This is a genomic window from Streptomyces sp. NPDC094143, from assembly GCF_040303825.1.
Lineage (GTDB): Bacteria > Actinomycetota > Actinomycetes > Streptomycetales > Streptomycetaceae > Streptomyces.
Genome location: NZ_JBEOTZ010000007.1, coordinates 219,348 through 276,328, shown reverse-complemented (window position 1 = coordinate 276,328; position 56,981 = coordinate 219,348). Strand labels below are relative to the sequence as shown.

Genomic DNA, 56,981 nt, shown 5'->3' with positions numbered 1-56,981 from the left:
GCACTGCGGTGCTCGTGGTGAACGTCGCCTCCAAGTGCGGCCTGACCCCGCAGTACGCCGGCCTGGAGAAGCTCCAGGAGCGCTACGCCGGGCGCGGCTTCACCGTCCTCGGCGTGCCCTGCAACCAGTTCCTCGGCCAGGAGCCGGGCAGCGCCGAGGAGATCGCCGAGTTCTGCTCGGCGACGTACGGCGTGACCTTCCCGATGACGGAGAAGGTCGAGGTCAACGGGGAGAACCGGCACCCGCTCTACGACCGTCTGACCGGCTTCGCCGACGCCGAGGGGCACAGCGGGGACATCCGCTGGAACTTCGAGAAGTTCCTGATCGGCCGGGACGGCTCGGTCGTCGCCCGCTTCTCGCCGCAGACCGAGCCGGAGTCGGCCGAGGTCGTGGCGGCGATAGAGGCCCAGCTGGCCTGAGGCCCCGCCGCTTCCAGGATGGACCCGGTGCGTGACGTCGCGTTCCCGGTCGGCTGAACCCCCCTCGGAGGCCCACGGGCACAAGCGGAGCCCTCTCGGCTAGGACGGCGATACTGGTCGAGAGGGCCCTGTCGGTGGTGCTTGTGCTGTTGTCGAGCTCGTGGTCAGGCCTTGACCGAGGCCACGAAGGCGTTCCACGCGTCGGCGGGAAACGCCAGCTTGGGACCCTCGGGGACCTTGGTGTCCCCGAGCTCCAGGGCCTCTTCGACGGTCGACCTGACCATCACACAGGCGCCGTTGTTGTTGGTGTAGGAGGACGTCGTCCACGTTTCCGTGGCGCCCAGACGAATTGCCATGTTCGCTCCGTAGCCAGTTGCGTTTACGCCAACCCGTGCTGGTGGTTGGCGTGATCGACGCTACTCGCCCACATCCTCGTTCGGAGCAGTCATTCACTCGACCGGATGGCATATTCCAGGGGAGACTTCCAGTCAGGCGTGTCAGGGGTGTAGCATCCCGCGCTTCGCCCGGTGGAGGGTCTCTTCCGGCGGTGGTTCAGCGTGCGTAGTCCTTCGCCAGACGCTCGATGAGCTGCCGCGACTGGTCCACGTTCAGCGACTGGGCGCGCAGGTGCTCGTACATCACCGTGTACTTCTGCACGTCGAGCGGCTTCTCCAGGTACAGGTCGCTGGTGACGCCCTCGATGTACACGACGCTGGAGTCGGCCGCGTCGGCGAACTCCAGGATCGAGTACTGGCCGTTGATGCCGGCGTGGGCGCCGACCTCGAACGGCAGGACCTGCACGGTGATGTGGGGCAGCTGCGACACCTCGATCAGGTGCTCCAACTGTTCGCGCATCACTTCCTTGTTGCCCACGACCCGGTGCAGGGACGCCTCGTCCAGCACCACCCACAGCCGCAGCGGGTCCGTCTCGGCGGTGATACGGCCCTGCCGGCGCAGCCGGACCTCGACGCGCTTGTCGTGGTCCGCCTCGGACGCCTCGGGCGAACCGCCCCGGATGATGGCCTCGGCGTAGGCGCGCGTCTGCAACAGGCCGGTGATGATCTGGGGTTCGTAGACCCGCAGCGACTCGGCGTCCGTCTCCAGGCCGATGTAGACGGAGTAGGGGATGTCGCCGAAGGCGTGCCACCAGCCCTGCTGGCGCGAGTCCTTGGCCATCTGCATCAGCGAGTCGACGATCCGCTGGTCCTCGACCTCGTACACCCCGCACAGGTCGCGCACGTCGCGCTGGCTGATGCTGCGCCGCCCGTTCTCCAGGCGGCTGATCTTCGACTGCGACACCAGCAGCCGCTCGGCCACTTCCTCGGCCGTCATGCCCTTGAGCTCGCGGAGCCTGCGGAGCTCCTGACCGAGCCGGCGCCGCCTGACGGTGGGATTGACATTGGACGCCACGGGACGTGCACCTCCGGCTGCGTGCCTCTACTTTGCGTATCTGCTGTTGAGCAGACTGCCACCAAGGTGCTTCCTACCGCTGGGAAACGGTGGATATGCGACGGGTACACGCCAGTTCGGGAACGGCACGCCGAGCGGGGCGGCGAGAGTCTGCGCTCTCGCCGCCCCGCTCGGACAGCGGCTCCCGTGACCGGGCTCGTGGGGTCCCGTGATGTGTGCCGGTCGTAGGTGGTGCTCGGTGGTGCGGCGCGGCTCAGTGGGCCACGGCACGCGCCATGGATCCGTGGCGCGGTTGCATCGGAACACCTCGGGCGGGTTCCGGTGCGGGCCTGGCTCCGGCGGCCGGACGGCCGGACGGGGCCGGGCTGCGGCGCGGCTGGGCCGCCACGCCGTTCTGGACGTCCATCACGGCGTGCGCGACGAGACCGCCCATGGGGTCGTGCCTGATCAGGTCCCTGAGCCGGGAGCGAGAGGAGCGTCCCTCGTTGCCCGGGTACAGGTGCTTGCCGAGGCCGACCGCGTGCGCCAGCGCGGCGAGCGCCGCGGTCCGCGGGTCCGGCGGTACGCCGGTGCGGATCGCGGAGTCCAGCCGGGCCCTGATCTCCCGGCTGATCTCGTTGTCCGTCGCCTGGTAGCGAGTCGTCGGCAGCACTCCGCACATCTGGCCCGCCACGGCATGCACCATGCCGCACCGCTCCAGATGCGAGAGGTAGGTCTGGCGGAGCCCCAAGCGCGGCCCGCCTATCCAGTGGACCGCCCGTACGGGAGCGCCGCGCCTTCGCAGCAACTCCAACGCGCAGTCCAGAGTCGGATCTCCAGTCGGCCGTGGTACCACCACGGCGATACGATCCCCGTCTGGGGCTATCCGTCCGGCCAGCGCCAGCTCCACTAGCTGTGCTCCGGCCAGACCGAGGTCGAGCGACTGCGGCTGTGCAGTGGTACCCGTGGCCGGGTCCAACGCCAGCAGCAGAAGCTCCTCCGGAAGTGTTCTGCGGCTCCTGCCCATCCATGCCTCCCCGCGTGGATGAATGACAGGGTGACCCCTCTCACATTGGTCTGTCGAGGGTGCGTGACCGGTTCGTAGTGGAACCAGTAGGTATGTCGTTCTCGTCTACCGGATGGATCCGGTCCGCACACAGGACACTGGTACATGGTTCGGACAGCGCCGGGGAGCGTTGTCAGGGCGGCGGTTCACGTTCGGTACGCGCACGCGGGTGGTGCGGCGCGAGGAGGAGGCATCGGTGGCGGGCGAGTCCCCCGACAGGTCGAAGCAGCGCGAGTCGTCGGCAGAACCGACGTCGGGGAGCGCGGGTCCGGTTCCCGGGGCCAGGAGCGAGTCAGCGGACCCGCGGCTCGCGATGGCGCGGGAGGCGAAGAAGTCCTCGGGGCGCGCGGGTGTCGACACGGCGACCCGCGTGCTGTCCGCGCGGACGGCCGAGGAGCGGGGGGACGCGGAGCGCGGCGCGGGCGACTCCGCTCCCGAGGAGGCCGCCGAGCCCGCCGATGCCGCCGAGTCCGCCAAGTCCGTGGAAACGTCCGGTGGGGACTCCTGTGAGCGGGGTGCGGGCGGCTCGGACGGACGGGTGCGGGAAGCGGTGGCGGCGTGGGTCGCTTCGGCCGACGGCGACGAGAAGCAGACCGGCACGGGCGCGGACTCCCGGGAGGCCCGGAAGGCCGACGCCGAGCCGGGGCACGAGGCCCCTGAGGCCGGCTCGGACGTGCGCGACGGCGGAGACGCGGAGGCCCCGGAGACCCTGGAGGCCGCGGGCGCACCGATCACCGACGCCGGCACGGACGCCGACCCTGCCGACAAGGGGCGGCAGGACCGCGCGGACGCCGAGGGCGCCGACGGGTCCGGCGAGCTTGCCCGGGGTGACCGGGAGGCCGCCGACGCGGCGGACGAGACGGACGAGGCGGACGAGGCCATGGATGCCCTGGAAGACGCCCAGGAGGCCGCTGAGGCGGCGCCGACGGGCTCCCGGGGCCCGGACGGGGCCGAGGAGCCGGAGGCGGACCGTTCCGCCACGGCCGGTGGCAGCACGCGCACGGAGAAGACCGGGCCAGCCGGCTCCGTCGACGGTGAGGCCGCCGCTGCCCTCAAGGCCGACGACGCCGCCGGCGGCAAGGCGAGCGGCCCGAGCCCCTCCGCGGCGGCGGACAGCACCGGCGACAAGGCATCCGAGACCGCCGCCCCCCGTACCTCCGGCGGCGACGCCGAGGCGGAGCCCGACGCGGACACCGCCACCGACGGGGACACGGACGGCGCGGCCTCCGACGCGGACGCCTCCGAGGCCGACGGCGAGTCCCGGCCGGCCACCGACACCGAGCCCGCACCCACGGCCACCACCAGCACTGCCGCCACCGGCACCACCGGCACCGCCACCGGCAAGACCCCGGCCTCCAACACCGACCAGGCCGGCCCCGGCAAGGCCGATGACGGCAAGGCGGGCGACGGCAAGGCCGACGACCGCAACGCCGGCACGGGCAAGGCCGACGACCGCAACGCCGGCACGGGCAACGCCGGCACGGGCAAGGCCGGCACGGGCAACGCCGGCACGGGCAAGGCCGGCACGGGCAACGCCGACGGCACCGAGGCGGGCGACCGCAAGGCCGGCACCGGCGAGGCGGCCGGTGGCGAGGTCTCCGCGCCGCCCGTCGACCAGCCCACCGCCGTCTTCAAGGCCGTACGGCCCCCGGTCGATCAGCCCACCACCATGCTCAAGCTCGGTGGCGGCACCAAGGACGCGGCCGGGAAGACGGACGCTCCCGAGAAGGACGCCGAGCGGACCAGCAAGTTCGTCGCGCTCAAGCCGCTGGACGACCCGGCGGCCCGGCAGCCCGTCCCGCCCGCCGAGGCCACCGCCCCCGTCCCCACCGTCGGCCCCGAGCGCACCACCCAGCAGCCGCTGCCGCCGAAGCCGCCGCTGGACCTGCTGGCCGAGCTGACGAACACCCCGCCGCCCCCGGAGACCCCGCTGCGCACGGCCGTGCGGCGGGTGAAGATCTGGACGCCGCTGGTGCTGCTGCTGGTGATCGTCTTCGCGGTCGTGCAGAGCGTGCGCCCGCTGCCGACGCCCACCCTCGAACTCACCGCGAAGGACAGCTACACCTTCGAGGGCGGCCGGACCGACATCCCCTGGCCCACCAAGGGCCAGGCCGCGCTGGACGTCCAGGGCATCGGCACGTTCGGCTCGTCCGGCGAGCAGAAGCCCGTGCCGATCGCCAGCGTCGCCAAGGTCATGACCGCCTACGTGATCCTGCGCGACCACCCGCTCAAGAGCGGCGCCGAGGGGCCGAAGATCGACATCGACCAGGCCGCCGAGGACCAGTCCGACGCCGGCCAGGAGTCCACCGTCGACGTCACCAAGGGCGACAAGATCACCCAGCGGGAGGCCCTGGAGAGCATCCTGATCGCGTCCGCGAACAACGTGGCGCGGCTGCTCGCCCGCTGGGACGCGGGGTCCGAGAAGGCGTTCGTGCAGAAGATGAACGACGCCGCCAAGGACCTCGGCATGAAGAACACGACGTACACCGACCCCTCGGGCCTGAACAACACGACCGTCTCCACGGCCGTGGACCAGGTGAAGCTCGCCAAGGCCGCCATGCAGCAGCCCGCCTTCCGCGAGGTCGCGGCGATGATGTCGTACGTCGACTACAAGGGCACCAGGCACGACAACTGGAACCGCCTGGTCGGCTCCAACGACGTCACCGGCATCAAGACCGGCACCACCACCTCCGCCCTCGGCAACCTCGTCTTCTCCGCGAAGAAGGACGTGAACGGCGAGACGCACCGGATCATCGGCGCGGTCGTGCGCCAGCCCGCCGGCGGCCCCGACAACACCATCCTGGGCGCCGCGCTGCACGAGGGCGACCGGCTGATCCGGGCCGCGCAGGGCGCGCTGGAGTCGGCGACGATCCTGAAGAAGGGCACGGTCGTCGGGTACGCCGACGACGGGCTCGGCGGCCGTACGCCGGTCGCCGTCACCGAGGACGTCACGGCCGTCGGCTGGGCGGGCCTGTCCGTGAAGCTGACGTTCGCGGCGGACGACCTGCCGCACACGGCCGAGGCCGGCACCAAGGTGGGCACGCTCACCGTCGGGGACGGCAGCAGCGGCGCCGTGAAGGTTCCGGTCGCCCTCCAGGAGGACCTGGTGGAGCCGGGCTTCGGGGCCAAGCTCACCCGCATCGGCTGAGCCGGGGCGGCGCCCGGGCGAGCGCACCCCGCCGGTGGCGGCCCGTCCGGGCTCTGCCCGGCGGGGTGCGTGCTAGCGTCGCGAATCGGGGCAGGTCGCCGTGCGCGGCGGCGCGGCCGGGAACCGGGGGCGAACGGGACGCGGCCGGGGGAAGAAGCCGGGAACGGAAAGACGGGACACGGGGAGTGCCTTCGAGTGGCCACTGCGGAGCCGACACGCGCAGACGACACCGGTCCGGGCCGCGTATCCGGCCCGCGAATACGCGCGTCCAGAACGCCGGACCCCGGCACACCTGACGGCACGGCCGACCCCGTGCCCGAGAGCGCGTCCCCCGGATTCCGCTGGCCCCCCTTCGTGCTGGCCGTGCGGGAGCGGATGCTGCGCCACCCGGTGCTCTCCATCACCGGGCTCGCCGGGGTGCTGCACGTCATCTGGTTCTTCACCTTCGCGAACAGCGGGGGTGACCTGGCCGCGCAGGACGCGTGGGCGGAGTTCGTCGGCCGGCATCCGGACTCGGCGTACAACCTCGCCTGGTACGGCGGCATGCACCCGGTGTCGTACAGCGTGGTGTCGCCGTATCTGATGTCCGTGCTCGGGGTGCGGACGACCATGATGATCGCGGGGACGGTCTCGGCGGGGCTGCTCACCCTGCTCCTGCTGCGGTCCCGTGCCGTCCGCAATCCGCTGTGGGCGTCGCTGGCGGGCGTGTTCGGGCTGTTCTGCAACGCCGTGTCCGGCCGGGTGACCTTCGGTCTGGGCATGATGTTCGCGCTCGGCGCGGTGGCGGTGGTGTTCTGCTGGCCGTACCGGTGGCGTTACAAGCGCTGGGCGAAGGCCCTGTGCGCGGCGCCGCTGGCCGCGCTGGCCACCATGGCGTCGCCGGTGGCGGGCCTGTTCGTGGGCCTGGTGGCCGTGGCGCTGTTCCTGCAGAAGCGGCGGCCGGGCGCGTGGGCCCTGGGTCTGGCGCCGAGCGCGGTGGTCGCGGTGTCGGCGTGGCTGTTCCCGTTCTCGGGGACGCAGCCGATGATGTTCGGCTCGGTGGTACTGCCGCTGGCGTTCTCCGTCCTGGTCCTGGTGCTGGTGCCGCGGGACTGGAAGACGGTCCGGCTCACGGCCGCGGTGTACGGCCTGGGGGTCGTGCTGGTGTGGCTGATCAGCTCCCAGATCGGTTCGAACATCACGCGTCTGGCGATGCTGTTCGCCGGTGTCGCGCTGGTCGCCGCGCTCCCGTTCACGGTGGAGCGCAGCCGCAAGTGGTATGCGGCCGTGGTCGCCCTGGTCGGCTTCGGGGTGTGGATCGGCTTCAAGACGGTCGACGACATCGTGCACACGGCCCCGGCGGCCTCCTGGTCGCGCGAGCTCGCCCCGCTCGTCAACGAGTTGCAGGAGGTCGGCGCGGAGAAGGGCCGGGTCGAGGTCGTCCCGGCCCGTTCCCACCGCGAGGCGTCCGCCCTCGCGCCCTACGTCAACCTGGCCCGCGGCTGGAACCGCCAGGCCGACATGGAGCGCAACCCGCTCTTCTACGACGACACCCTGAACTCGGCGAACTACCGCGAGTGGCTCAAGCGCTGGGCGGTCCACTACGTCGTGCTGCCGAAGGACGAGCCGGACGGCGACGGCGGCGAGCGGGAGCGGGCGCTGGTGCAGCGGGGTCTGCCCTATCTGACGCAGGTGTGGGGCGACGCCAACTGGCAGCTGTTCAAGGTCACCGATCCGACCCCGCTGGCCGAGCCGAACGCCGTCGTCGACCGGGCCGAGCAGGGCGAGATGGTCCTCCAGGTGCGCAAGGCGGGCCGGATCCTGGTCCGCATCCCGTACTCGCCGTGGCTGAGCATCGTCGACGCGGAGGGCAAGAGCCTGAAGCCGCCGCAGGAGACGGAGGCCTCCAAGGACCGGCCGGAGGGCGAGCCGAAGTCGTACGTCAACGTCAACGGCTGTCTGCGGGAGACGGAGGAGGACGCCCAGGGCGACCGCTGGACGGAGCTCCTCGCGCCGAAGCCGGGCACGTACCGCCTGGCGGCGCCGTACCAGCTCCCGCGCGGCACGCCGTGCCCGGAGGAACTGCGCTGACCCCCTTCCTCGGCAGACGGTTCGTTTTCTGACGTTCCGTCAGACAATGCGCCCGGGATTCCGGGGATGCCTGCGATGCCATTGCCCCGGGGAAGACGCTCGCTGCGGATGACCCGGGGCTGTCTGTCGTGTTCCGGCGTCGGACCGGGCCCCGGCGATCATCGGACAGTCATTGCTGGTCAACGCCGGAGAGCTGGCGTGACGCGTTCATGTAGGTGAACCAAGGCCATCACGTCGAACATTTTTACCTCCCCTTGACTCAACGGTCACTTGTCGTGTTCACGCGACAGCGCCCACGATGAGCGCCGGGCTGATCCCTGGGAGGGCGCACATGAACGGTCTCGACTGGGCCGTGCTCATCGGCTACTTCGCCGTGATGGTCGCGATCGGCGTCTGGTCGCACAAACGGGTGGACAACGTCAGCGACTTCTTCACCGCGGGCGGCAAGATGCCGTGGTGGCTGTCCGGCATCTCGCACCACATGTCGGGCTACAGCGCGGTGATGTTCACCGGGTACGCGGGCATCGCCTACACCTACGGCGTCACGTCGTTCGTCACCTGGTCCTTCCCCATCGCCCTGGGCATCGCCATCGGGTCGAAGCTGTTCGCCCCGCGCATCAACCGGCTGCGTTCCCGGCTGCATGTGGCGTCCCCGCTGGAGTACCTGAAGAACCGCTACGACCTGAAGACCCAGCAGGCGCTGGCCTGGTCGGGCATGCTGCTGAAGATCGTGGACGTGGGCGCGAAGTGGGCGGCGATCGCCACGTTGCTCTCCGTCTTCACCGGGATCTCCCTCAACCAGGGCATCCTCATCACCGGCGGCATCACGGCCATCTACTGCACGATCGGCGGCCTGTGGGCGGACGCGCTGACCGAACTCGGCCAGTTCATCATCCAGTTGCTGGCCGGCATCGCGATGTTCGCGGCGGTGTTCGTCCGGCTCGACGACCACGGCGGCTTCTTCGGCGTCTGGGACTCCCCCGAACTCCAGGGCCACGAGAAACCGCTGGTCGGCCCGTACGGCACGGTGTTCCTGCTGGCGTTCCTCTTCATCAAGCTGTTCGAGTACAACGGCGGCATGCTCAACCAGGCCCAGCGCTACATGGCCACCCCGAACGCCAAGGAGGCCGAGCGCTCGGCCCGGCTGTCGGCGATCCTCTGGCTGGTCTGGCCGCTGGTGCTGTTCTTCCCCATGTGGATGTCGCCGCTGCTGGTCGAGTCGCAGAAGCCGGACGGTTCCGACTCGTACGCCCTGATGACCGAACAGCTCCTGCCGCACGGCCTGCTGGGACTGGTCATCGTCGGCTTCTTCTCGCACACCATGGCCATGTGCTCCTCCGACGCCAACGCCATCGCGGCCGTGTTCACCCGGGACTGCGCGCCGGTGATCTGGGCGCGGGCCCGGGCCTGGAACCAGAGCCAGGGCCTGCGGGTGGCGCGGATCGCGACGGTCGTCTTCCTCGGTCTGTCCATGGCGGCGGCGACGCAGGTCAACTCACCCGCGTTCAAGGACATCATCACGGTCGTCATCAAGTGGGTGGCCGGTCTGATGGGCCCGATGGCGATCCCGATGATGCTGGGCCTGCTGCGGGCGTTCCGCCGCTCCGGCCCGACCGCGGCGCTGGCCAGCTGGTCGATGGGCCTGTTCGCCTTCTGGCTGGTGAACTACCCGATCAACTGGAACGTCGAGGGCGGCGTACCGCTCCAGTACCAGGTGTCGATCCCGCTGGCGGTGTCCCTGGTCCTGTACATCGTGATCGGCTACATCAGGCCCGAGGACACCCCCGAGCGTCTCGCGCTCATCGAGAAGATCAACACGGACGGCGACGGGGCCGCGGCGGCCACCGTGCCCGCCCCGGCGGGTGGCGCCCAGGACGCCACCGTGCGCACCACCGTGAAGGACTAGCCGCGGCACGCCCGCGACGACCGTGCGCCCCCGCCCCGAACGGGCGGGGGCGTCAGGCTGTTCAGTCGTCCTCGTCCAGCGCGCCGGTGACCTCGCGCAGGTCGACGAACTTGAAGTTCGTGTTGTCGCGGACCTCCCCGTCCGCGTCCGTCTCGGCGGGGGTGTTGTGCCCGTCCTGCACCACGAGCAGGCCGTTGGGGTAGCGGGAGCCGAGCGGGGCGTTCAGTACGGCCGCGCCGTCGCACTCCTCGGAACCGTCGACGGTCCCGGCGGTGATCCGGAAGCCGCTCTCGTACTCGTTGCCGTCGGAGACCTCGCGGTCGTAGGCGGCGAAGGTGTCGTCGCCCTGGCTGGAGGCGAGCAGGTAGCCGTCTCCGTCACCCTCGTCGAGGAGGGTCAGGCCCTCGACGTCGGCGGACAGGTGCGTGCCGCCGTAACCGGGGTCGGCGCCCGCGACGCACTCCTCCGTCGCCTCGTCGTAGGTGGCGGGGACGCCGTACTCCCGGACCTTGTCGACGAGCTTCGGCTTGCCGGTGAGGTCGGCGGGCAGCCGCCAGATGCCGACGTCCTCCTGGCCGGCGTAGAGCACCTTGTTCACCGGGTCCACGACCATGCCCTCGACCTGGGGGAGGTCGCCGGGGTCGGCGCAGGGGCTCCAGGACGTGCCGTCCGGGAGGGTGAAGGAGGCGGGCAGGTCGTAGGTGCGCACCTTCCGGTAGGAGACCGCTCCGCGGGAGGTCGTGCTCAGCTCCAGCAGGGCGAGCCGGGTGCGGCTGCGCCGGCTGACCACGGCGTAGGAGCGGCCGGTGGCCTTGTCCTTCCAGGTGGCCAGGCCGTAGGGGGTGGCCTGGTCGTTGACCTCGTCCTGGGTCGTGGAGAACACCAGCGGGGCGTTCGGGTCGGTGATGTCGGTCAGCGGGCGGGCGGCGCCCGGGGTGATGCGGTAGATCCGCAGGTGGTCGCGGCCGCGGTCGGTGACGACGGCGATGTCGGCGCGGCCGGTCGGCAGCGGGAACCCGGAGATCAGGTCCACGTTGTTGAAGCGGCCCGGCTTGTCGTCGGGGGTGGGCGCGGGGGGCGCCGGGATGGACTGCACCTCCCGGCCCGCCAGGTCGTACACGCGCAGGCCGCCTTCCTTGGCGGTGGCGATCACCAGGCTGGCGTCGGGGTCGGCGGCGTTGCGCCAGATCGCCGGGTCGTCGGCGTCGGCGTTGCCGCCGGTGTCGTCGCCGTACAGGGCCGGGGTCTCGCTGGTGGCGGTCACACCCGGGAGCCCGGGGCCGGCGGCCAGGGCCGGGGTGGGCAGAACCGCCATGGCCGTCAGGACCGCGGCGACCGCGGCCGTCTGTGTCCCGCGCAGGTTGCGCACAGTGCCTCCACGAAGGGGGGATGAACGGACGGGGGCCCGGTGCAGCGGTCGCGGGACGGTGATCCCACGCGGGCCGTGCAGATCCTGTGGACCGAAGGTGACGGAACGACCACTGTACGGTGACGTGTCCATGCCACGGGAGTGAGCAATGGGAAGAGGGCGCGTCCTACACGGCGCGCGGGTACCGGGCCAGCCAGCCCGGGGACGATCCCGCCGGGCCGTGCAGGGCCGGGCCCTGGGTCATCTCCATGGCGAAGTCGTCGGCCAGTTCCAGGATCGTGGGGCGGCCCTCCAGCTCGGCCAGCCACGCCGGGGGCAGGGCCGTCTCGCCGTGCAGTGCGCCGAGAAGGCCGCCGGTCAGGGCGCCGGTGGCGGCGGAGGGGCCGTCGTGGTTGACGGCGAGGCACAGCCCGTGGCGGACGTCGGCGGCGACCAGCGCGCAGTACACGGCGGCCGCGACGAGCCCCTCGGCGGTGCCCGTCCCGCTCAGCGCGGCGACCCGCTCGGGCCCCGGCATGCCCTGCCGCACGGCGCCCAGCGCGTGCTGCAGCGCCTCCGCGACGGGCTGGTGCCCGGGGCGGGCGGCGAGCAGGGCGAGGGCGCGCTGCACAGCGCCGTCGAGGCTCTCGCCGAGGGCCAGCCCGTGCACGATCACGGCGTACGCGCCCGCCGCGAGGCAGGCCGTCGGGTGTCCGTGGGTCTGTGCCGCGCACTCCACCGCGAGCTGCGCGACGAGCTGCGGCTCCCACCCGACGAGCAGCCCGAACGGCGCCGACCGGGCGGCGGCCTCGGGCCCGGCCTCCCCCGGGTTCTTCGGCGCGTCCGGAGTCCCCATGGTCTCGTCGCCGAGCCCGAGGAGCAGCGCGCGGCTGGGGTCGCGGCGGGCGTACAGCCACTCCTCGCGCGCCAGCCAGCCGTCCTCCTTGCGGCGCTCGTCGGGTCCCCAGTCCCGCTGGGTGGCGGCCCAGCGCAGGTACGCCCGGTGCAGGTCGGTGGGCGGGTGCCAGGCGCCGGTGTCCCGCCGCACCTGGGCCCTGATCAGCCCGTCCACGGAGAACAGGGTCAGCTGGGTGAGGTGCGTTACGGCGCCGCGCCTGCCGTAGGCCGGAGCCAGGTCCAGCAGTCCCCCGGCCCCGTGCGCCTCCCGTATCTCGTCGATCCCCAGCCCGTCCACGGGCGCGCCCAGCGCGTCCCCGACGGCCGTGCCGAGCAACGTCCCGCGCACCCGGCTGCGGAAGTCCTGCTGCTCCGTACGTCCCCAGACGGCACCGGCAGTCGCACCCACCTTGACCTCCCAGGGGCACCGTCCACACGTACGACAGCTCGCCACTGTAATCGAATGGGGACGGTGGGTTCAGGGGGAGGAACGGGGTGGGGACGGGATGCCCCGAGCGTCTATCAGCCGTACCAGGTCACGTTGCAGACGTAGACACACTCGTGGCGCGGCACGCCAAGGAAGCTGATGAGACCGCGCCCGCCCAACAGGTGGAACTCGCGCAGTCCGGCCTGCCTCTGCGGCGTCCCGGATTCGAAGAGGTGCTGCGTCAGCGTCGGGAGACGGCTCGGGGCGATCCGTGCCACGGCATCAGCGGCCCGTACGGGCCGTCGCTCTGAGCACTGGCCAGGAAGGCCGCCGGGTGCTGGATGGGAGCCGACGGCAGGCCCGTCGTCAGGGCCCGCCGGACCGCCTCGGCGGGGACACCGCGCTCCAGCCACGCCGTGACCGCCGGGGCCAGGCGGTGTACGTCGCGCTCGCTGAGCAGCAGGCGCGTGATCAGGCCCTCGCAGTGGGATGGCAGTCCCGGCGAGGGCCGTATTCGTGTCTGGAGTTGTTTGCGCCGACGCTGCACCATCGACTGCCTGCCGCGCCAGTCGAGTTGGTGATGTTCACTCCTGCGGGTGAGCCGCAGGGGCGGTGGGGGTGGGTGGGTTCTTTCCCCGGTTCTTTTGGTTTTGGCGTCGGGACCGCCCGGGTCATGACGCACCGGGACGCGGTCACGCCAACGCCAGTTCGGCCCAGACCGTCTTGGCTCCGGCCGGGGCCTGAGTCACGCCCCAACGGTCCGCGTACGCCTCGACGATGAGCAGGCCCCTGCCGCCTTCCGCGTCCCCCGCCACCGGGTCCGGGACGCGCGGGACCCGGTCGCCCCGGGCGTCCGTGACCTCGACGCGCAGCGTGCGGTCGGCGCGCAGTTTCAGCCGCAACCGGAAGTCCCTGCCCTGCACGCGTCCGTGCCGTACGGCGTTGGACGCCAGCTCGGCCACGACCTGCGCGGCGGCGCCGTAGGGCTCGCCCCACGCGTCGAGTTGGCGTTCGGTGAGCAGCCGCGCCAGTCGCGCACCCCTTCGAGTCGCCGACAGCTGAACGGCGAAGTGGCGGGTGTGCGCGGGGATCCGGGTGGGGGATTTCTGACTCATGTCACCCAGCGTGGCCGACCGTCCCTACTCTGAACAGCGACGACCTCGGTACGGAGCGTGACTGTCCGGCCGCGCGGCGGGGTCGTACGGGTCGTACGTCAGGGAGGGAAGGCGTGGAGGACGAGGAAGCGGCGGCCGTGCTCAGGACGGTCGGGCGGCAGATCAAGATGTGGCGCGAGGCGGCGGGACTGAAGCAGGCGGAGCTGGGGTCGGCCATCGGGTACGGGGAGGAGATGGTGTCGTCCGTGGAACGGGCCCGCCGCATCCCCAAGCCGGATTTTCTAGACAAGGCGGACGAGGTGCTCAGCGCCGGCGGCAAGCTGGCCGCGATGAAGGAGGACGTGGAGAAGGCTCGGTATCCCAAGAAGGTGCGGGACCTCACCAGGCTTGAGGACGACGCCGTCGAGCTGGGGGCTTACGCCGGGCTGCACATCCACGGCCTGCTCCAGACGCCCGAGTACGCCCACGCCTTGTACGCCATGCGGCGGCCGGCCTACACGGAGGAAGAGATCGAGCGGCTCGTGGCCGCCCGCATGGCCCGGAAGGCCGTCTTCGAGAAGGTGCCCCGGCCACTCCTCACGTTTGTCCAGGAAGAGGCGACACTACGACGGCCCCTCGGGGGCAGGATGGTTCTGCGCCGCCAACTCGAACACCTGCTTGAGGTAACCGAGTTGAGGCACGTATCGATCCAGGTCATGCCTACGGAACGGGAGGATCACGCGGGCTTGATGGGCCCGTTCAGGGTGCTGAAGCTGCGGGACGGCACGACGCTGGGGCACTCGGCGGGGCAGCTGCACGACCGAGTCATCTCCGACCCGAAGGACGTCCAGGTCCTCGACATGCGCTATGGAATGATCCGGGCGCAGGCCCTCTCGCCCCGGGAGTCGCGAGCCTTCATCGAGAAAGTACTGGGAGAAGAGACGTGACCCAAGAGCTCGTCTGGTTCAAGAGCAGCTACAGCGGCAACGACGATGCCGACTGCGTCGAAGCCGCGATATCCCCTCCCCCTCAACTCGCCATCCACGTACGCGACTCCAAGAACAGTGGCGGCGCCCGTCTGACCTTCACCGCAGGCACCTGGGCCGAGTTCCTGGAGTTTGCCACGGAGCGCTGATACGTCGGCAGAATGATCGACATGGCCACCTCCACAACCCCCCGCGGCGGGCTGTCCCTCGCCGCCACGCTGCTCACCGGGACCATCGCCCTCTACATGGCGCTGGTCGCCTTCGGGAACATCACCGACTTCGGCACCAACCAGCAGTTCGTCCGCCATGTGCTGGCGATGGACACCACGTTCAAGGACGAGGACCTGATGTGGCGTGCCATCACCAGCGAAGGGCTCCAGGACGCCGCGTACGTCGCGATCATCGTGTGGGAGACCGTCGCCGCACTCGTCCTCATATACGGCACGTGGCTGTGGGCCGGACGCGATGCCACGCGCGCCCGGCGGATGTCGACGTACGGGCTGCTGATGGTGATGCTGCTGTTCGGGGCCGGGTTCATCGCGATCGGCGGTGAGTGGTTCTCCATGTGGCAGTCGAAGAACTGGAACGGGCTGGACGCCGCGACCCGGATCTTCCTGTTCAGCGGGATCGTGCTGATCGTCAACCAGCTGACGGCCCCGCGTGCGGAGACGTCAGCTACCTGACCACGGCCACGGTCGTGCCGACCGTGCCGAACGCCCACAGTGCCGTGCCGTCCGCCTTCTTCATCCGGACCCCGCCGGTCTTGCCACCGGAGGCGGCGGGCGGCGGGGAGGACCCGTCGACCGCGTTGGAGAAGGCGACGGAGACACCGTCCTGCGCGGCGAAGTACAGGATGTGCTCGATCGGGACGCCGTCGGAGCCGGTCGTGGCCGCGTTGCGGGACGAGATCGTGTAGGTGCCGGGGTCGGGGCTGACCGTGCCCGGCCAGACGGTGAACGTCCGGCGGGTCGCCTCGCTCGCGTCGACCATCCACACCCTCTTCTCCCCCAGGGAGTAGACGATGCGCCGGCCGGTGCCGGAACCGTCGGGGACCCGGGCCGGGGCGGACGCCGTGGGCGTGGGCCGGGCCGACGCCGAGCTGCTCGGCTTGGCGGAGGTCGCGGTGGGATGCGGGCCCTTGTCCGCCTGCACGGCCAGGACCGCCACCGCGGCTATCGCTCCCACGGTCAGCCCGGACGTCCAGGCCCACGAAGGAAGTCGGGCAGGCACCGGCACGCATCTCCTCAGTCACGGGACCCCGCACAGCACCGGGGGTTCCGATCATCGTACTGCGCGCCCGCCGCTCCCCCACTGCCTCGGGGCCCGGCTTCTCAGGGCCCCCCGGCGGTCTTGCGGACCGGGACGGGACCCGTGCCGGCGCCGCGGGCGGTGTAGCGCGGGGTCCGCACCGGGGCCGGGTAGGAGAGGTGCACCAGCCGGGTCTGCTCCTGCCGCATGTGCGTGAGCGACTCCAGGATGTAGCCCACCAGCAGGACCAGCGCGGCGATCGTCATGATCGCGGCGGCGAGGATCGCCGTGGGGACGCGGGGCACGGTGCCCGTGCGGACGAATTCGGCGATGACGGGGATGCCGAGGATCACCGAGACCAGGGCCAGCACGCCCGCGATCACGGTGTGCACGAGCGAGGGCCGCTCGCGGCGCGCCAGGTCGAGGATGACCCGCAGGATGCGCCAGCCGTCCCGGTAGGTGCGCAGCTTGCTCTCGCCGCCAGCGGGCCGGACCCGGTAGTCCACGGGCACCTCGGCCGTGGGCAGCCGCAGGTGCAGCGCGTGGATGGTCATCTCCGTCTCGGTCTCGAACTCGCGGGCCAGCGCCGGGAAGGACTTCACGAAGCGCCGTGAGAAGACCCGGTAGCCGCTGAGCATGTCGGTCACGTCGTTGCCGAACAGGGAGCGCACCGCCCCGGTGAGCACCTTGTTGCCGACCGCGTGACCGGCCCGGTAGGCCCCGTCGCAGGTGACCCGGCGGGCGCCGACGACCTGGTCGTACGGCCCCTCGAAGAGCAGGTCGACCAGCTCCCGGGCGCGGGAGGCGTCGTAGGTGTCGTCGCCGTCGATGAGGAGCAGCGCGTCGGCGTCCACGTCGGCGAAGGCGCGGCGGATGACGTTGCCCTTGCCCTTGCGGGACTCGTGCCGGACGATCGCGCCGGCCTCCCGGGCCAGCTCCGCCGTGCGGTCGGTGGAGGCGTTGTCGTACACGTAGACGACGGCCTCGGGGAGGGCGGCGCGCAGGTCGCGGACGACCTTGCCGACGGCCGCCTCCTCGTTGTGACACGGCACGACACACGCGATCGTCGGTTCCACGACCACTCCTCACCCGGACCGATGCCCTGTTGCCCGCCTTGTTCGCCTGCCTTGTTCACCAGGCATGCTTTTGTGGGGAAATCATGCGATATGAGCGCGTCTGAGGGGTGGGGGCGCGCCGGGTCGTTACGCTCACCGTGTGCCGGTCCTCGCATCCGTAACGCTGCGTGCGCGTGACGCCGTCAGGGGCGTCTGGCGGGAGGCCGCCAAGTTCGGCGTCGTCGGGGCCCTGGCCTTCGTCGTCGACAACGGCGGCTACAACCTGCTGGTCTTCGGCCTGCCCGGCGGCGCACAGGGCGGGGCGATGCGGGCCGCCCCCGTGCAGGCGTCCGTGCTGGCGACGGGCGCGGCGGCGCTGTTCAGCTGGGTCGGCAACCGGTACTGGACCTACCGCCACCAGCACCGCGAGAAGGTGACCCACGAGCTGGTGCTGTTCCTCGTCGCCAACGGCGTCGGGCTGGTCATCACCGCCGGGACCGTCTTCGCCTCGCGGCAGCTGCTCGGGCTCGACTCGGCGCTCAGCGACAACACCGCCCGCATCCTCGGCTGGGTGCTCGCGACGCTGTTCCGCTTCTACGCCTACCGGCGCTACGTCTTCGTCGCCCCCTGAGCCGCTAGCATCCGGCATATGTCACAAATGGGACGGGTGTCGGGTGCTCAGCGCTGGATCGCGGGTCTGGCCGCCGTCGCCGCGGTCTGCTGCCTGGGCACCGTCCTCGTCTTCGCCCCCGGCTTCCTGAGCCCCGACAGCCTGGACCAGCTCCAGCAGGCCGAGGGCAGCAGACCCCTGACCGACTGGCACCCGCCCGTGCTGAGCCTGGTGTGGCGGGCCCTCATCGCGGTGACCGGCTCGATCACGTCGATGCTGGTCCTGCAGTCCCTCGTCTTCTGGGGGGCGCTGGGGGTGCTGTCCTGGGCCGTGTGGGAACTGACCGGGAGCCGGGCCGGTTCCCTCGCGGTGCTCGGGCTGGGGCTCACACCGTTCGTGCTGACGTTCGCCGGTGTGGTGTGGAAGGACGTGCACGCGGCGTTCGCGCTGCTCGCGGCGTGCGCGGTCGCCTTCACCGGGCTGCGGATCCGGGACACCGGCGCGCGTCCCGCCGTGCGCTGGGCACTGCTCGGTCTCGGCGTGCTGTTCCTGGCGTACGCCATGCTCGTGCGCAAGAACGCCTTCCTGGCCGCGCTCCCCGTCTTCGTGCTGCTGGTCCTCGCGCTGTGGCGCGCTCCCGGCCGCCGCAGGTGGGTGACGTGCACGGCGGCGCTCGCGGCCGGACTCGTCGTGCCCGCCGCCGCCATCTCCCTGTTCGCCGAGCCGCTGCAGACGAAGCAGGGCGCGCAGATCATGCTCGACGACCTGGTGCACGTGCTGACGGTGGACGAACTGCGCTCGGCGGACGTCCCGCCCGCGCTGCGCGACCGGCTCGTGGCCTCGGCCCGGGAGTGCGCCCGCACCGGCGCCCTGTCGGACGCCTACTGGGCCTGCTACGAACGCCCCGCCGACGGGCTGCGCGGAGACTCGGACGAGATCACCTCCCTGTGGCTGCGGGAGATGCGCGGGCACGTGCCGGGGTACGTGCAGTACCGGCTGCGGCTCTTCGCGACGCTGCTGTTCGAGACCGACTACGTGTACAAGGCGGGCATCACCCGCAACGACCTGGGCATCGAGGTGGCGCACCCGCAACTGGAGGCCATGCTCGGCACGTACGTCAACGGCATGGCGACGGACCTGCGGTGGCTGTTCCGCGGCTGGTTCTGGCTCGCGGTCGCGCTGGTGCTGTCCCTCCGCCCCGGCCGGGGTCTGTTCTCGATGCCGGTCCGGGCGCTGGGCATCAGCTCCGCGGCCTACATCCTCGGCTATCTGCCGATCATGCCCGCGACGGACTTCCGCTACGTGTACTGGCCGGCGCTCGCCTGCGGCCTCGGGGTGCTGCTGCTGTGGCTGGGCCGCGGCACGCCTCCCCCTCGGCCCGCGCACCCCGGCGCCACGACCGGCCGGCCCCTGACGGAGCACCAGCCGGCGGACGCCGGGGGCCAGTAGGACCCGTCAGTCCAGCACCGGAAGCAGCTCCGGCAGATGGCCGTCGGAGGCCGCCGCCGCCCGCTGCCGCTCCTGCGGGACCTCGCCGTACAGGGTGGTACGGGGCCTGGCGGGACGCCCGGCCGCCTCGGCCACGGCGATCAGGTCCCGGACCGACTTGTACGAGCCGTACGACGAGCCCGCCATCCGGGAGATGGTCTCCTCCATGAGCGTGCCGCCGAGGTCGTTGGCGCCCGAGCGCAGCATCTCCGCCGCGCCCTCCGTGCCGAGCTTCACCCAGCTGGTCTGGATGTTGGGGATGTGCGGGTGCAGCAGCAGCCGGGCCATGGCCGTCACCGCGCGGTTGTCCCGCAGGGTCGGGCCCGGGCGGGCGATCCCCGCCAGGTAGACCGGCGCGTTGGTGTGCACGAACGGCAGCGTCACGAACTCGGTGAAGCCGCCCGTGCGCTGCTGGATGTCCGCGAGGGTGCGCAGGTGCCCGAGCCAGTGGCGGGGCTGGTCCACGTGGCCGTACATCATCGTCGAGGACGACCGGATGCCCAGCTCGTGGGCGGTCGTCACGACGTCGATCCAGTCGGCCGCGGGCAGCTTGCCCTTGGTGAGGATCCAGCGGACCTCGTCGTCGAGGATCTCGGCGGCCGTGCCCGGGATGGTGTCCAGGCCCGCCTCCTTGGCGGCGGTCAGCCACTCGCGGACCGACAGGCCCGTGCGGGTCGCGCCGTTGACGACCTCCATCGGCGAGAAGGCGTGCACGTGCATGCCCGGGACGCGTTCCTTCACGGCCCGGGCGATGTCGAAGTACGCCGTGCCCGGCAGGTCCGGGTGGATGCCGCCCTGCATGCAGACCTCCACCGCGCCCACCTCCCACGCCTGCTGGGCCCGGTCGGCGACCTGGTCCAGGGAGAGGGTGTAGGCGTCGGCGTCGGTGCGGCGCTGGGCGAAGGCGCAGAAGCGGCAGCCGGTGTAGCAGACGTTGGTGAAGTTGATGTTCCGCGTGACGATGTAGGTGACGTCGTCGCCCACGGCCGACTTCCGTACGTCGTCGGCGACCCGGGCCAGGGCTTCCAGCGCCGGTCCGTCCGCGTGCAGCAGCGCCAGCGCCTCGCCGTCGGTGAGCTTCGTCGGATCGTCGGCGGCCGTGCGCAGCGCCTGCCGTACGTCGGTGTCGATGCGCTCGGGTGCCATGCCCGGGGCGGCGGCCTCGCGCAGGGCGCCCCAGTCGCCGTACACCTCGTCGAAGTCGTCCCGGCGGTCGGAGCTGCGGCCGTCCGTGTCGATGGAGGTGTGCAGGTCGGTACGGCCCGAGGCGACGAACACCTCCTCCGGCTCCTGCCAGGGCAGGCCCCGCGGCAGGGCGTCGGGGCGGGCGAGGCCGGTGTCCGGGTCGGCCAGGGCCGCCACGTGCGGGCGCAGCCGCGGGTCCAGCCAGGGCTCGCCGCGCCGGACGAACTCCGGGTAGACGCAGAGCCGTTCGCGCAGCTCGAAGCCGGCCGCCCGGGACTTCTCGGCCAGCTGCTCGATCCGCGGCCAGGGGCGTTCGGGGTTGACGTGGTCGATGGTGAGCGGGGAGACGCCGCCCCAGTCGTCGATGCCGGCACGGATCAGCCGTTCGTACTCGTCGTCGACGAGGTTGGGCGGGGCCTGGATGTTGCCGCCCGGGCCCATGAGGAGGCGGGCGACGGCCACCGTGGCGACGAGTTCGTCCAGTTCCGCGTCGGGCATGCCGCGCATCGCGGTGTCCGGCTTGGCGCGGAAGTTCTGGATGATCAGTTCCTGGACGCCGTGGTAGGCGCGGGAGACCTTGCGCAGCGCGAACAGCGACTCGGCGCGCTCCTCGTAGGTCTCGCCGATGCCTATGAGCAGCCCGGAGGTGAAGGGCACGGAGGACCGCCCGGCGTCCTCCAGCACCCGCAGGCGGACGGCGGGCTCCTTGTCCGGGGAGCCGTGGTGGGGGCCGCCCGGCTCCGACCACAGGCGGGTCGCGGTGGTCTCCAGCATCATGCCCATGCTGGGCGCGACGGGCTTGAGCCGCTGGAAGTCGGCCCAGCTCATGACGCCCGGGTTCAGGTGGGGCAGCAGGCCCGTCTCCTCCAGGATGCGGATGGAGATGGCGCGGACGTAGGCGAGGGTGTCGTCGTAGCCGTGCGCGTCGAGCCACTCGCGCGCCTCGGGCCAGCGGTCCTCGGGCTTGTCACCGAGGGTGATGAGGGCTTCCTTGCAGCCGAGGGCGGCGCCCTTGCGGGCGATGTCCAGCACCTCGTCCGGGGACATGAACATCCCGTGGCCCTCCCGGCGCAGCTTGCCGGGGACGGTGACGAACGTGCAGTAGTGGCACTTGTCCCGGCACAGCCGCGTCAGGGGGATGAAGACGCTCTTGGAGTACGTGATGATGCCGGGCCGGCCGGCCGCCTCCAGCCCGGCGTCCCGCACCCGGGCGGCCGAGGCCGACAGGTCCTCCAGATGCCCGCCCCGGGCCTGGAGCAGCACCGCCGCCTCGGCGACGTCGAGCGAGACGCCGTCCCTGGCCCGTTTCAGGGCGCGACGCAGGGAGTTCTCGGTGGGGCCGGTTCCGGAGGTCGCGGGAGTCGTCATCCTTCGAGCATACGAGTGCGCTGATCAGGCACCCGGGGCCCGTCAGTGGAAGGCCAGCCATCCGATGCCCAGGGCGGACACCGCACCGGCGGCGGCCACCGCGGCCGGCCGGTTGCGGTGCAGGGCGAACCACAGCAGCGCGGCGGTCACCAGGACCGCCGCAGTGCCGACGGCGCCGCGCACCGGCCCCTGGCTGTAGCCGTAGTCGTCGAAATGGCGCGCGAGCCAGGAGAACCAGGCAAGCCTCAAGACGCTCTCCCCCGAGTCGATCACTGACCCGTAGTTTAGTTGGGGAGGCGAACTCGGCTGCGTGGCGCCCCCGTTGTCAGAGGTACTCCCCCAGGCCGTCAAGCGTCTTCAGTACCTCACCCTCCCCCGCCGACGGCAGCTGCAGCACCACCTCCTCGATGCCGAGGTCGGCGTAATGGGTGAGTTTGCCCGGGCTCGGGTGGACGGCGTACGGGACGATCTGGAGGGCCTCGGGGTCGCGGCCCGCCTCGCGCCAGGCGGCGCGCAGCCTCGGCAGGGACTCGGACAGGCCGCGGCCGCCGATGGGCAGCCAGCCGTCGGCGTACGTACAGACGTGGTCGAACAGCTTGGGCCCGGCCGCGCCGCCGACGAGCGTGCGCGGGCCGATCACGGGGCCGCGCGGCGCGCGCACCGGCTTGGGGTACGCCTCACTGGCCCGGACGCCGCCGAACTCCCCTTCGTAGGCGACCGGTTCCGGCGACCACAGCGCCCGCATCAGCGCCATCCGGTCCTTCACCAGCTCGCGCCGGGTGCGCCAGCGCACGCCGTGGTCGGCGGCCTCCTCGACGTTCCAGCCGAAGCCGACGCCCAGCGTGAAGCGGCCGCCGGAGAGGTGGTCCAGGGTGGCGATCCGCTTGGCCAGGTCGATCGGGTCGTGCTGGGCGACGAGCGTGATGCCCGTGCCCAGCCCGAGCCGCTCGGTGACGGCGGCGGCCTGGCCGAGCGCCACGAACGCGTCGAGCGTACGGCCGTACTCGCGCGGCAGCTCCCCGCCCGCCGGGTAGGGCGTGGTCCGCTCGACGGGGATGTGCGTGTGCTCGGGCAGGTACAGCCCGGCGAAACCGCGCTCCTCCAGCTCCCGGGCGAGCCGGGTCGGGGTGATCGTCTCGTCGGTGAGGAAGATCGTCACGGCGATGCGCATGACCCATCTGTACCCGAGGCCGACCCGGGTGTCCATACCGACCGGTCGGCACACCGGAGGTGCCGTGTCGGCGAAAACCGCCGATCCCCTTCCGGTGCGCCGCAGTTCACGGCTGAATACCAGAGTTGCGCACACCACCCCCGCACCACCCACGTCAGATCAGCGACGACACTCGGGAGCAGCGACATGTGCGAGGACGACCACGGTGGACTCGGCCGGCGCGCCCTGTTCGTGACGGGAGCGGCCGCCGCGCTTACGTTGGGGAGCGTGAGCTTCGCTTCAGCGGCCGACGGGGACCAGGAGACCAGAACGGTGCGGGGCACGCTGCCGCCCGGGTCCCCCGACTTCGTGTACGTGCCCGTCGAGGTCCCGGCCGGGGTCCGGGAGCTCAGGGTCGCCTACACCTACGACCGGCCGTCCGTGCCGGCCGGCACCACGGGCAACGCCCTCGACATCGGCGTCTTCGACGAGCGCGGCACCGAGCTGGGGGGCAAGGGCTTCCGGGGCTGGTCGGGCGGGGCGCGCACGGAGTTCTTCATCCGCGCCGACGAGGCCACGCCCGGCTACCTCCCGGGCCCGGTGCGCGCGGGCACCTGGCACATCGCGCTCGGCCCGTACACGGTCGCCCCGCAGGGCCTGGCGTACGAGATCACGATCACGCTGACGTACGGCGAGCCGGGCGAGACCGCCCGGCCGGTGTATCCGCCGGAGCGGGCCAAGGGGCGGGGGCGGGCCTGGTACCGGGGCGACTGCCACCTGCACTCCTGGTACTCCGACGGCCGCCGCACCCCCGCCGAGATCGGGGAGCTGGCCCGCGCGGCCGGGCTGGACTTCATCAACTCCTCCGAGCACAACACGCACTCGGCGCACGCCCACTGGGCCGAGGTGGCCGGGGACGACCTGCTGGTGATGCTGGGCGAGGAGATCACGACCAGGAACGGGCACGTGGTCGCCCTCGGCACCGACCCGGGCACCTTCGTCGACTGGCGCTACCGGGCCCGCGACAACCGCTTCGGCCGGTTCGCCCGGCAGATCCGGCGGGCCGGCGGCCTGGTCGTGCCGGCCCACCCGCACGCCACCTGCGTCGGCTGCGGCTGGAAGTTCGGCTTCGGCGAGGCCGACGCCATCGAGGTGTGGAACGGCCCCTACACGCCCGACGACGAGGTGGCGCTGGCCGACTGGGACAGCATGCTCGTGGCGTCCGTGCGGGACGGGCGCGACTGGATCCCGGCGATGGGCAGCAGCGACGCCCACCGCTCCCCGGACGCCGTGGGCAGCCCCCAGACGGTCGTGCTGGCCGACGACCTGACCCGCCGGGCCGTCCAGGAGGGCATCCGGGCGGGACGGTCGTACGTCGCCGAGTCCGCGAAGGTCGCGCTGTCGCTGCGGGCGTCCGGCGGGCGCGGGGAGCACGCGGGCATCGGTGAACGGCTCGCCGTCGGCCGCGACACCCCCGTCACGGTCCGCCTGGAGGTCACGGGCGCCCCGCGCTGCACGGTCCGTTTCGTCACCGACCAGGGCGTGCTGCACACCAGCGCCCCGCTGCCGGTGTCCGGCGCGGGCACCGTCGAGTGGCGGACGACACCGTCGTACGCGGCGTACGTGCGGGCCGAGCTGCGGCACGAGGCGGCGGCGGGTCCGGTGCCGGGGCCGCTGGCCGCGTTCACCAACCCGGTCTTCCTGGGCCGCCGCGCGGACTGAGGGGCCGGGTCAGGCCGGGTCCGCCCGCTCCGCCAGGTCGGCCACCACCGCCGCGTGGTCGGAGGCCCACACCCCCTCCACCGGGCCGTCGCAGGCCCGCCGTACGTCCCGGACCCGGCCGAGGCCGCCGGGGCCGGGCGGGCCGACGTGGATGTAGTCGATGCGCACGCTGGGCTCGTGGGTCGCCGCCACGTACGGGTTGGCGGCGTCCCAGGTGGCGGCGGTCGCGGCCGGGCCGGCGTACTCCCAGGCGTCCAGGAGGACCTGGCCGGGGACGGCCGGGGCGGTCTTGTAGCCGCCGAGGAGGCGGACCTCGTCGGAGTCGGGCCAGGCGTTGAGGTCGCCGGTGACGACGGGCGGGAAGGGGGTGTCGCCGCGGTGCCGGGCGACGAACTCGGCGAGTGCGGCGACCTGGCGGCAGCGGACGGCCGAGGCGTGCACGGCGGAGGTGAGGTGCGCGGTGAAGAACGGCACGTCGTGGCCGGGGGCGGCGATGCGGGCGTAGAGGGCCAGCCGGCCGTCGTCCAGGTCGGCCGGGGCGGGCAGCGGCAGCGCGTCCCGCTCGACGACCGGCCACCGGCTGAGCACGGCGTTGCCTATGTCGGCCGTGGGATCCCCGATCCGCGCCCGCCAGCGCTCCGGGACGGGCGAGGCGGCGAAGGCCCAGTGCAGGCCCAGCTCACCGGCCAGCCACTCGGCGAGGTTCTCGCCGTCCGCCGCCCACACCTCCTGCAGGCCGACGACGTCGGGGTCCAGCTCCCGCAGGGCTGTCAAAATGGCCTTCTGGCGCGCCTGCCACGGCCCGAAGCGCCACCAGAGGTTCCAGGTCACTGTGCGCACCGCCGGCCACCCGCTCCCGTCAGCCGTGTCAGGGGATCATCCTTGAAGCAGGGTGCCCAGCGGAAGCGAGGAGAACCGTATGCGAAGGAGTCGTCCCCGACATGCCGCCTGACCTGAGGTTCCGCGTCACCACGGCCTTCCAGCGCCGCGTCAACCCGCTGCTGCGGCGCCTGCCGCTGCAGACGGTCCTGGAGACCCGCGGCCGCGTCTCCGGGCTGCCCCGCCGCACCCCGGTGGGCGGCCGCCGCGTCGGCGACTCGTTCTGGCTGGTGTCGGAGTTCGGCGAACGGTCCCAGTACGTCCGCAACATCATGGCCGACCCGCGGGTGCGCGTGCGCATCCGCGGCCGGTGGCACGAGGGAACGGCGCACCTGCTGCCGGACGACGACCCGACGGCCCGGCTGCGCCGGCTGCCCCGGATCAACAGCCTGGGGGTACGGGCGCTCGGGACGGACCTGCTGACGGTGCGGGTGGACCTGACCGGGTGAGGGTCACCCCGGCCGGACGATCGACCTCCCGTGGCTGTCCATGCGGTTCACGGGAGCGCCCCCCTGACGGTGCGTCAGTTGCGCGGGTCGGAGCGGGTTCCGGACGAGGTTGCCTGATCGGCACGGCCAGTCCGAGGAGCTCTGCGAAGACACTGTGCAGACCTCGTGGACTCCCGTGTGCCGCCCTGTGATCGGCGTCTCCCACGGCTGACGTATCCGCCCGCACAAGGCAAACTGGCGGGGTTGCTCAGGATGTCTAGGGGGACTGCATGGACGGGGTACCGGCCGGTGTACCGCGCGTACCGGAGCAGCGGCGTCCCGGCTCCGCACCGGAGTCACCGGGACCGGGGGAGACGGCGCGGCCGGACGGGGCGGCGTCGTCCCCGGTGCTGCGCTTCAGCGTGCTCGGGCCCGTGCGCGCCTGGCGCGGCGCCGAGCCGATCGCCACCGGATCGCCCCAGCAGCGCGCCCTGCTCGCCGCCCTGCTGCTGCGCGAGGGCCGCACGGCCACGGCCGCCGAGCTGATCGACGCCCTGTGGGGCGAGGAGCCGCCCTCGCAGGCCCTGGCGGCGGTCCGGACGTACGCCTCCCGCCTGCGCAAGGTGCTGGACCCGGGCGTCCTGGTCAGCGAGTCCGGCGGCTACGCGGTGCGGGACCTGCCCGACGGCGCGCTGGACCTGGCCGCCGCCCAGGACCTGGCCACCGAGGCCGAGAAGGCCCGGACGGCCGGCGACCTCTGCCACGCCCGCGACGTGCTGCGGCGCGCCCTCGCCCTGTGGGACGGCGAGACCCTGGCGGGCGTGCCCGGCCCGTACGCGGAGGCCCAGCGGGTCCGCCTGGAGGAGTGGCGGCTGCAACTCCTCGAATACCGCCTGGACATGGACCTGGAGCAGGGCTGCCACGCCGAGGCCGTCTCCGAACTCACCGCCCTCACCGCCGCCCACCCCCTGCGCGAACGGCTCCGCGAGCTGCTGATGCTGGCGCTGTACCGCAGTGGCCGGCAGGCCGAGGCCCTGGCGGTCTACGCCGACACCCGGCGCCTGCTCGCCGACGAACTGGGTGTGGACCCGCGCCCGGGCCTGAGCGAGCTGCAGCAGCGCATCCTCCAGGCCGACCCGGGCCTGGCGGAACCCTCCTCCCCGGCCCCCGAACCGGCCTCCGCACCGGTCCGCCCGGCGCAACTGCCCGCGACCGTCCCCGACTTCACCGGCCGCTCCGCCTTCGTCCGCGAACTCGGCGGCCTGCTGGCCGCCGCCGAGGGCCGGGTCATGGCGGTCTCCGCCCTGGCGGGCATCGGCGGCGTGGGCAAGACGACCCTCGCCGTGCACGTGGCGCACCAGGCACGCGCGGCGTTCCCGGACGGGCAGCTCTACGTCGACCTCCAGGGCGCGGGCGCCCGGGCCGCCGAGCCGGAGACGGTGCTGGGCTCCTTCCTGCGCGCGCTGGGCACCGCCGACTCGGCGATCCCCGACTCCCTGGAGGAACGCGCGGCGCTGTACCGCTCGGTGCTGGCCGGCCGCCGCGTCCTGGTGCTGCTGGACAACGCCCGCGACGCCGCCCAGATCCGCCCCCTGCTGCCCGGCACGGACGGCTGCGCCGCCCTGGTCACCTCCCGGGTGCGGATGGTGGACCTGGCGGGCGCCCACCTGGTCGACCTGGACGTGATGTCCCCGGACGAGGCACTGGCGCTGTTCACGAAGATCGTGGGCGAGGAGCGGGTGGCGTCCGAGCGGAAGGCCGCGCTGGACGTGGTGGCGGCCTGCGGCTTCCTGCCGCTGGCGATCCGCATCGCGGCGTCCCGCCTGGCGGCCCGCCGCACCTGGACGGTCTCGGTCCTCGCGGCGAAGCTGGCCGACGAACGCCGCCGCCTGGACGAGCTCCAGGCCGGCGACCTGGCGGTCAAGGCCACCTTCGAGCTGGGCTACGGCCAGCTGGAGCCCGCCCAGGCCCGCGCCTTCCGCCTGCTGGGCCTCGCGGACGGCCCGGACATCTCCCTCGCGGCGGCGGCCGCCGTCCTGGACCTGCCCGCGGAGGAGACGGAGGACCTGCTGGAGTCCCTCGTCGACACCTCCCTGCTCGAATCGGCGGCCCCCGGCCGCTACCGCTTCCACGACCTGGTGCGGCTCTACGCGCGTGCGTGCGCGGAGCGGGACGAACAGCCGCCCGGCGAGCGCGACGCGGCCGTCTCCCGCCTGCTGGACTTCTGCCTGGCCTCGGCGGCGGGCGTGTACGCGATCGAACGGCCGGGGGACCGGCTGGTGGACCACCTGGCGGTCACCGCGTATCCGGGCCTGCGGTTCGACGACCGCCACGCGGCACAGGACTGGCTGTACGCGGAGGCCATCTGCCTGCTGGCCTGCGTACGGCAGTGCGCGGGCCGGCCGGACACGCTCCCCCGGGCCATCGACCTGCTGTGGGCCGCGCACGACCTGTCCGAGTCGGGAGCCAACGCCAAGGAGTACGAGGCCACCGCCGAGGCGCTCCTGGAGGCGGCCCGGCTGCACGGCCTGGGGCGCGCGGAGGCCCGGGCGCTGACGACCCTCGTCAACGTCCACCACGTCGGCGGCCGTTTCGAACGGGCCGACCAGGAGGCCGAGCGGGCCATCCAGCTCGCCCAGGAGGCCGACGACCTGCTCCCCGTCTGCTGGGCGCGCAACGCCCGCGGCATCATCGCGCTCTACCAGAACCGGCACGAGGACGGCGAGGAACACCTCTCCCGGGCCATCGAGCACTTCCGGGCCCTGGGCGACCGCCCCGGCGAGGCCGCCGCGCTGTGCAACCTCTCCCGCATCCACCTCGCGACCGGACGTACCGCGAGCGCCGTGGCGCTGGCCCGGGAGGGCATCGACATCTACGACGGCATGGGCAACTCCCTGCGCGGGGCGAACGCCCGCTACGCCCTCGGCCTGGCCCTCACCCAGAGCGGCGAGCTGGGCGACGCGGCCGGCCGCCTCCAGGAGGCGCTGGAGGTGTTCCGCGACAGCCGGCAGCGTCTGTGGGAGGGCATGAGCCTGTTCCGGCTGGCCGAGGTCGATCTCGCCGCCCGGCGTCCCGCGCAGGCCGCCGCCAACGCCGAGATGGCGCTCACCGTGCTGCGCGGGATCGGCGGGGAGTGGCGGCGGGGCAACGTGCTGACCGTGCTGGGCCGGGCGCTCAGCGGCATAGGGCAGACCGGCCGGGCCCGGGTGTGCTGGCAGGAGGCGGCCGTCATCTACGAGGAGCTGGGCTCGCCCGAGGCCGCCGGGGTGCGCGCGCTGCTGACCCCGGTACGGGCGGCCTGAGGCCCGTCCGGGGCGTTCATCATTCGTTTATCGCCGCCCACCATGCTGGACGCAGTCGATCCGTCGCGTCGGGGGGCAGACGGGTCGCCGCACAGGGCCCGTCCGGTCGGACTCGGGGGAGTGACCGGGCGGGCCCGCCGACCGCACCACTCGATCCATGCCAAGGGGAGTTGACGATCATGGGCGACGAGCTCAAGCCGCAGGACCTGCACGCCACCGGCACGACGGACGGCGAGGCCTCCACGGAGGACCTGCACGCCACCGGCGAGGGTGTCGCGAAGACCGAGGACCTGCACGCCACCGGCGAGCCGCTGGAGACGAAGGACCTGCACGCCACGTCGGAGCCGTTCAAACCGACGAAGTAAGCCATCACCACAGGGGGTTCGGCCGCGGCGGCGCGGAGGGGGAGCCGTCGCGGCCGACGCGTGTGCGGGAACGGAAGCCGTCCCTACCGGGGCACGACCCCGGCACCCGGCCCGAGCGCCGTGCCGGTCGGCGCCGACCGGGACAGCGGGGGCGCCGCCTTCCCGGGCACGCCCGGACCGATCGAGCGGCTGCCTGGCTGACGGACGATCAGTCCCGCACCACGGCCTGCCGGTCGGCCTCGCAGTGGTCGACCGAGTCCACCAGGCCCGGGCCGCCCACCTTCACGTTCACGGTCGCCCTGCCCTCGGCGGGGACCGTGACGTCGGCGTACCGGCCGGCCACGGTGAGGCCGCGGACGTCCGTGAAGGTGACATAGACGGTGAAGGTGGCCTCGCGGCTGTTGGGGTTGGCGACCTCGACGGCCGCGTAGGGGGCGGCCGGTGTCGCGCAGCTCACCAGCTTCGCCGTGCCGTCCTCCAGCGCCCTGCCGGAGCCGGAGGAGGACGTGGGCGTGGAGCCGTTGTCCGGCCTGCGGTAGGAGGACCCACCGCCGCCGGCGCTGTCATCGTCGTCGCCCGAGCCGTACGCGCCGCCGCCCGAGCCGTACGCGCCGCCGCCCGACGTGGACGAACGCGAACTGTCGTGGTCCTGGCTGGAGTTGCTGCACCCGCCCCCGTCGCCGTGACCGCCGCGCCCACGGCCCGACGAGAAGCCGGTCAGTGCCAGTACCACCAGAACCAGCACCGCGGCGCACCTGAGCCTGCGTCCCCGTTTCTGCATGGCCGAGAGCCTAGTGATCACCTGTCACGGTCATGTCACCGCGGGGCGACCGGCGCGTACCCGGGCGCCTCGTCCGGGGCGGGAGCGGTGAACGGACCGCTCCCCCTGCGACGGCGCGTCAGGCGGTGCGCGCCGTGCCCGTGCCCTTCTCGGCGTCCAGCGCGTACACGCAGCGGTCCTTGCTGCACGCGTACACCACCCCGTCCCGGACGACCGGGGAGCCGGTGATCTCGCCGCCGGTGGCGAGCTTCCAGCGCAGCCGGCCGTCGTCGGCCTTGAGGGTGTAGAGCAGGTGGTCGGTGGAGCCGAAGTGGATGCGGCCCTCGGCGACCGAGGGGGCGCCGACGATGTCACCGCCCGCCTGGAAGCGCCACTTGGGCGTGCCGGTGACCGCGTCCAGGGTGTAGAGGCCCTTGCCGCTGCCCACGTGGACGTGGCCGGCGGCGACCAGGACCGGCTCGACCGAGGCCCGGGCCTCGGTGGCGATGCGCCAGCGGTCGCGGCCGTCGGTGGCGTCGAGGGCGTAGACCGTGCCGAGGTAGTCGGCCAGGTAGATGCCGCCGCCGGTGACGGCCGGGCCGGGGACGAAGGTGGGCGGGGAGAGGAAGACGGCCGGGGCCTCGAAGTGCCACCGCACGTGCCCGGCGGCCACGTCCAGGGCGAGGACGCGGGTGCCGGCGCAGACGTAGACGTATCCGTCGGGCGCCTGGATCAGCCGGACCGGGACACCGCCGCAGGAGGCCGCGTCGCCGATGGGGTACGACCAGCGCTCGTCGCCGGTGCGGGCGTCCAGGGCGCGCAGCCGGGCGTCCTGCCACACGTACACCGTGCCGTCGTGCAGGGCGGGTCCGGCCTCCGGGGACTCGAAGTCGGTCTGGCAGCCGGTGATCTCCCACAGCTTCCGGCCGTTGGAGGCCTCCCAGCCCTGGACGCCGCCGCCCCGGGTGCCGGTGACGACGGTGCCTCGGCCGGCCTTGAGCGAGTAGACCCAGGCGTCCGTCTGCAGCCGCCACAGGTCGCCGCCCTCGCGGGCGTCCAGGGCGAACAGGGTGGGCCCGTCGGAGGCGTGGATCCGGCCGTCCGCGACGGCCATGGACCAGGCGACGTCCCGGGTCTTGAAGCGGCGCCGGCCGGTGGCCACGTCCAGGGCGTGCACCTCGAAGGAGGTGACGTAGACGAGATCGTCGGCGACCGCCGGGGTGCCCCAGACGTCGTTGGACATGCGGAAGCGCCAGGGGCGCCAGCCGCCGGGCTGCTCGGGCGGCGCGGCGGGGGCCGGGGGCGCGGCGACGGCGGGGCCCACCGCGGGGTCGGCGCCGTTGACGCCGGGGCGGGGCTTGGACCAGGAGGCGGCGAGGGCGGCCTCCGGAGGGGGCGCCTTGACGGCGGCGGCACGGACGTCGGCGACGCGCGGGCCCGGGCCGATGGGCACCCGGGCGCCGGCCAGCCGCACGGGCCCGGTGTCGGGGCCGCCAGCCGGGGCGGGCACCGGCGCGGGCGCCGGGACGACGGGGTCGTGCGAGGGCGGCGGCGGGATGGGCGCCGGGCCGGGGGCGGGACGGCCGCCCCCGCTGCGGCCGGGGCCGGAGGCCGGCTTGCCGGCCGGGCGGCCGTTGCGGCGGGACTCGATCAGGCCCACCGCGCGCTCGGGCAGCCACGCGGAGGCCGTGCCGCTGTCGTCGGAGCCGGAGCCGAACAGGTGCGGGGCCAGTTGCGCCTGGAGGTCGGCCGGGTTGGGGCGGGCCGTGGGGTCCATCTGCATACAGGACTCGATGAGCGGACGCAGCTCGTCCGGGAGGCCTTCGAGGTCCGGGCCCTCGCGCAGCAGCATGAACACGGTCTCGACCGGGTTGGCCCCGTGGAAGGGCGGGTGACCGGTGGCGGCGAAGACGAGCATGGAGCCGAGCGAGAAGACGTCACTCGCGCCCGTGACGCTGCGCGAGTCCTTGGCCTGCTCGGGGGACATGTAGGCGGGCGTGCCGACGGCCACGTTGGTCATCGTCAAACGCGTGTTCGAAACGCCGGACGCGATGCCGAAGTCGATCACCCGCGGGCCGTCCTCCACGACCAGGACGTTCGACGGTTTCAGGTCCCGGTGCACCAGACCCGCCCCGTGGATCGACTGGAGCGCCTCGGCCACGCCCGCCGCGAGCCAGCGCACCGCCTGGGCCGGCAGCGGCCCGCAGTCGTTCACTATCTCTTCCAGGGAGGGGGCGGGGACGTACGCGGTGGCCAGCCACGGCACGGCGGCGCGCGGGTCGGCGTCCACCACCGCGGCCGTGTAGAAGCCGGAGACGGCCCGGGCCGCCTCCACCTCACGGGTGAAACGGACCCGGAACAGCTGGTCCTCGGCCAGCTCCGTCCGGACGGTCTTGATCGCCACGCGCCGGCCGGACGCCGAGCGCGCGAGATAGACCAGCCCCATGCCGCCGGCACCCAGCCGTCCCAGCACCTCGAACGGCCCGATCCGCCGCGGATCGTGCTGCGTCAGCTGATCCACCACTCTGCCTGCCACCTCCCCGTACGAGCCGCGCCAAGCCACATCTTCCACGCGACCCCGTGCAGCGTCTCACCACCGCACCGCCATGGCGGCACGCACCCCGATTCTTCCTGGCCAAAGCCGTGGTGGCGAACCCGGTGACCATTGGGGTGTCTGGGCCCATACAGGGACGAAACGTGACCAGTGGGCGCCCGCTCAGCGGCGCAGCAGCGCGAAGGACGCCCCCTGGTCGTCCGTGACGACGGCCACGGTGCCGTAGGAGGTCGTGAACGGCGGCGCCTGGACGCGCCCGCCGAGCCGGGTCACCTCCTCCAGCGCGGCCGGCACGTTCTCGACGGCGAAGTGGACGAGGAAGTGGGGCGGCATCTCGGCCGGGAAGACGTCGGAGACCGGGGCGCGGCCGACGTCGGGCTCGGCCTCCGGCCCGAACAGGGCCTCGCGGAACAGGTCGCCGTAGAAGCCGTTGGCCGCCTCGGTGTCCCGGGCGTACAGCTCGGCCCAGGCGAAGGTGCCCGGCTCGTGCCGCCTGCCGAAGCCGGGGTGCTCGCGCGGCTGCCACAGGGCGAAGACGGCCCCCTCCGGGTCGGTGACCAGCGCGGTGACGCCCAGCTCGGCGACCGGCACCGGCGACTGGACGACCTGCCCGCCGGCCGCCTGGATCCGCCGCACCAGGGCCCGGGCGTCCGGGGTGGAGAAGTACACCGTCCAGACGGTGGGCAGCCGGCCGTCCGTCTTGCGCACCAGCGCGGCCACGGGCTCACCGTCCTTCAGCGCCCGTGTGAAGGGACCGGACCAGTCCTCGAAGGTCCATCCGAAGAGTTCACCGTAGAAGCGCTTGCCCGCCTCGACGTCGGGGAGCTGCGCGTCCACCCAGCAGGGGACGCCCTCCGTGTACACCGATGCCCTGTTTTCGGCCATGCCGCCAACGTAACCGCGACCGCCGCAACCCGCAGACCAGGCACACCAGCCTCCGCACCCCCTCACACCCCATTTGCAGTCGGCCGAATCGCGCCCCGATCACGCCTCGGTAAGCTGACTTCATGACAGGACAAGTGCGTACCGTCGACGGCCGCGTGGCCGGTCGGCGTGGGCAGGCGACCCGGCAGAAGCTGCTCGACTGCCTCAGCGAGATGCTCAGCTCCTCCCCGTACCGGGACGTCAAAGTCATCGATGTCGCCCGGAAGGCGGGCACTTCGCCCGCGACCTTCTACCAGTACTTCCCGGACGTCGAGGGCGCGGTCCTGGAGATCGCCGAGCAAATGGCGGCCGAGGGCGCGTTGTTGACCGAGCTCCTGGAGGGCCGTTCCTGGGCCGGCAAGGCCGGCTGGCAGACGGCGCAGGAACTCGTCGACGGCTTCCTGGAGTTCTGGCGGAGCAACGACGCGATCCTGCGCGTGGTGGATCTCGGCGCCGCCGAGGGCGACAAGCGGTTCTACAAGCTCCGCATGAAGATCCTCAACTCGGTGAACAACTCCCTCGCGGACGCCGTCGCCGAGCTCCAGGCCAAGGGCCGGGTCGACAAGGACGTGAACCCGGCGGCCGTCGCGGGCTCGTTGGTGGCGATGCTCGCGGCCGTCGCCTCGCACCAGAAGGGCTTCTCCTCCTGGGGTGTGAAGCAGGCCGAACTGAGGCCGAACCTGGCGCTGTTGGTGCACCTGGGCGTCACGGGGAGAAAGCCGACGAAGTAGCCGGTCGCGGGGGCCTCTCCCCTTTTCCCAAGTCCTGTCTGGCAGGCGGCGGTTCACCACGGTGGACGGCCGCCTGTCGTGTTTCCAGTTCGGGGAACACCCGCGCCCGGTACCGGCGTTGCTCCGAGAACCGACCGTTCTGCCGAAGGAGACCGTGGTGGCCCTGTCCCGCGAAGAACGTGAACAGTTCCTGGCCGAACCGCACATCGCGGCGCTCGCGGTCGACGCGGGAGCGGGCCGCGCCCCGCTCACCGTGCCGATCTGGTACCAGTACGAGCCCGGCGGCGACATCTGGGTCATGACCGGGCGCGACTCCCGGAAGAACGAGCTGATCAGCGCGGCGGGCCGGTTCTCCCTGATGGTGGACCGGGTCGAGCCCACGATCCGGTACGTGTCCGTGGAGGGGCCGGTGGTCGACACGGCTCCGGCGACCCTCGAACAGCTCCGGGAGATCTCGGCGCGCTACCTGCCGGCCGAGAAGGTCGACGGCTATGTGGACTTCGCCTCGAAGAACCACGGGGAGCAGCTGGTGCTGCGGATGCGGCCGGAGCGGTGGGTGTCCTCGGATCTCGGACAGGTGTGAGCCCCGGACCTTGAGGAGCGGTGACAATCGGGGCATGGCAACCGATCTTCACGAGCTGCTGAGGTCGCTGCGGGTGTGGGACCCGAGGACCACGGACCTGCGGCCCTTCGACCCGGGCACCGCACCCGAGGCGCCCCTTCCCCTGTTCGCCGAGTGGTTCGCGCAGGCGGTGGCGGCCGGGCAGCCCGAGCCGCACACCATGTCCCTGGCCACCGCGGACACCTCGGGCCTGCCCGACGTACGGATCGTGATGCTGCACGGCGCGGACGACGAGGGCTGGTCCTTCGCGTCCCACGCCGGCAGCCGCAAGGGCCGCCACCTCACCGGCCGCCCGTACGCCGCGCTCGCGTTCTACTGGCCCGTGCTGGGCCGCCAGGTCCGGGTCCGCGGCCCGGTGTCGGCCGCCCCGGCCGAGGAGGCGCAGGGCGACCTGCACGCCCGCTCGACCGGCGCCCTGGCCGCCGCCCTGACCGGCCGGCAGAGCGAGGTTCTCGGCTCGCTGGAGGAACTGGACCGGGCCTCGGCGACGGCGTGGGAACGGGCCGCGCGGGAGCCGGAGGCACCGGTGCCCTCCTGGACGCTGTACCGGCTGCGGGCCGAGGAGGCCGAGTTCTTCCAGGGCGACGAACGGCGACGGCACGTCCGGCTCCGCTACCGGCGCGCCGAGGAGGGGTGGACGCGGGAACTGCTGTGGCCGTGACCGGGCCCGGGCGCGTCCGGCCGCGGGCCTACGCCTGAGGTACCGGTCCTGGCCGGTCCCGGCCCGATCCGCCGGGGGCCGGGTACCGGTCGGCTTCACCGCGTGCGCATCGGACTGCTGGGCACCGGCAATGTGGCCCGCGCACTTTCTCCGGTGTCGACCCGGAGGCCGAGCGGACCGTGGCCGGGCTGCTCGGGGACCTCGGCCGGCCCGAGTCGTCCCTTCTGGACACGGGCGGGATCACCACCGCCCGCCCCACCGTGGTCTTTCCCCGTCAGGTCACCTGCCGTTGTCCTCGGCGAGGGTGTGGGCGACGAGCGCGTTGGCGTGGCCGTGGCCCAGGCCGTGTTCGGTCTTGAGCCAGCCGACGAGCTCCATGTGGCGGGTCAGCGGCGAGGAGCGGATGAGGGCCTACCAGTCGGCGATCGGCCGGCCGTACTTCTTCTCGATGGAGGGGAAGTAGCTCGCGGGGCCCTTCACGGGTGCGGTCATCTCGGGTGGTCCCTTCTCTGCGGTCACCCGTTACGACCGTCGGGGCGGGGCGAACCCATCGGCCAGGCCGTGTGATCCGGGTCGCTTGGAACTGCTCAGGGGTCGGCGGGGTCCGGATCCGTGGCCAGCCGGGCGTGGAGGTGGGCGTCCCGGAACGCGTCGTGGCGGCCCTCCTGGAAGACCGCCCCGCGCAGGGTGCCCTCGTACGCGAAACCGCACCGCCGCGCTATCCGGCACGAGACGTCGTGACCGACCGCGTGGTCCAGTTCGAGGCGGTGCAGACCGAGTCCCGCGAAGGCCCAGCCGGCGGCGAGCAGCAGGGCCCGGGTGGCGACGCCCCGGCCGCGGGCCTCGGGGAGCACCCAGTAGCCGACGCGTGCGATCTTCAGGTGGTACTTGATCTCGTTGACGCCGATGTGGCCGAGGGCCTCCCCGGTGTGCGCGTCCGCGACCCGGAAGGAGACGGAGGTGCCCTCCGTGGCGCTCTGCGCCCGAGCCAGCAGGGACTCGCGCGCGCTCGCCGGGTCCGTCACCAGCCGCAGCGGGGTGTTCCAGCGGCGGAACTCCGGGTCCCGCATCCCGCGCAGCCAGGTGTCGATGTCGGTTCCGGACCCGGCGTCCCAGGGGCGCAGGCTCAGGCCGTGGCCGTGGAGCTCCGCGTGGGGGCCGGTGAGGGACGGGTCGCGTAGGGGGGCCATGGGCCCCATTCAATCCCCTGACCCGCCGTACGTGACGGGGTCGGTGTGATCGAGAGGTATCGAGAGGTACGGCGCGCTCCACGGGCCGTGCGCGGGCACGCTCAGTTCGCCGTTCGCCCGGCGTCGCGGGCGGCGGCACGACCGGGAAGACGGGGATCCCCTCCCGGAACGGCACCTCCAGGGTCGCGCCGGGCGACAACTCCCGCCCGGAGCCGCCCCGACGAGATCTGACGGCAAGTCAGGTGCGCGGTCGCCACAAGGCCGGGAACCCGCACGCTCCGCCATCACCCGTCCGCCCCTTCACCCGCCTCGCACAGCCGTGATCAATCCGAAACCAATTCCGGTCTTGACCGAGACCCATCAAGCGGGTCCGGGATTACGCTCCCGCTCATGGCCGACTCCACACCCCCCACACACTCCGGCGCGCAGCCCCCACCCGACCGCCCCGTCTACGTCATCGGCGGCGGCCCCGGCGGACTCGCCGCCGCGTACGCGCTGCGGGCCCGGGGCGTACGGGCCGTCGTCCTGGAGAAGTCCGACCGGGTCGGAGCGTCCTGGCGCCGCCACTACGACCGGCTGCACCTGCACACCACCCGCCGGCTCTCCGCCCTGCCCGGGCTGCCGATGCCGCGCCGGTTCGGGCGGTGGGTGTCCCGGGACAACGTGGTGCGCTACCTGGAGAAGTACGCCGAGCACCACCGCCTGGAGATCGTCACGGGCGTCGAGGTGTCCCGCGTGGAGCGCCTCCCCGACGGCACGGGCTGGCTGCTGCACGCCACCGGCGGCCGGGAGCTGACCGGTGCCGCGGTGGTCGTCGCGACCGGCTTCAACCACACCCCGCGCGTGCCGGACTGGCCGGGCCGCGACTCCTACCCCGGCGAGTTCCTGCACGCCTCGCAGTACCGCAACGGCGAGCCGTACGCCGGCCGGGACGTGCTCGTCGTCGGGGTCGGCAACACCGGTGCCGAGATCGCCGTGGACCTCGTCGAGAGCGGCGCCTCGCGGGTCCGGCTGGCCGTGCGCACGGTCCCGCACATCCTGCGCCGGTCGACCGCCGGCTGGGCGGCCCAGTACAGCGGCATCCTGGTGCGCCGGCTGCCCGTCGGCCTGGTCGACCGGATGTCCCGGGTCCAGGCGAAGGTGACGATGCCCGACCTGTCGGCGCACGGGCTGCCCCGCCCGGACACCGGGCTGTACAGCAGGGTGCGGCAGGGGGCGATCCCGGTGCAGGACGTCGGGCTGATCGACGCCGTGCGCAAGGGCAGGGTGGAGATCGTCGCCGCCGTGGACGGCTTCGAGGACGGCGGCGGGATCGCCCTCGCCGACGGCACCCGGATCTCCCCGGACGTCGTGATCGCCGCCACGGGTTACGTCCGCGCCCTGGACGGCCTGGTCGGCCACCTCGGCGTGCTCGACGCCCGCGGCAGGCCCGTCGTCCACGGCGCCCGCACTCCGCGGGACGCCCCCGGCCTGTACTTCACCGGCTTCACCAACCCGATCAGCGGCAACCTGCGCGAGATGGCGATCGACGCGGTGCGGATCGCGAAGGCCGTCGCCCGGGACGGCTCGCGGAGGGTGTCCCGGCTGCCGGGGTGACGCGCCGGGTCTCGCCGACAGCGGACGGACGAAGAGGATCCACACGGCCGGGGCCGGTCCGGTGCAACGGAGCGAGGGCTGAGACCGGTTCAGGCCGCTGCCCCCACCGCCGTCCCCCGCCGCCGGATCACCAGCGCCATCAGCGCCGCCGCCGCGCACAGCGCTCCCGACGCGTACCAGACCACGTCGTACGACCCGAAGGCGTCGCGCGCCACGCCGCCGAGGAAGGCGACGAGGGCCGCGCCGACCTGGTGGGAGGCCAGGACCCAGCCGAAGACGATCGCGCTGTCCTCGCCGTACTGCTCACGGCACAGGGCGAGGGTCGGCGGGACGGTGGCGACCCAGTCGAGGCCGTAGAAGACGATGAAGAAGATCATCGGCGGGTGGACGCTCGGCGCCAGCAGCATCGGCAGGAACAGCAGCGACACACCCCGCAGCGCGTAGTACACGGCCAGCAGGCGGCGCGGCTCGAAGCGGTCGGTGAACCAGCCGGAGGCGATCGTGCCGACGACGTCGAAGACGCCGATGACCGCCAGGAGCGAGGCCGCGGCCGTGATGGGCATGCCGTGGTCGTGCGCGGCGGGCACGAAGTGGGTCTGGACCAGGCCGTTGGTGGAGGCACCGCAGATCGCGAACGTGCCGGCGAGCAGCCAGAACGGTCCGGTGCGCGCGGCCGAGAACAGGACCTTCAGGGTGCGCCGGGCGGCGCCGACGACAGGCGCGGGCTTCGGCACGAACTCGGCCGCGCCGTACGGCTTCTCTCCCACGTCGGCGGGATGGTCGTGCAGCAGGAGCCAGACGAACGGCACGACCGCGAGCGCGGCGAGGGCGACCGTCACCGCAGCCGGGCGCCAGTCGTACCTCTCCACGATCCAGGACAGCAGCGGCAGGAAGATCAGCTGCCCGGAGGCCGACGCGGCGGTGAGGATGCCGCTGACCAGGCCGCGCCGCTCGGTGAACCAGCGGTTGGTGACGGTCGCCGCGAAGGCCAGCGCCATGGAGCCGGAGCCGAGACCGACCAGCAGCCCCCAGCACAGCATCAGCTGCCAGGCCGCCGTCATCCACACGGTGAGCCCGGAGCCGGCCGCGATCACGGTCAGGGCGACCGCGACGACCCGGCGGATGCCGAAGCGGTCCATGAGCGCCGCCGCGAACGGGGCGGTCAGACCGTACAGCGCGAGGTTGACGGAGACCGCCGCGCCGATCGTGCCGCGCGACCAGCCGAAGTCCTGGTGCAGCGGGTCGATCAGCAGACCCGGAACGGAGCGGAAGGCGGCGGCGCCGATGATCGTCACGAAGGTGACGGCGGCGACGAACCAGGCACGGTGCACGCGCCGGCGACGGCTGGACTTCGGCGGCTGCTCGACGGCCGCGGCTTCGGTTGTCTGGGTCACGACATAGAGCTTCGGGCCAGGACCGATCTCCAGCGAGTGGCCCGAAGGACAGCATTCGCTAGGATCGGGCCAGTACCCTCGGCCATCGGACGGGACGAAGCGAGATGAGCGAAGAGACGAGCACATCCGGTCCCGCTGACGCGGGCTACCGTCCGCACCGCGTCGTCGTGCTCGCCCTCGACGGACTGCTCCCGTTCGAGCTGGGCATCCCGCACCGTATCTTCGGCCGCCCGAAGGACGACCGCGGGCGGCCCCTGTACGAGGTCCTGACCTGCTCGGTCCGGCCGCCGGGCCCGGTGGAGACGGACGCCGACTTCGCCATCCACGTCCCGCACGGCCCGGAGGTCCTCGCCACGGCCGACACGGTGATCGTCCCGGCGTCGTACGAGCTCGGCCCGGTCTACGAGGACGGCGTGCTGACCGACGAGCTCGCCGCCGCCCTCGCCCACCTCAGGCCCGGCACCCGGCTGGCCTCCATCTGCACCGGCGTCTACGTCCTCGCCGCCGCCGGCCTGCTCGACGGCCGCCCCGCGACCACCCACTGGGCCCAGGCCGAGCACCTGCAGCGGCTCTTCCCGCGAGTCCGGGTCGACCCGGACGTGCTGTTCGTCGACGACGGCGACGTGCTGACCTCGGCGGGCGTCGCGGCCGGCATCGACCTGTGCCTGCACATGGTGCGCCGCGACCACGGCACCGCCGTCGCCAACGACGTGGCCCGCCGTACGGTCGTGCCGCCGCACCGCGCGGGCGGGCAGGCGCAGTACATAGCGCGGCCGGTGCCGGACCCGCAGCAGGCGTCCACCACCACGGCCCGCACCTGGGCCCTGGGCCGTCTCCACGAGCCGATCCAGCTGCGCGACATGGCCGCCCAGGAGGCCATGTCGGTGCGCACCTTCACCCGCCGCTTCCGCGAGGAGACCGGTGTCAGTCCCGGCCAGTGGCTCACCCAGCAGCGGGTGGAGCGGGCCCGGCACCTGCTGGAGTCCACCGACCGCTCGGTCGACCAGGTGGCCCGGGAGGCGGGCTTCGGCACGGCCCAGTCGATGCGCCAGCACCTCCAGGCGGCGCTCGGCGTCACGCCCTCCGCCTACCGGCGGACCTTCCGGGCCGGGGCCGAGCACCCGGAGGCCCGCCTCAGAACGTGAGCCCCGCCCGGTCCACCCGCCCCGGCCGCGGGCGCCCCCGGCCGCGCGCACCTCTCGGAAAGTTGTCCACAGCCTGTGGAGAAACCGGCCGGTGTCCACCCCTGACGACTGATGGCGGCGCCGCGCTGCTCGCCCCGAGCACGACAGCGCGCGCCGCCACCCGACTCCGGCGCTCCCGCCCCGGCCTCCATGGCCCTGAAGGAAGCCGACGCCGAGTCACGACTCACACTCGCCGAGGACCGCCGTCGCGCGGCCCTCGCCGTCCCCTCACGGCGAATCGCTGCCCACAAGCGTGAACATCCGGTCACGGCGCGTCAACACCGATTCGGCGATCTGCCCCTTGTGCGGCTTTTGCCGCAGGCGCGCACGGAAGCACGTCCCGGCGCACCGCCGCGTCTCCGCACGGAAGCGGCCGACCCCTCATGCCCCCGCGCCTCGGGCCCGCCGCAGCAACCGCGCGGCATGTGCCGCCATGCACCGCGGGGAGGGCGCGCGCCCCCTACACCGCCTCGTACGCCGCGAGCCCTTCGAGGGCCGTGCCGCCGGCGTCGCCGTACACCACCGCGCCACCCCCGCACGACGCCGTGATGTCACGGGAGGCGGCGCAACGGTCCAGTTCACACCAGATGCGCTTGCCAGTGGCCTCGACGCTCCAGCCCCAGCGGTCGGCGAGGCCGTCCACGAGGGCGAGGCCCCGGCCGCCGGTCGCCTCGTCGCCCGCGCACCGCGGCACGGGGGCCCGGCCGCTGCGGTCGGCGACCTCCAGGCGGACCGTCGCCTCCTCCGTCACCGCCGGTGGCAGGCAGAGCCGCAGCACGGCGGGGCGGCCGGTGTGCACCACGGCGTTGGTGACGAGCTCGGAGACCAGCAGGATCAGCGTCTCGGCGAGCGGTTCATCGGCCTGTATACCCGACCCGGCCAGGCGCGAGCGGGCCCACCGCCGGGCCCGCCCCACCTCTGCGGGGTCGGGCCGGATCTCCAGCTGCACTTGAAGCACCTGCACCGCTCACACCATCCGAACCGGCGGACACTTAGGCTCGCGCCTCACGAGGGCCACGATCGTAGCCATTCTCTGCATGGCCAGAACAACGGCCGGGTCAGGGATCACGGACCGTGAATCCCTTGTGGGACAGCATGGTTGACGTACAGTCACGCCAACAAGCGCTTCGGGCATATTCCAGCGCGAAGGAGTACCCGTGCGGCATACTGTGCGACGCTCCCCCGGGGCAGTCGAACAGGCGGCGCCACTGGGTCGCACTGCGCTCAGAGCCACTCGCATCTCACACAAGGTACCGGAGCGTGCCGTCGACTCCGGGCCGTGACGAGTCACATCGAGGACACAAGCCGGTATCAACGCTCCGTGATCACGGCGTGCCACGATCCGCGACAATTCCCCTGGGCCCGTACGGCGATACCCCAGCCAGACGGCCTGTCGGCCCGCTTCGGCCGGCCGATCCACCGCCGCCATCTCCTCACTCTCCGTGACGCCGCTGCCACGTCGGGTTCGAACCCATGCCCGTTTCGGAAGGCGGATGGACCTCGGACTCCCAGGTGAAGCCCGTGCCGCCGCGCACCCGGAGACAGTCGCGGGCGCCGCGCTCGGCGGCCTCGTCGGCGAGCAGCCAGGGCGGCGGCGATGTCGACCGGGTCGCCGGTGACGGCCGCCGCGTACCCCGCCGCGCGGGCCGTCTCCGCGCGGACCGGCATCCCGGCGCACAGGTGTGCCACGGCCCGGAAGTCGCCGACGGGCCGTCCGAACTGCTCGCGCGCCCGGGCGTGTTGCGACGCCGGCTCGCAGACGCGGCCTGCCGTGCCGAGTTGGCCGGCGGCCGTGAGGAGGACGGCGCGCGGCGGAGGAGGGGAAGCAGAGGCCGGCCTCGACGTGGTTGAGGTCCATGTCCGCCAGCCGGGCCTCGGGGCCCCGGCAGCCGCGCCGCATCTCCTCGCGGGTGATCCCCTCCAGGGTCACCTCGTCCCGGTCGGAGCCGACGGCGGCGATGTCGCGCTTGTACGGGGACTTCAGGTCCTCGTGGATCCACCGGTCGGTGGGCGGCCTCCGAGTCCATGGTGATGCGGTACTTGCCGCCGACGTGGGCGAGTTCACCGCTGGTGCCGGACGTCCGGTAGATCCAGCGGACCGCGGTGCCGTCGGCGGGCGGCGGGGGCGGCACGGACGGATCGCCGCCGGGCAGTTCCCCCGAGGGCGTGCTGTGCACGGACCGTTCGGCTGCTCGCGGGCGGCTCCGGGCTGCACGACGCGGACCGCGGGGAGCTGGTGTGTGCGCGGTGGCGGAACAGCCGCCCGGGGCCGGGCCCTTGACGCTCGACGCCGTGACCGCGTTCCTGCGCGCCGAGGGCCCGGCGGTGCACAAGCTGCCTGAGCGGCTGGAGCCGGTGGACGCCCTTCCGCGGGGCGAGACCCTGCGGAAGGTGCTGAAGTACAAGCCGCGCGAGCGCTACTCGGGCACGGTGAAGTAGCGGGCGAACGCGGGCACGACATCGGCCTCGCCGACCTTGCCGTCGCCGTCCGCGTCGAGCGTGGCGGCGGCAGGCGCGGCCATCTCCTCGGGGACGCCCAGGCACTTCAGGACGCGCCCGGCCTCCTCGACCGCCACGGCGCCGTCGTCGTCGGTGTCGGCGACGTCCAGGGCCGCGTGCAGGAAGGGACGGGCGATCTCGGCGAACCGGTCGGGGTTGTCGCTCAGGCGCTTGACCGCGCCGTTGACGAACTCCTCGCGCGTGATGCGCTGGTCGCCGTCGCGGTCCGCCATGCCGGCCATGCCCTGCCAGAACGCCTCGGCGCCGCCGAACAGCGCCTGCCCCTTGTCGGAGCGGGCCGCGACGGCGAACTCCGTGAGCAGCGCCTTGGCCGCCCCGTAGAAGTCCTCGCGGTCGATGTAGCCGTTGCCGTCCTGGTCGAAGGTGGCGAACCGGTCGGCGATCCTGCGCTCGTACTCGCTGCTGACCATGTCTGTTTCGGGCCGCCTTACGTCGGGTGGGGTGCGTCTGGGTCGGAGCGTACGACGGGGGGAGCGGTTCGGGCGCGGGAAAACGTCACTTGTGCCAAGACCGGGGGAATTCCGGGACGACACCGTGCCGGAACGGCGACACCCGTCCTGCCGTTGCGTGAGAGGGACGTCACGCGGGGGTGGCCAGGGGATCAGGCGGAGAGGGGTTCGCCCTCGTCGCCCAGGGCCGCGTCCAGATCGCCGTACACGTCGAACAGGCGGCGCACACCCAGTGCGCCGAGGACCCGGTTGACGTGGGAACCGTCCGCGGCGCCCCGGGCGGGCAGCACCAGGCGCAGCCGGCCCTGGCAGGAGCGGATCAGCCGGCGGACGGCGATGAGCACGCCGACGCCGCTGGAATCGCAGAAGAACACCTCGGACAGGTCCAGGACGAGACAGTGGTGCCCCTCGGCCACCACGTCGTGCACCCGCTGACGCAGCACCGGCGACGTCACCAGGTCCAGTTCGCCCGACACGTGGAGCACGGCCCATTCGCCCTGCTCGCCGCCGGTCACATTGAAGGTCACCACCACGCCCCTCGCTCACCAAAACGGAAGCAGTCCCTACGCTTCCTTGCAGCGCGGCTGCCCAGCGGCCGTTCCCTGAAACGCGGCCCGGAAAACGGCTCCCTCGCAAAAGAGGCTTGTTTTGGTCGACTTCGATCCGCTTCGATCCTAATCAGTCATGTCTGATCGGAGGGCGGATGGGTAGGCGCGACTCCAAAGGCATCCCGCGCGAGCGCCGGAGCCCCCTACCACCTGCGGGCCTTCGGGGGGCGCACATTGCCACAAAGGGGCGTGCGCTACCTGACGTGCCGACTACATTCGAGGAGACGTGAGGCACGAGGCTGGGCAGAGCACGGGCGCGGAACACGAGCAGGGGGTGAGGGGGCCGCATGGCGAAGAGGGACGTACCGCCGCGCTGGGACCGCAAGATGCAGCAGCGGCTCGCCCGCGGGGAAGCCGCCGCCCTCGGCGAGTTCTACGACCGGTTCGCCTCCCTCGTGCACGGTCTCGCCCACCGCGTCCTCGGCGACGAGAGCGCGGCCGACGGCATCACCCGCGAGGTCTTCGTCCACGTCTGGGAGCACCCCGACTCCTACGACCCCAAGGACGGTCCGCTGCGGACCTGGGTCGCCGCGCTGACCCACCGGCTCGCGGTGCAGCGGCTGCGCGCCACCGAGACCGCCGCCCTCGCCCGGGACGGCTCCGGCACCGCGGAGGAGCTGGAGCACCGGGTGCGCAGCGCCGCGGTCGCCGCCCGCGCCGACTACATCGTCCAGTCCATGCCGGTCCCGCTGCGCTCGGCCCTGGAGCGGGCCTACTTCCAGCGCCGCGACTACCGCCAGGCCGCCGCCGACCTCGGCATCACCGAGGACGAGGCCCGCCGCCGCCTGCGCCTGGGCCTGCAACTGCTGTCCACCGCCCACGAGACCGAGGCCCCGGGCGCCCCGTCAGGATTCGGGGGTGCGGTGTGAACGGGCCGGACCCTTTCGAGGCGTACGACGACCACGAGGGCGCGGGCGGCGGTCGCGCGGAGCAGGACGACACCTGGAGAGAGAACGGCAGTCGGGATGAAGCCAGTGCAGGCGGACCCGGCGGATCCGGCGGACCCGGGTACGGCGACGCGCCGCACGCCGGTGGCGGGCCGCCGCGGATACCCCCGCCCCGGACCTCCGCCGAGGACGGCGGGCCGCCCCTGCCCGCGCCACCACCACCGGAACGGCCGGTGTTCGAGCATCCCGTACTGAAGTCCCTGCTCGGCGCCTGGGCGCTGGCCGCCTGCTCGGCCGAGGAGGCCACGGCCGTCGAGGAGCACCTCGGATCGTGCGGCGGGTGCGCCGACGAGGCCCGGCGGCTGCGCGAGGCGGTCGGGCTGCTGCAGCGCCCGGAGAGCCTCGACCTCGACCCGGGCCTGCGCACCCGCGTCCTGCAGACGTGCCTGGAGCGGCGCCCGCCCCGCATCCCGGTGCCGGAGTGGGCCGCCGCGTACGACGCCGAGACCGCCCGCCTGGACGCCCTGCTGCAGGACTTCGGCGACGCCGAGTGGCACGCCCCGGTACGGCTGCGCTGGTTCCGCGCCGACGAGGCGACGACCCGCCGGACCACCGTCGCCGGGGTGATCGCGCACCTGCTCAGCGTCGACGGGCTGGTGGCGGTCGCGCTCGGCCTGGACGACCCGCTGGGCGAGGTCCCCGCCACGCGGCCGACCCCGGCGGAGCGCACCGAGGCGTACTGGCGCGCCTCCCACTTCCCGCCCACCCGCTCCGTACGCGCCCCCTGGCGGGAGCAGAGCCACAGCCTGGTCCGCACGGTGTCCTTCACGGGCGGCGGCGCGGGGCGGACGGCGATCCCCTACGGCGACTTCGACCTGCCCCTGCACGACGCGATGCTCGACCGGGCCTTCGAGTGCTGGGTGCACGCCGAGGACATCGCGGACGCGGTCGACTACCCCTACGATCCGCCCGCGCCACGCCATCTGCACCGCATGATCGACCTGGCGGCCCGCATGCTCCCGGCGGTCCTGGCCCACCGCAGGCGGACCGGTCTCGCGGCTCCCGCCCACCACCGCCACCTGGTCGCGGCCGGCGAACCGGGCCGCAGCCTGCGCCTGGAGATCGAGGGCTCGGGCGGCGGCGAGTGGCTGATCCCCCTGGACTCCCCCGCCGCCAAGGGCTCCGCCGAGCACGAGGTGGCCCACGTGGCCCTGGACGGTGTCGAGTTCTGCCGCCTCGCGGCGGGCCACGTCCCCCCGCAGGAGGCCGCGGCCGGCCAGGTCGGGGACCGGGAGGCGATCAGGGACGTCCTCTTCGCGGCGGCGTCACTGAGCAGGATGTAGAACGCGCCCACAGGGGCGTGGGGAACTGCGCTCCTAGGCGAAAACGACGGTCCGCCGCCCGTTCAGCAGGATCCTCCGCTCGGCGTGCCACTTCACGGCCCGCGCCAGCGCCTGGCACTCCACGTCCCGCCCGATCGCCACCAGCTGGTCCGGCGTGACGTCGTGCCCGACCCGCTCGACCTCCTGCTCGATGATCGGCCCCTCGTCCAGGTCGGCCGTCACATAGTGAGCCGTGGCCCCGATCAGCTTCACACCCCGGGCGTGCGCCTGGTGGTACGGCTTGGCGCCCTTGAAGCTCGGCAGGAAGGAGTGGTGGATGTTGATGATCCGCCCGCTGAGCTGCTTGCACAGGTCGTCGGAGAGGACCTGCATGTAGCGGGCGAGCACGACCAGCTCCACGCCCTCCTCGCGCACGAGCTCCAGCAGCCGCGCCTCGGCCTCGGGCTTGGTGTCCTTGGTCACCGGGATGTGGTGGAAGGGCACGTTGTACGAGCCCACCAGCTCGGCGAAGTCCGTGTGGTTGGACACCACGGCCGCGATCTCCACCGGCAGCGCCCCGATCCGCGCCCGGAACAGCAGGTCGTTCAGGCAGTGCCCGAACCTGCTGACCATCAGCAGGATGCGCATCTTCTCGTCGCCCCGGTTGATCTGCCAGTCCATCTGGAAGGAGTCACCGATCGCGGCGAAGCTGGCCCGCAGCTTCTCCACCGTCACCGGGGCGTCCGCCGAGAAGTGGACCCGCATGAAGAACAGTCCCGTGTCGTGGTCGCCGAACTGCTGGCTGTCCTCGATGTTGCAGCCGGTCATGAACAGATAGCTCGACACGGCGTGCACGATGCCCTTCCTGTCCGGGCAGGAGAGGGTGAGGACGTACTGGTCGGCCGGAACCGCGGCGCTGGTGGACTGCTCGTTCATGCAGGACAGGTTCCCACAAGGGGCGACGGCGCCGGCAATCGTCCCGCTAGGCGGACCTCGTCATGATCCGCAGCACCTCCAGGCTGCGCGGCGGGGTGTCCGGCTCCTCGCCGTCGCTCGTGGCGAGGAGTACGTGCGCCTCCCGGGCGGCCCGGACCGCCTCCGGCCACGCCTCGTGCTCCAGGTACGCGGCGACCGGCGCGTCCGGTCCCACCTGGTGCATGATCCGCAGCACCCGCAGCACGGCGGTGTCGACGAGGGCCGCCTCCTGCGCGTCGCGGAAGATCGTGCCGACGTACTTCTCGGCGGACCAGTGGTCCAGCCAGGTGTCCTCGACCAGCCGGTACACCGCGTCGGTCACGTCGCCGTAGCCGTCCACGCCGGCCAGCCAGACGTCCCGCTGGAAGACGGGATCGGAGAGCATGTGCAGCGCCGAGCGCACGTTGCTGCGCCAGCGCCACCACGGCATGTCGTTGACAGGCATGCCGCCCATGGTGGATGAGCGACGGCCACGTCGGGAAGAGTTCTCCGAAGCTTGCACGGTCATCGATCGTACGTTCCCCTCCACATCGGACACACGGACCCCCGTAATTCACCTGCACATCACCGATCGTTGACCGCTGGTCACTCATGGGTTAGCCATGTGACGGAATCGTGCGGAACCATGACCGGCAGGCGACGCACCCGCAGCACATCCCTTTCCGGCCTCCTCACCCGTCACGCCAGAAAAGGCGTCCTCTCCGCGGGCACGGCGGTCGCCTGCGCGTCACTCCTCGCCGGCTGCGGGGTCGTGCCCGGTACCGCGGGGGGTGCCGGGGACGATCCCATCACCGTCATGACGTGGGCGCCCGAGAAGACCAGGGCCACCAACAAGCCCGGCATGCCGGCCTTCGCCCGCGCCTACGCCCGCTGGGTGAACGCCAACGGCGGGATCAACGGCCGCGAGCTCAAGGTGCTGACCTGCAACGACCACAACGACAGCGTGGCCGCCGCCAAGTGCGCCCGGCAGGCCGCCAAGGAGAACGTGGTCGCGGTCGTCGGATCCTACAGCCAGTACGCCGACTCCTTCTTCCCCTCCCTGGAGGGCGCGGGCATCCCCTACATAGGCGGCTACGGCATCACGAACGCCGAGTTCACCAGCCCCCTGTCCTACCCGGTCAACGGCGGCCAGCCCGCGCTGCTCGCCGGTCTGGGCCGCGCGCTCGCCGACTGCGGGCCGGTCGCCCTGATCCGGCCCGACACGATCGCGGGCGACCAGCTGCCGCCGCTGCTCGACTCGGGCCTGAAGTCGGGCGGGCACGAGCCCGCGCGGGACCAGCGGGCGCCGGAGGACGCCACCGAGTACGACGGCCAGGCCGAGCGGGCGCTGCGCTCGACGACCACCGACCCGCAGGACGAGGGCTGTGTGGTGCCCGCGCTCGGGGACCGCAACGGCACCTTCATGGACTCCTTCCGCCGGGCCCGGGAGGACTATCCCGACGTACGGACGGCCGCCGTGCTCGGCAGCGTCGACCAGACGGTGATCGACGCGACCGGCGGGGCTTCGGGCCCGTACGAGGGGTCGTACATCACCGGCTGGTACCCCGTGGCGAGCGATCCGCGCTGGGACGGGATGAAGCGGGTGATCAGGGAGGAGGCCTTCGGCGACAACCGCATCGACCCCGCGGACGCCGGTGTGCAGACCACCTGGATCGCCTACACCGTGTTCCACCGGGTCGTCGAGTCGCTCGGCGGCGGCGAGGTGAGCGCCGACACGGTCGCGGAGGCCCTCGACGACGGCCTGGAGGTCGACACGGGCGGGCTCACGCCGACCCTGCAGTGGCGGTTCCAGGACGAGCTGGCCTCCGTCGGCTTCCCGCGGCTGGTCAACGCGAACGTGACCCTGCAGGTGGTGCGCGAGGGGCGGCTGGTGTCGGCGCGCAAGGGCTTCGTCGACACGACCAGGACCCTGCAGGACGCCGACGTGACCTACTAGGCGCGGGCCCGGCGGTGCACGCCTGGCCCGCTCGCCCCGGCGTCCGTCACAGCTGCGTCGGCTGGCGTTCGGTCAGGCCGTACGTCTTGGCGATGCTGTTCCACAGCGTGGCCGCCTTGGCCTTCTCGGCGCTCGCGACGCCGCTGGCCCGGTTGCCGGCCTGGGTCTGGCCGGTGACGCGGGCCTGGCCCTTCTTGCAGCCCTTCTTGCCGGCGGTCTGGTCGGCCCAGGCCGCGTAGTGGTTGTCGGCGGAGGCGGAGGCCCGCCACGCCTTGGTGAGGGCGGTGGTGAGCTCGGCGTGGCCGGGCAGCCGGTCGACCTCGATGCCGCCGAGCCGGGTGACCAGCTGGGTGCGCTGCCTGGCCGCGTCGCGCAGGTCCTTGGCGGCCTGGGCGAGGTTGTCGCAGCCCTTGACGTCGGCCACCGCGCTGATCACCGCGCTGCGGCTGTCGCCGCTGTCGGCGAGCAGCTTGTCCAGCTCGACGGCCTGGGCGCGGGCGGGGTCGGCGGAGGGGGAGGCGGAGCCGTCCGTCGCGGGCGCGGAGGCGGCCACGGTCTTGTTGTCGTCGCCGCCGTCGTCACCGCCGCCCCCGCCGGCGAGCAGCGCGCCGGCGCCGACGCCGAGGACGGCGATGCCGATGCCGACGGCGGCGATGACGGGGACGCGTGAGCCGGTCCGGCCGCCGCGCGAGCGGCCCGCGGCGGGAGCGGCGCGGGAGGACTGGGGCCGGTGCTGCTCGACACGGGGCAGCTGCTGGGTGGCCCCGGCGGGGGCCTCGGCGGCCTGGTCGGCGCGGAAGAGGTGGCCGAACTCGGCGGGCGGCTGCTGGTCCGTGCCCCCGGGCACCGGCGCGATGTACTGCGTGGCCTCGGCGTCCGGGTTGGAGGCGGGCGGCAGCGGCCCGGCTCCCGACCCGGCGCGCGGCCCGGTCCCCAGGAACCGTGTCGCCTCGGGGTCCTCCCCGGCGGACGACTCGGGCGGCAGCGCCCCCGGTCCGACCGGGGGTATGTACTGCGTGGCCCCCTCGTCGGCGGCCGGGGGCACGGGCGGCAGGTACTGCGTGGCCGCGGCGGACCCGTCCGCGGCGACGGGCGGCAGGTACTGGGTCGCCCCCTCGTCGGGGGCGGTGTGCCGCGGGGCGCCCCCGGGACCGTGTCCCGGCGCCCCGGCGGGAGATCCGTACGCGCCGGAGGACTGCGGCAGGCCGCCCGAGGGCGTCCCGTAGGCGTCCGCGGCGGGCGGCAGGGGGGCTCCGGCGCCGTACGCGCCGGCGGCCGGCGGCAGGCCGCCTCCGGCCGGGGGCCCGTATCCGTCGGTGCCCTGCGGCCCGCCCGCGTGCCCGCCGGTCCCATCCGGCGGCAGCGGGGCGCCTCCGTAGGCACCCGCCTGCGGCCGGGCCGGGTCGTACGGGGCGTGGTGCGGCGGCCGGGCGTCCTCCTGCGGGAGCGCTCCCGGGTCCTGCGGACCGGGCGCGGAGTGCCCGCCGTCCCAGGACTGCTGCTCCGGCGCGTGCCACTGCTGCTGCGGCGGGGACTGCCAGGCCTGGCCCGGCTGCGGGGGCGTCTGCTGCTCGGGGCCCCAGGGCCGGCCCCAGGTCTGGCCCTCGGCCGGGGCCTGTCCCGTCGGAGCGGGGGCGGGCCGGCGCGCGGCGGCGTCGCCGGGTCCGCCCGTCATGCCCGGCAGCAGGGGTTCGCCACCGTCCGAGGGCAGCACGATGCCTTCGCGCGCGGGGCGCGCCGAGGGCTCCTCGCCCTGTCCACTCTGCGTCACCGGGACTCCTACTAATGGGGGACCTTGTGAATCGTCGGGTCACGCTACCGGGTCCCCTGAGCCCCGTGCCACGCAGCACAGGGCGTGACCGCCTGCCCTGTGAGCGCGGTAACAGAACCGGGTCACGGCACGCCTTTCGCGCCACCTCCCGTCCGTCAGGCGGCCGTTACCCGGATGTTCACGCTTGCGCGGGGCCTGTGTTCACGCCGCCGCCTGCAGGTCGAGCCGCGCGCCGAACTCCCTCACCACCGCCTCGTCCCGGTACGGCTCCAGCCGCTGCTGGAAGTCCTCCAGGTACTCGGCGCCCCGGTTGGTCCGCAGGCCCTCCAGCAGTTCGACGGCCTTCATGCCGGTGCTGCACGCCTCCTCGATCTCGCGCTGCTGCACCTGCGCTGTGGCGAGCAGCACATATCCGATGGCCCGGCGGCGCGCCCGCGTCTCGGGGTGCCCGGCGAGCGACTCCTGCGCGCACCGCGCCGCCGCCTCGGCCTGCCCGAGGTCCCGGTGACAGTGGGCCAACTCGTCGGCCAGGTACGCCTCGTCGAAGTGCGCGATCCACACCGGGTCGTCCCCCGTGGCCGGGTCGGCCGCCTCCAGGGCGCTCACCGCGCGCCCGGCCGCGACCTGGGCGGCGCGCACGTCGCCCAGCAGGGCGTGCCCGCGCGCCTCCGCCGCGTGGAACATGGACTCCGCGCGCGGCGTGACGCGCCCCCGCGCCCCCTCCTGCGCCGCCCGTGCCAACTGCGCGATCTCGCGCGGGTTCCCGAGCTGCGCGGCGAGGTGGCTCATGGAGGCCGCGAGGACGTAGCCGCCGTAGCCGCGGTCCCCGGCCGCCTGGGCCAGCCGCAGGGCCTGGATGTAGTAGCGCTGGGCCAGCCCCGGCTGTCCGGTGTCGACGGCCATGTACCCGGCGAGCTCCGTCAGCCGCGCCACCGCGGCGAACAGGTCCCGCCCCACCGCCTCCCGGTACGACCCCGCCAGCAGCCCCGAGACCACGCTGTTGAGGTAGTGCACGACCACCGGGCGCACGTGCCCGCTGCCGTACTGGTGGTCCAGGTCCACCAGCGCCTGCGTCATGGCCCGGACGGCCTCCACGTCGGACTGCCCGACCCGCGGCCCCGCCGAGCGCGACACCTGCGGGTCCGGCGCGGAGATCAGCCAGTCGCGGCTGGGCTCGACCAGCGCGGACGCGGCGACGGAGGAGCCGGACAGGAAGTCCCGCCGCCCCACGTCGCTGCGCCACAGCTCGCAGACCTGCTCGATGGCCCCCAGTACCGTCGGCGAGAACTGGAGCCCCACCCCCGAGGCGAGGTTCTTGCCGTTGGCCATGCCGATCTCGTCGATCGTGACCGTACGGCCGAGTTTGCGGCCCAGCGCCTCGGCGATGATCGCCGGTGCCCGGCCCCGCGGTTGCTGCCCGCGCAGCCAGCGCGCCACGGACGTCTTGTCGTAGCGCAGGTCGAGTCCGTGCTCGGCCCCGCACATGTTGACCCGGCGGGCGAGGCCGGCGTTGGAACAGCCGGCCTCCTGGATGAGCGCCTGGAGCCGTTCGTTCGGCTGCCGGGCGACGAGCGGCCTTGCGGCCATGGCGTACCCCCTGTGGCTGCGGTGCCTGCCCACGCACCGAGTTGACGTGTCTTCCGCGGCCGGGATCCCTCGCGTCCCGGCGATGAGATCCGGCCGTGAAGATCAATGCCCCGCCGACCAGCCGAAAATGCGAGGCATGTGAGGATTGCCGGGGTTACGGCTGGTGCCGGCCCCACTCGTGGCTACCCACCTCCGGCCATGGATCCTCCTGCGCGCCCCCGCACATGCACCCATGCGCCCCGACCCCGGACGGGATGCTCCTCCCCGCGCACGCGGGCGGGCGTAACCCCTGGTGACGCCCAGAGTTGTGTTCATCGTGGAAGAGACGATCGCCGGCACCGAAGCCGCTCAGATCCCGAAGCAGCGCGGGGAATCGCTGCTGGAGACCGCCGTCCGCTACGCCGAGGAACGGCACTGGGACGTGTTCCCGGGCACCTGGCTGGAGGCCGCCGACGGAAGTCAGCGCTGCTCGTGCGGTGACGCCGCGTGTCCGGCGCCCGGCTCGCACCCGGCGCGTCCCGACTGGGCGACGCAGGCGACGGGCAGCGCGACCGTCGCACGGCGGATGTGGCAGAAGCAGCCGACGGCGTCGATCCTGCTGCCGACGGGCCGGACGTTCGACGCGATCTCCGTGCCGGAGACGGCCGGGTTCCTGGCGCTGGCGCGGATGGAGCGGATGGAGCTGACGCTGGGGCCGGTGACGCTCACGCCGGATCGGCGGATGGAGTTCTTCGTGCTGCCGGGGGCCTGCGCGAAGGTGCCCGATCTGGTGCGAAAACTCGGGTGGTCGGTGTCGTCGCTGGATCTGACGGTGCTGGGTGAGGGGGCGTACGTGGCCGCGCCGCCCACGCGGTTCGGGTCGCGGGGGGCCGTGCAGTGGGCCTGCCGGCCGACGCCCGCGAATCGGTGGCTGCCGGATGCGGAGGAGTTGATCTCGCCGTTGGCCTATGCGTGCGGGCGGGATCGGTAGCGCCTGATCGTCTGCGTGGTTGCTCCGCGTCGGCGGCTGCGGCTTCGTCGTGGTTGATCGCGCAGTTCCCCGCGCCCCTGAAGAACGCCACCGTAGGGTGCAGGGTGACGGAGGGAGGCGCGGTGGGATCCAGCGCTGTACGTGTGCAGGGGCTCTGGAAGCGGTTCGGGCAGCAGGTCGCTGTCGCCGGGATCGATCTGGAGCTGCCCGCGGGCAAGTTCATCGGGCTCGTCGGACCGAACGGGGCGGGGAAGACCACCACGCTGTCCATGGTGACCGGGCTGCTCCGGCCCGACCACGGGACCGTCGAGATCGCCGGGCACGACGTGTGGCGTGATCCCGTCGAGGTGAAGGCCCGGATCGGGGTGCTGCCGGAAGGACTGCGGCTGTTCGAGAGGCTGTCGGGGCGGGAACTGCTGGCGTATTCGGGCCGGTTGCGCGGGCTGCCCGGCGCCGAGGTCGACAAGCGGGCCACCCAGCTCCTCGACGTCCTCGACCTGGCCGGCGCCCAGCACAAGCTCGTCGTCGACTACTCGACCGGCATGCGCAAGAAGATCGGCCTCGCCGCCGCTCTCCTCCACAATCCCGAAGTGCTCTTCCTGGACGAGCCCTTCGAGGGTGTCGACCCCGTCTCCGCCCAGACCATCCGGGGCGTCCTGGAGCGGTACACCGCCTCGGGCGCCACCGTGGTGTTCTCCTCCCACGTCATGGAGCTCGTCGAGTCGCTGTGCGACTGGGTCGCGGTGATGGCCGCCGGGCGGATCCGGGCCACCGGCACCCTCGCCGAGGTGCGCGGTGACGCGCCGTCGCTGCAGCGGGCCTTCCTCGAACTCGTCGGCGCCCAGGGCCGGGACGCCGGGTCCGACCTCGACTGGCTGGGCGGCGGGGCCCGGTGAGCGCCGACGCGATCACCCCCGTCTTCGTCCGGCTGAAGCTGTCGCTGCTGCGCAACGGGCTGCGGCAGTCCGGCGGGCGGAAGGCCGCCTACATCACTTCGGCCGTCGTCGCCCTGCTGTTCGCCGCGCTGCAGCTGATCGGCCTGATCGCGCTGCGCGGGCACGCGCACGCCGACTCGGTGGTCGTGCTGGCGGTGGCGGTGCTGGCGCTCGGCTGGGCCGTGATGCCGCTGTTCTTCCCGAGCGGCGACGAGACCCTCGATCCGACCCGGCTGGTGATGCTGCCGCTGCGGCCCCGGCCGCTGGTGCGGGCGCTGCTGACGGCCTCGCTGGTGGGGATCGGACCGCTGTTCACGCTGTGCCTGCTGGCCGGTTCCGTGATCGCGGTGGCCCGGGGCGGGGCCGCGTTCGTGGTGGGCGTGCTCGCCGTCGTGCTGGCGCTGCTGGTGTGCGTGGCCCTCGCCCGGGCCGTGGCCGCCGCCAACGTGCGGCTGCTGACCAGCCGCAAGGGCCGCGACCTCGCGGTGCTGAGCGGGCTTGTCATCGCCGTCGGGGCACAGATCGTCAACTTTGGCGCGCAGCGGATCGGGGCGTCCGGGCTCGGTGAGCTGGCCCCGGCGGGGGACGTGCTGCAGTGGGTGCCGCCCGCGTCGGCGATCGGGGCGGTACACGCGGTCGGTGAGGGCGCGTACGGGCGCGCGATCGCGCAACTGGCGCTCAGCGCGGGAGCGCTGGCGGTGCTGCTCGCGGTGTGGTCGCGGCATCTGACCCGGCTGATGACCTCACCGGACGGCTCGACGCTGCCGGCGGCGGACACGGCCGCCCGCGAGCGGTCGTCGACCGGGCTCACCAGGCTGCTGCCGGCCGGCCGCACGGGCACGGTGATGGAGCGCAGCCTGCGGTACGTGTGGCGCGACCCGAAGACCAAGGCGGCCTGGGTGACCTCGCTGGCGATCGGGCTGATCGTGCCGGTCTTCAACGCCTGGCAGGGCACCGGGTCCGTGTACTTCGCGTGCTTCGCGGCCGGGATGCTCGGCATCCAGATGTACAACCAGTTCGGGCAGGACTCCTCGGCGTTCTGGATGGTCGCGATGACGATCTCCACCACCCGCGACGCCCACGCCGAGCTGCGCGCCCGGGCCTACGCCCTGCTGCTGATCACCCTGCCCTACGCCGCGCTCGTCACCGTCCTCACGACGGCCATGCTCGGCGACTGGCCGCGGCTGCCCGAGGCGCTGGGGCTGTCCTTCGCGCTGCTCGGCGCGATGCTCGCGACCGGGGCGTGGACCTCCGCCCGCTTCCCCTACTCCATCCCGCAGGAGGGCTACAAGAACGTCGCCCCCGGGCAGACCGGGCTCGCCTGGATCTCCATCTTCGGCGGGATGATCGGGGCCGCCCTGCTGTGCGCGCCCGTCATCGCGCTCACGATCTGGCTGAACGTGAGCGCGGACGGCGCGGACCTCGCCTGGCTGCTGCTGCCCGTGGGCACGCTGTACGGGGCGGTGCTCACGGCGGTGGGGCTACGGCTGGCGGCTCCCCGGACGGCCCGGCGGCTGCCGGAAATCCTCCAGGCGGTCAGCAAGGGGTGACCGGGGCGGGGCGCGTACGGAGCGTCCGGTGGCCGGGTCCGTGAGCGTGGCCGGGCGCGGCGGAGCGCCCGACGACCGGTCGTCGCCCAGACCGGCCGCGGCGGAGCGCCCGAGGGCTGGGTCCGTGACCGGGGCCGGGGCGCGTGCGGAGCACCCGAGGGCCGGGTCCGTGACCGGGGCCGGGGCGCGGCGGAGCACCCGAGGGCCGGGTCCGTGACCGGGGCCGGGGCGCGTGCGGAGCACCCGAGGGCCGGGTCCGTGACCGGGGCCGGGGCGCGGCGGAGCACCCGAGGGCCGGGTCCGTG

Annotated in this window: 49 protein-coding genes and 4 pseudogenes (1 of these 53 only partly in view); 25 read left to right on the top strand and 28 right to left on the bottom strand. The window is 73.0% G+C overall.

All coding sequences use genetic code 11. From position 1 onward, the window contains the following. Window positions 1–419, top strand: the 3' portion of a protein-coding gene (locus ABTZ58_RS12780) for a glutathione peroxidase (protein ID WP_351354386.1). It extends 91 nt beyond the left edge of the window; 419 of the gene's 510 nt are visible here — the last part of the coding sequence; its start codon lies beyond the left edge, outside the window; the stop codon is at window positions 417–419. Between the two features lie 164 nt (window positions 420–583). Here ABTZ58_RS12780 and ABTZ58_RS12775 read toward each other — a convergent pair whose 3' ends face one another. From ABTZ58_RS12775 to ABTZ58_RS12765, 3 genes are all read right to left on the bottom strand, one after another. Then, window positions 584–775: a DUF397 domain-containing protein gene (locus ABTZ58_RS12775; RefSeq protein WP_114253634.1), complete on the bottom strand. Its 192-nt coding sequence runs from the start codon at window positions 773–775 to the stop codon at window positions 584–586. A gap of 196 nt (window positions 776–971) precedes the next feature. After that, entirely contained in the window at window positions 972–1,829 is an 858-nt protein-coding gene (locus ABTZ58_RS12770) for a helix-turn-helix domain-containing protein (protein WP_351354382.1), read from the bottom strand. A gap of 253 nt (window positions 1,830–2,082) precedes the next feature. Continuing rightward, window positions 2,083–2,835, bottom strand: coding sequence for a GOLPH3/VPS74 family protein (locus tag ABTZ58_RS12765; protein WP_351354379.1), 753 nt, complete (start codon window positions 2,833–2,835; stop codon window positions 2,083–2,085). Between the two features lie 235 nt (window positions 2,836–3,070). On the opposite strand from ABTZ58_RS12765, the gene ABTZ58_RS12760 reads away from it, so the two are divergent. The 3 genes from ABTZ58_RS12760 to ABTZ58_RS12750 all read left to right on the top strand — a co-directional run bounded on the left by ABTZ58_RS12760 (window position 3,071) and on the right by ABTZ58_RS12750 (window position 9,998). Further along, window positions 3,071–6,022, top strand: coding sequence for a D-alanyl-D-alanine carboxypeptidase (locus ABTZ58_RS12760; RefSeq protein ID WP_351354376.1), 2,952 nt, complete (start codon window positions 3,071–3,073; stop codon window positions 6,020–6,022). 195 nt (window positions 6,023–6,217) lie between these two features. After that, on the top strand, window positions 6,218–8,092 hold the full coding sequence (locus ABTZ58_RS12755; protein ID WP_351354373.1) for a DUF8823 domain-containing protein: 1,875 nt from the start codon (window positions 6,218–6,220) through the stop codon (window positions 8,090–8,092). A gap of 331 nt (window positions 8,093–8,423) precedes the next feature. Beyond that, on the top strand, window positions 8,424–9,998 hold the full coding sequence (locus ABTZ58_RS12750) for a sodium:solute symporter family protein (RefSeq protein WP_351354370.1): 1,575 nt from the start codon (window positions 8,424–8,426) through the stop codon (window positions 9,996–9,998). Between the two features lie 61 nt (window positions 9,999–10,059). Here ABTZ58_RS12750 and ABTZ58_RS12745 read toward each other — a convergent pair whose 3' ends face one another. The 4 genes from ABTZ58_RS12745 to ABTZ58_RS12730 form a co-directional block, all read right to left on the bottom strand. After that, on the bottom strand, window positions 10,060–11,358 hold the full coding sequence (locus ABTZ58_RS12745) for a phytase (protein ID WP_351354425.1): 1,299 nt from the start codon (window positions 11,356–11,358) through the stop codon (window positions 10,060–10,062). Between the two features lie 175 nt (window positions 11,359–11,533). Then, on the bottom strand, window positions 11,534–12,652 hold the full coding sequence (locus tag ABTZ58_RS12740; protein ID WP_351354367.1) for an ADP-ribosylglycohydrolase family protein: 1,119 nt from the start codon (window positions 12,650–12,652) through the stop codon (window positions 11,534–11,536). A gap of 259 nt (window positions 12,653–12,911) precedes the next feature. Further along, on the bottom strand, window positions 12,912–13,220 hold the full coding sequence (locus ABTZ58_RS40170; RefSeq protein WP_502996058.1) for a hypothetical protein: 309 nt from the start codon (window positions 13,218–13,220) through the stop codon (window positions 12,912–12,914). Between the two features lie 142 nt (window positions 13,221–13,362). After that, on the bottom strand, window positions 13,363–13,785 hold the full coding sequence (locus ABTZ58_RS12730; RefSeq protein ID WP_351354364.1) for an ATP-binding protein: 423 nt from the start codon (window positions 13,783–13,785) through the stop codon (window positions 13,363–13,365). A gap of 113 nt (window positions 13,786–13,898) precedes the next feature. Here ABTZ58_RS12730 and ABTZ58_RS12725 point away from each other — a divergent pair, with 113 nt between their 5' ends. From ABTZ58_RS12725 to ABTZ58_RS12715, 3 genes are read left to right on the top strand one after another with little or no spacing between them, the layout of a single operon-like run. Beyond that, window positions 13,899–14,711, top strand: a complete 813-nt coding sequence (locus ABTZ58_RS12725; RefSeq protein ID WP_351354361.1) for a helix-turn-helix domain-containing protein — start codon at window positions 13,899–13,901, stop codon at window positions 14,709–14,711. After that, window positions 14,708–14,899, top strand: coding sequence for a DUF397 domain-containing protein (locus ABTZ58_RS12720; protein WP_351354358.1), 192 nt, complete (start codon window positions 14,708–14,710; stop codon window positions 14,897–14,899). The genes ABTZ58_RS12725 and ABTZ58_RS12720 overlap by 4 nt, the downstream gene beginning before the upstream one ends. A 21-nt stretch (window positions 14,900–14,920) precedes the next feature. Next, window positions 14,921–15,433, top strand: a complete 513-nt coding sequence (locus tag ABTZ58_RS12715) for a DUF2165 domain-containing protein (protein ID WP_351354355.1) — start codon at window positions 14,921–14,923, stop codon at window positions 15,431–15,433. Here ABTZ58_RS12715 and ABTZ58_RS12710 read toward each other — a convergent pair. Both ABTZ58_RS12710 and ABTZ58_RS12705 read right to left on the bottom strand, forming a co-directional pair. Continuing rightward, on the bottom strand, window positions 15,426–15,980 hold the full coding sequence (locus ABTZ58_RS12710) for a hypothetical protein (protein ID WP_351354352.1): 555 nt from the start codon (window positions 15,978–15,980) through the stop codon (window positions 15,426–15,428). The two genes, ABTZ58_RS12715 and ABTZ58_RS12710, sit on opposite strands and share 8 nt — an antisense overlap. 101 nt (window positions 15,981–16,081) lie before the next feature. Further along, window positions 16,082–17,080 carry a glycosyltransferase family 2 protein gene (locus tag ABTZ58_RS12705; RefSeq protein WP_351354349.1) on the bottom strand — a complete coding sequence of 333 codons (999 nt, stop codon included), beginning with the start codon at window positions 17,078–17,080 and terminating at the stop codon, window positions 16,082–16,084. Between the two features lie 133 nt (window positions 17,081–17,213). Between ABTZ58_RS12705 and ABTZ58_RS12700 the strand changes: the two genes are divergently transcribed. Beyond that, entirely contained in the window at window positions 17,214–17,684 is a 471-nt protein-coding gene (locus ABTZ58_RS12700) for a GtrA family protein (protein WP_351354346.1), read from the top strand. Between the two features lie 18 nt (window positions 17,685–17,702). After that, entirely contained in the window at window positions 17,703–19,112 is a 1,410-nt protein-coding gene (locus ABTZ58_RS12695; RefSeq protein WP_502996057.1) for a hypothetical protein, read from the top strand. 6 nt (window positions 19,113–19,118) lie between these two features. Here ABTZ58_RS12695 and ABTZ58_RS12690 read toward each other — a convergent pair whose 3' ends face one another. The 3 genes from ABTZ58_RS12690 to ABTZ58_RS12680 form a co-directional block, all read right to left on the bottom strand. Next, on the bottom strand, window positions 19,119–21,704 hold the full coding sequence (locus ABTZ58_RS12690) for a bifunctional FO biosynthesis protein CofGH (protein ID WP_351354343.1): 2,586 nt from the start codon (window positions 21,702–21,704) through the stop codon (window positions 19,119–19,121). A gap of 42 nt (window positions 21,705–21,746) precedes the next feature. Further along, entirely contained in the window at window positions 21,747–21,953 is a 207-nt protein-coding gene (locus tag ABTZ58_RS12685) for a hypothetical protein (protein WP_351354340.1), read from the bottom strand. Between the two features lie 76 nt (window positions 21,954–22,029). Then, complete coding sequence (locus tag ABTZ58_RS12680; RefSeq protein WP_351354337.1) at window positions 22,030–22,875, bottom strand: LLM class F420-dependent oxidoreductase; 846 nt, start codon at window positions 22,873–22,875, stop codon at window positions 22,030–22,032. Window positions 22,876–23,061: 186 nt separating this feature from the next. Here ABTZ58_RS12680 and ABTZ58_RS12675 point away from each other — a divergent pair, with 186 nt between their 5' ends. Beyond that, window positions 23,062–24,576, top strand: coding sequence for a CehA/McbA family metallohydrolase (locus ABTZ58_RS12675; RefSeq protein WP_351354334.1), 1,515 nt, complete (start codon window positions 23,062–23,064; stop codon window positions 24,574–24,576). Between the two features lie 9 nt (window positions 24,577–24,585). Here ABTZ58_RS12675 and ABTZ58_RS12670 read toward each other — a convergent pair whose 3' ends face one another. Then, a complete protein-coding gene (locus ABTZ58_RS12670; protein WP_351354331.1) occupies window positions 24,586–25,416 on the bottom strand; it encodes an endonuclease/exonuclease/phosphatase family protein in 831 nt (276 codons plus the stop codon). Window positions 25,417–25,517: 101 nt separating this feature from the next. Between ABTZ58_RS12670 and ABTZ58_RS12665 the strand changes: the two genes are divergently transcribed. The 3 genes from ABTZ58_RS12665 to ABTZ58_RS12655 all read left to right on the top strand — a co-directional run bounded on the left by ABTZ58_RS12665 (window position 25,518) and on the right by ABTZ58_RS12655 (window position 29,550). Further along, window positions 25,518–25,904, top strand: a complete 387-nt coding sequence (locus ABTZ58_RS12665; RefSeq protein ID WP_351354328.1) for a nitroreductase/quinone reductase family protein — start codon at window positions 25,518–25,520, stop codon at window positions 25,902–25,904. Between the two features lie 269 nt (window positions 25,905–26,173). Next, the gene (afsR, locus tag ABTZ58_RS12660) at window positions 26,174–29,185 is read left to right on the top strand and encodes an SARP-family global regulator AfsR (RefSeq protein WP_351354325.1); all 3,012 of its coding nucleotides are present in this window, start codon (window positions 26,174–26,176) and stop codon (window positions 29,183–29,185) included. A 179-nt stretch (window positions 29,186–29,364) separates the two neighbouring features. Further along, on the top strand, window positions 29,365–29,550 hold the full coding sequence (locus ABTZ58_RS12655; protein WP_351354323.1) for a hypothetical protein: 186 nt from the start codon (window positions 29,365–29,367) through the stop codon (window positions 29,548–29,550). Between the two features lie 208 nt (window positions 29,551–29,758). On the opposite strand, the gene ABTZ58_RS12650 is transcribed toward ABTZ58_RS12655, so the two are convergent. From ABTZ58_RS12650 to kbpA, 3 genes are all read right to left on the bottom strand, one after another. Continuing rightward, on the bottom strand, window positions 29,759–30,331 hold the full coding sequence (locus ABTZ58_RS12650; protein WP_351354321.1) for a hypothetical protein: 573 nt from the start codon (window positions 30,329–30,331) through the stop codon (window positions 29,759–29,761). Window positions 30,332–30,449: 118 nt separating this feature from the next. After that, on the bottom strand, window positions 30,450–32,834 hold the full coding sequence (gene afsK / locus ABTZ58_RS12645) for a protein serine/threonine kinase AfsK (protein WP_351354318.1): 2,385 nt from the start codon (window positions 32,832–32,834) through the stop codon (window positions 30,450–30,452). Between the two features lie 192 nt (window positions 32,835–33,026). Beyond that, window positions 33,027–33,749, bottom strand: coding sequence for an AfsK-binding protein KbpA (kbpA, locus tag ABTZ58_RS12640; RefSeq protein WP_351354315.1), 723 nt, complete (start codon window positions 33,747–33,749; stop codon window positions 33,027–33,029). Between the two features lie 134 nt (window positions 33,750–33,883). Here kbpA and ABTZ58_RS12635 point away from each other — a divergent pair, with 134 nt between their 5' ends. The 3 genes from ABTZ58_RS12635 to ABTZ58_RS12625 all read left to right on the top strand — a co-directional run bounded on the left by ABTZ58_RS12635 (window position 33,884) and on the right by ABTZ58_RS12625 (window position 35,802). Then, entirely contained in the window at window positions 33,884–34,519 is a 636-nt protein-coding gene (locus ABTZ58_RS12635) for a TetR family transcriptional regulator (protein ID WP_351354419.1), read from the top strand. A 157-nt stretch (window positions 34,520–34,676) separates the two neighbouring features. Continuing rightward, window positions 34,677–35,102: a pyridoxamine 5'-phosphate oxidase family protein gene (locus ABTZ58_RS12630; protein ID WP_351354312.1), complete on the top strand. Its 426-nt coding sequence runs from the start codon at window positions 34,677–34,679 to the stop codon at window positions 35,100–35,102. 34 nt (window positions 35,103–35,136) lie between these two features. Then, on the top strand, window positions 35,137–35,802 hold the full coding sequence (locus ABTZ58_RS12625) for a pyridoxine/pyridoxamine 5'-phosphate oxidase (RefSeq protein ID WP_351354309.1): 666 nt from the start codon (window positions 35,137–35,139) through the stop codon (window positions 35,800–35,802). 279 nt (window positions 35,803–36,081) lie between these two features. Here ABTZ58_RS12625 and ABTZ58_RS12615 read toward each other — a convergent pair. Together ABTZ58_RS12615 and ABTZ58_RS12610 are read right to left on the bottom strand one after the other, a co-directional pair. Next, window positions 36,082–36,294: pseudogene (locus ABTZ58_RS12615) on the bottom strand (DUF4287 domain-containing protein). 95 nt (window positions 36,295–36,389) lie between these two features. Continuing rightward, window positions 36,390–36,992 carry a GNAT family N-acetyltransferase gene (locus ABTZ58_RS12610; RefSeq protein ID WP_351354306.1) on the bottom strand — a complete coding sequence of 201 codons (603 nt, stop codon included), beginning with the start codon at window positions 36,990–36,992 and terminating at the stop codon, window positions 36,390–36,392. 390 nt (window positions 36,993–37,382) lie between these two features. Between ABTZ58_RS12610 and ABTZ58_RS12605 the strand changes: the two genes are divergently transcribed. Next, window positions 37,383–38,588 carry a flavin-containing monooxygenase gene (locus tag ABTZ58_RS12605; RefSeq protein ID WP_351354303.1) on the top strand — a complete coding sequence of 402 codons (1,206 nt, stop codon included), beginning with the start codon at window positions 37,383–37,385 and terminating at the stop codon, window positions 38,586–38,588. A gap of 89 nt (window positions 38,589–38,677) precedes the next feature. Here the strand turns inward: ABTZ58_RS12605 and ABTZ58_RS12600 are convergent, their stop codons facing one another. Beyond that, entirely contained in the window at window positions 38,678–39,982 is a 1,305-nt protein-coding gene (locus ABTZ58_RS12600; protein WP_351354300.1) for an MFS transporter, read from the bottom strand. Between the two features lie 104 nt (window positions 39,983–40,086). Between ABTZ58_RS12600 and ABTZ58_RS12595 the strand changes: the two genes are divergently transcribed. Beyond that, a complete protein-coding gene (locus ABTZ58_RS12595) occupies window positions 40,087–41,127 on the top strand; it encodes a GlxA family transcriptional regulator (protein WP_351354297.1) in 1,041 nt (346 codons plus the stop codon). 499 nt (window positions 41,128–41,626) lie between these two features. Here ABTZ58_RS12595 and ABTZ58_RS12590 read toward each other — a convergent pair whose 3' ends face one another. The 3 genes and pseudogenes from ABTZ58_RS12590 to ABTZ58_RS12580 all read right to left on the bottom strand — a co-directional run. Further along, window positions 41,627–42,115, bottom strand: coding sequence for an ATP-binding protein (locus ABTZ58_RS12590; RefSeq protein WP_351354416.1), 489 nt, complete (start codon window positions 42,113–42,115; stop codon window positions 41,627–41,629). Window positions 42,116–42,580: 465 nt separating this feature from the next. Then, window positions 42,581–42,984: pseudogene (locus ABTZ58_RS12585) on the bottom strand (acyl-CoA dehydrogenase family protein); the annotation flags it as partial. Further along, window positions 42,983–43,343 (bottom strand): annotated as a pseudogene (locus tag ABTZ58_RS12580) (amidohydrolase family protein); the annotation flags it as partial. The pseudogenes ABTZ58_RS12580 and ABTZ58_RS12585, both read right to left, overlap by 2 nt. Window positions 43,344–43,372: 29 nt before the next feature. Here ABTZ58_RS12580 and ABTZ58_RS12575 point away from each other — a divergent pair. Continuing rightward, window positions 43,373–43,605 (top strand): annotated as a pseudogene (locus ABTZ58_RS12575) (cyclohexanecarboxylate-CoA ligase); the annotation flags it as partial. On the opposite strand, the gene ABTZ58_RS12570 reads toward ABTZ58_RS12575, so the two are convergent. Then, window positions 43,584–44,096 (bottom strand): EF-hand domain-containing protein, encoded by a 513-nt coding sequence (locus ABTZ58_RS12570; RefSeq protein WP_351354294.1) that lies wholly within the window; start codon window positions 44,094–44,096, stop codon window positions 43,584–43,586. The pseudogene ABTZ58_RS12575 and the gene ABTZ58_RS12570 overlap by 22 nt on opposite strands. 191 nt (window positions 44,097–44,287) lie before the next feature. Further along, window positions 44,288–44,668, bottom strand: coding sequence for an STAS domain-containing protein (locus ABTZ58_RS12565; RefSeq protein WP_351354291.1), 381 nt, complete (start codon window positions 44,666–44,668; stop codon window positions 44,288–44,290). Window positions 44,669–45,030: 362 nt separating this feature from the next. Between ABTZ58_RS12565 and ABTZ58_RS12560 the strand changes: the two genes are divergently transcribed. Beyond that, on the top strand, window positions 45,031–45,612 hold the full coding sequence (locus ABTZ58_RS12560) for a sigma-70 family RNA polymerase sigma factor (RefSeq protein ID WP_351354288.1): 582 nt from the start codon (window positions 45,031–45,033) through the stop codon (window positions 45,610–45,612). Next, a complete protein-coding gene (locus ABTZ58_RS12555; protein ID WP_351354285.1) occupies window positions 45,609–46,973 on the top strand; it encodes a maleylpyruvate isomerase N-terminal domain-containing protein in 1,365 nt (454 codons plus the stop codon). Before ABTZ58_RS12560 ends, ABTZ58_RS12555 begins: the two co-directional genes overlap by 4 nt. A gap of 33 nt (window positions 46,974–47,006) precedes the next feature. Here ABTZ58_RS12555 and purU read toward each other — a convergent pair whose 3' ends face one another. After that, on the bottom strand, window positions 47,007–47,888 hold the full coding sequence (purU, locus tag ABTZ58_RS12550) for a formyltetrahydrofolate deformylase (RefSeq protein ID WP_351354282.1): 882 nt from the start codon (window positions 47,886–47,888) through the stop codon (window positions 47,007–47,009). A 46-nt stretch (window positions 47,889–47,934) separates the two neighbouring features. Next, window positions 47,935–48,435: an SCO4402 family protein gene (locus ABTZ58_RS12545; protein WP_351354279.1), complete on the bottom strand. Its 501-nt coding sequence runs from the start codon at window positions 48,433–48,435 to the stop codon at window positions 47,935–47,937. 117 nt (window positions 48,436–48,552) lie between these two features. Between ABTZ58_RS12545 and ABTZ58_RS12540 the strand changes: the two genes are divergently transcribed. Then, the gene (locus ABTZ58_RS12540) at window positions 48,553–49,863 is read left to right on the top strand and encodes an ABC transporter substrate-binding protein (protein WP_351354276.1); all 1,311 of its coding nucleotides are present in this window, start codon (window positions 48,553–48,555) and stop codon (window positions 49,861–49,863) included. A gap of 46 nt (window positions 49,864–49,909) precedes the next feature. Here the strand turns inward: ABTZ58_RS12540 and ABTZ58_RS12535 are convergent, their stop codons facing one another. Both ABTZ58_RS12535 and ABTZ58_RS12530 read right to left on the bottom strand, forming a co-directional pair. Continuing rightward, a complete protein-coding gene (locus ABTZ58_RS12535) occupies window positions 49,910–51,634 on the bottom strand; it encodes a hypothetical protein (protein WP_351354273.1) in 1,725 nt (574 codons plus the stop codon). Between the two features lie 201 nt (window positions 51,635–51,835). Next, window positions 51,836–53,221 carry an NsdA family TPR-like regulatory protein gene (locus ABTZ58_RS12530; protein ID WP_351354270.1) on the bottom strand — a complete coding sequence of 462 codons (1,386 nt, stop codon included), beginning with the start codon at window positions 53,219–53,221 and terminating at the stop codon, window positions 51,836–51,838. Window positions 53,222–53,528: 307 nt separating this feature from the next. Here ABTZ58_RS12530 and ABTZ58_RS12525 point away from each other — a divergent pair, with 307 nt between their 5' ends. The 3 genes from ABTZ58_RS12525 to ABTZ58_RS12515 all read left to right on the top strand — a co-directional run bounded on the left by ABTZ58_RS12525 (window position 53,529) and on the right by ABTZ58_RS12515 (window position 56,676). Further along, the gene (locus tag ABTZ58_RS12525) at window positions 53,529–54,191 is read left to right on the top strand and encodes a bifunctional DNA primase/polymerase (RefSeq protein WP_351354267.1); all 663 of its coding nucleotides are present in this window, start codon (window positions 53,529–53,531) and stop codon (window positions 54,189–54,191) included. 104 nt (window positions 54,192–54,295) lie between these two features. Further along, entirely contained in the window at window positions 54,296–55,087 is a 792-nt protein-coding gene (locus ABTZ58_RS12520) for an ABC transporter ATP-binding protein (protein WP_351354264.1), read from the top strand. Then, window positions 55,084–56,676: a transporter gene (locus tag ABTZ58_RS12515; protein ID WP_351354261.1), complete on the top strand. Its 1,593-nt coding sequence runs from the start codon at window positions 55,084–55,086 to the stop codon at window positions 56,674–56,676. Before ABTZ58_RS12520 ends, ABTZ58_RS12515 begins: the two co-directional genes overlap by 4 nt. The last annotated feature ends 305 nt before the right edge of the window (window positions 56,677–56,981 follow it).

Coding starts and splice junctions, on each gene's coding strand:
- ABTZ58_RS12775 (WP_114253634.1), bottom strand. CDS start 775: ATGGCAATTCGTCTGGGCGCCACGGAAACGTGGACGACGTCCTCCTAC.
- ABTZ58_RS12765 (WP_351354379.1), bottom strand. CDS start 2,835: ATGGGCAGGAGCCGCAGAACACTTCCGGAGGAGCTTCTGCTGCTGGCG.
- ABTZ58_RS12750 (WP_351354370.1), top strand. CDS start 8,424: ATGAACGGTCTCGACTGGGCCGTGCTCATCGGCTACTTCGCCGTGATG.
- ABTZ58_RS40170 (WP_502996058.1), bottom strand. CDS start 13,220: ATGGTGCAGCGTCGGCGCAAACAACTCCAGACACGAATACGGCCCTCG.
- ABTZ58_RS12730 (WP_351354364.1), bottom strand. CDS start 13,785: ATGAGTCAGAAATCCCCCACCCGGATCCCCGCGCACACCCGCCACTTC.
- ABTZ58_RS12715 (WP_351354355.1), top strand. CDS start 14,921: ATGGCCACCTCCACAACCCCCCGCGGCGGGCTGTCCCTCGCCGCCACG.
- ABTZ58_RS12695 (WP_502996057.1), top strand. CDS start 17,703: ATGTCACAAATGGGACGGGTGTCGGGTGCTCAGCGCTGGATCGCGGGT.
- ABTZ58_RS12690 (WP_351354343.1), bottom strand. CDS start 21,704: ATGACGACTCCCGCGACCTCCGGAACCGGCCCCACCGAGAACTCCCTG.
- ABTZ58_RS12680 (WP_351354337.1), bottom strand. CDS start 22,875: ATGCGCATCGCCGTGACGATCTTCCTCACCGACGAGACGATCACCCCG.
- ABTZ58_RS12675 (WP_351354334.1), top strand. CDS start 23,062: ATGTGCGAGGACGACCACGGTGGACTCGGCCGGCGCGCCCTGTTCGTG.
- ABTZ58_RS12665 (WP_351354328.1), top strand. CDS start 25,518: ATGCCGCCTGACCTGAGGTTCCGCGTCACCACGGCCTTCCAGCGCCGC.
- afsR (WP_351354325.1), top strand. CDS start 26,174: ATGGACGGGGTACCGGCCGGTGTACCGCGCGTACCGGAGCAGCGGCGT.
- ABTZ58_RS12655 (WP_351354323.1), top strand. CDS start 29,365: ATGGGCGACGAGCTCAAGCCGCAGGACCTGCACGCCACCGGCACGACG.
- ABTZ58_RS12650 (WP_351354321.1), bottom strand. CDS start 30,331: ATGCAGAAACGGGGACGCAGGCTCAGGTGCGCCGCGGTGCTGGTTCTG.
- kbpA (WP_351354315.1), bottom strand. CDS start 33,749: ATGGCCGAAAACAGGGCATCGGTGTACACGGAGGGCGTCCCCTGCTGG.
- ABTZ58_RS12625 (WP_351354309.1), top strand. CDS start 35,137: ATGGCAACCGATCTTCACGAGCTGCTGAGGTCGCTGCGGGTGTGGGAC.
- ABTZ58_RS12610 (WP_351354306.1), bottom strand. CDS start 36,992: ATGGCCCCCCTACGCGACCCGTCCCTCACCGGCCCCCACGCGGAGCTC.
- ABTZ58_RS12605 (WP_351354303.1), top strand. CDS start 37,383: ATGGCCGACTCCACACCCCCCACACACTCCGGCGCGCAGCCCCCACCC.
- ABTZ58_RS12595 (WP_351354297.1), top strand. CDS start 40,087: ATGAGCGAAGAGACGAGCACATCCGGTCCCGCTGACGCGGGCTACCGT.
- ABTZ58_RS12570 (WP_351354294.1), bottom strand. CDS start 44,096: ATGGTCAGCAGCGAGTACGAGCGCAGGATCGCCGACCGGTTCGCCACC.
- ABTZ58_RS12560 (WP_351354288.1), top strand. CDS start 45,031: ATGGCGAAGAGGGACGTACCGCCGCGCTGGGACCGCAAGATGCAGCAG.
- purU (WP_351354282.1), bottom strand. CDS start 47,888: ATGAACGAGCAGTCCACCAGCGCCGCGGTTCCGGCCGACCAGTACGTC.
- ABTZ58_RS12545 (WP_351354279.1), bottom strand. CDS start 48,435: ATGACCGTGCAAGCTTCGGAGAACTCTTCCCGACGTGGCCGTCGCTCA.
- ABTZ58_RS12540 (WP_351354276.1), top strand. CDS start 48,553: ATGACCGGCAGGCGACGCACCCGCAGCACATCCCTTTCCGGCCTCCTC.
- ABTZ58_RS12530 (WP_351354270.1), bottom strand. CDS start 53,221: ATGGCCGCAAGGCCGCTCGTCGCCCGGCAGCCGAACGAACGGCTCCAG.